This is a genomic window from Pararhodobacter sp., from assembly GCF_036802785.1.
Classification (GTDB): domain Bacteria; phylum Pseudomonadota; class Alphaproteobacteria; order Rhodobacterales; family Rhodobacteraceae; genus Pararhodobacter.
In genome coordinates this window covers 1-55,104 of the sequence record NZ_DAIRVN010000004.1, presented here as the reverse complement: position 1 = coordinate 55,104, position 55,104 = coordinate 1, and the positions used below count along the sequence as shown (strand labels likewise).

Sequence of the window (55,104 nt, the reverse complement as noted above, 5' to 3'; positions counted from 1 at the left end):
GCGAGGCGCAGAACACCCGGTGGCGCTCTCCCGCCAGCGCAGCCGCCCGATCCCATGCCAGCGGCTTGCGCCAGTTGGCAACGCTTGTACGGCGCCGGGGCGCGCCCGGCCCCCAATGCGTGCCGCCGGTGAAGCGGATATCCCGCGCCTCGGCATAGCAGTTGTCGCAGCCCGGGCCGACCTTCTGGCAACCTTCCCATGGGTTGAAGGTGTGGTGGGTCCATTCGATTGTGCTGTTCTCAGCCACGGGCTTTCTCCATCTGGTCGATGTTCTGGCGGTGAACGGTGAAGGTCAGCGCCACCACCCAAGGGTTCGCGTCCCATGCGTCGGGGCCGTGCAGGCTGTTCCAGAGCGAGCGGTATCCGTCCTTGGCGATGCCTTGCGCCATCATCGCCAGCGTTCCACCCTGCACCCAAGGAAGGCTCACGCCCTCAGCGATCACGTCATCGGTGCTGATCTCCTGCAACCGCTGCACCCGCACGTCCGTGACGATCAGCGTCAGGCGGCTGGCCCAGCGGGGCATGAAGCGGGCATGGCGGTAGCGGCCATTCATGCCTAGTTCGTCGCGGGGGTCTGGCTTCCCGTCAGCCTCGTAGTGGACGGGCCACGGGGAAATCTCGCGTGGCGGATAGGCGTCGTAATCCTTGCTGGCGCGCCAAGCCTCCCGCACCCACAGCCGGTCGCCGGGGGCGTAGGGCAGGCGCTGCGTGTGCATTGTTGTCTCGCCCTGAAATCGGCACTGGAATGCGCCCGACAGCGGGACAGAATAGAACCCGGCAAACGTGCACGGCTCCGGTGGTTGCACAGTTAAGGCCCGCCGCGTCTGCGTCTTCCGCCCGTCCCACAACGCCCGCACCATCGGCGCGCTGAATAAGATGCCCTTGTCAGCCATTGTTCACCTCCAGTGAAACCGCGACGATCTTGATGTCGGGGCGCATCTGGGCCAGCAGCCTGACGATGCAATCGCACTCGGGGTCTTGGCATGTCGGGATGATGCGAGTGCCGGTGATGAACAGCGCGTTGAGCGCCGCCGCGTTGCGGGTATCGGTCACGGTGCGGATGTTCAGGATACCGTCGATCACTGCGGCGTGGCCGTGCGCGGTTCGCGCCATGCGATCGGCCAGCGCGGCAGGCATTGAAGTGTCAGACATGCTTCTCTCCCTCCCCTTTTGATCTGGCGGCGATGAAAGCGTCTGCGTATTGGAACGCCTCATCCACGATCATCTGAGGGGATTGACCGCTCATGTCAGGATTGCTCATATACCCCGCTACAATCCCCTTGAGCGCAGCAAGCGCCGCTGCATCGCGCAGGCTCATGCCCTGATGATGCACCGGGTAGAAGATGCCCTTCGCGTCGGGCTGGCTGGTGGTGCTGGGGAAGGCGGGGCCGCCGTCGTGTTGAGCGGCCATCAGGAAGCCTCCGGAGAGGGAACGAGATAACCAACCGCCTCCAAGCTATGAACCGGCGCTTCGGCGGCGAGAACATCGCCAACCCACACGCAGACGCGGCGCATATTGCAGTGCAGACCGGGCAAATCTTCCTGCACGGTTATCCGGGTAATCACCGCCCCGGGCGCGCCATCCTGCCAGATTGTCTTACCAACGTGCCAGTGGGATTGCTGGCCTTCACAGTCCGGTGGTGAAGTCGCCCAAAGGGCCTCTTTCGCTTCCATATTCTCTCTCCATCTCTGCCCTTCCGACCACGCTTGGCCGCGTGGTTGTGCGGGTTCAGGCGGTCAGCTTGGAAATCGCATCACGGATGCGGGCTTTTTCCTGCTCAAGAACGGCCTCATGAGCCTTGCGCACATCATCCCGCATCTGGTTGATCGCGGCAGTGGTCGCCTTCTCGATCTCGTTCTTGAACCGCCGGTCCATCAACTTCATCACCGACAACTCGGCGCGCGTGTATGTGTGTTCTCTACCCCAGCCGCCCTTCGACGGCTTGCCTTCCCGGTCCACACGCTCTGTCAGATACTCCTTGGCGTATAGGCCGATGAACTCACGCATAGTGACGGGCTCTTTTTCGCCAAACTGCGGCGTCAGCGGCTGGTCGATGATCTCAGCGGTGACAGTCGCAATTTTCTCGTCAGCCTTCGCGGTGATGGCCGTGATTGCACGTTCTTCGATCAGCTTCGAAAACTGCTTGTCGCCAAAGCTGCGGATCATCTGAGCGGCGGCGGCCTGCACGATCAGGTCTTCCATGTCGCGCAGGGTCCAGCTTCTCATCTGGACGTGGAATTCGATCTTGGCGCCCGGGTCGCTCTGTTCCGTTGCGGCCATATCCTCGACCGGCGATGCGTCCTCATCGAATCCCGCGTCTTCTGCCAGGTCCTGCGTTTCGATAATCGGGTTGGTCACTGTGTTTCCCTCCATGGGAGTTGGTTAAGGCCTGATATCGCCAGACACTGCGTCAAACGCGGCGCGCGCGATGCCCTCGGATGCGTGGTGGCCCGCGAACAGGCCGATTGCGGCTGAGAGAAGGACAACGCGGATCACGGCCCGCCCTCCCGCGCCCGGTGAACAACATCACCGGCGGCGCTCAGTGCGGCACGCTCGATCGCGCGCAGGTACTTGACGATGGCGCCGGGGCAGTGGCCCAGCTGCGCCGCGATGCGAAGGCCGTCAGCAACGGGATCAGCCGGATCTGCGCGCGAAAGGCGGCGCGCCTGGGCCGCCGCAACTGCCGCAGCCTTCTCACCGAAGCTCATCGAGGTGCCGAACATGGCGTCAGCGCCCATTCCGGTGAAATCGGTCTCTCTGCCGAGGTGGGCCATGATCAGCCCTCCAATGTCGCGCCGGCGGCACGGATAAGGGCAACCCAATCCCGGAAGGTCTGGGCGTTCTCCAGCGCCTCGTCGCTGATCTCGATGCCGAACCGCTCTTCGAACGCCATACAAAGCTCAACCGTGTCGAGGCTGTCGGCATTGAGGTCGTTGATGATGTGGGTATCAGCGGTCACATCACCGGGGTCCGATCCAAGGCAGTCGCAGATGATCTGGCGGATAGCCGCCTCTATATCGTCCATAAAAATCTCCTTTGCTGGGTGGCGGCGTTCAGGTAGGGGCGTTGTCGCCCCTGCCCGTCTCGCTATGGGTTCAGAGCTTTGACGAGAGGTCCGGGGCGTAGGAAACAACCTCGGCCTTCAGGTTCATGTAGATTCCCGGCGCATCCCGCTTCATCGCCGCGATCTCGACTTTGAAGAGGTCCAGAACATCTTCCGGCGGCGCCCCATCGAGCAGCTCACCGGCGACGCGATCGACAATCGCCTGATACTGCGCGGCGTCGTTGGCCCCATCGAGCAAGTCTTTGGTGCCTTCAACGCGGCTGCCCTGTTCGTCTGCCGCCGCATCGGTGTTCCGGGTGGCGCGCTGATCCTTGGGCTTGTCAGCAGCCTTTGCCCCCTCGCCCCGATCTGTTGAGGCGTTGCGGGTGCGGGATTGATCCTGCTTCGGCTCCGCCCCTTCCCTCTCGGTGGTTTCATCCTCATCTTCGGAGGCTTCGCCTTCAATGGCGTCGCTCTGATCCTCGATCTGGACGCCCGCAGTAGGGTCCATGGCGAAGGCACGATAGTCGCCGCGCGCTTCGTCAATCTGCACCGCATCCATGAATTCGACGGACAGAGGCAGGTATTTTGCGAGGGCGCGAACAGCCGTTTTCTTGGCCATTTCATCCTCATACTTGCCCCATGGGGTATCAGCGGTCTTTCCGATGCGCTTCGCTGTCATCCACCCCTGCGACTCGTCGCGGATCTTCATCACCTTCGACCAAGGCAACACGACATAGGCATGCCCGCCGTCCTTGAATTTGGCGATGGCATAGGCATGGAGTTTATCGCCAGCCATCATGCCAGGGCGGTGCCGGAGACGCGCCTCCGTCCCTTCCTCGTATTCCCAGAGTTCATCATCCGAGTAGTGAATATTGGCCGACAAGCTGGTGATGTGGCCGGAGCGGCGGGCAAGGTCGATCAGGCCCTTGTAGCCAATGACCACCTGAACCTCTGGGATTTTCACCCACTCATCGACCCCTTTTGCGTTCTTGATCTTCTTGCTGCGCTCAAACGGGATCATGTAGGCGTGGCCCAGCACCGTGTTCGGCTCAAGCCCCAGCGCGGCGCACTGCATCAGCGCGCCCAGAAAGCTCATCGGTTCGCACTGCTGGAGCTTCGGTGTGGTGCGGATCGCATTGGCGACGACGCGCATCATGCGCTCAGGGCTCATGTGCTTGGCGGCGACCATGGCAAGTTGGGTCCGCGCGTTCTCGTTCATCAACAGGTGACGCACATCAGGTACTTGGCGCAGCGGGGTTTTGACGAGGGCGGTGCTCATGCGGCTTTCTCTTCTTTGATCAGGCGGAAGCCCGGGGGTGCGGATTTCGCGTCCTTCGGCTGAGCGCGCACCTCGGCATTTGCGAGACGCTCGATCAATTCGAGGACTTCGGGATGGTCGCGGTAATGCGACAGGGCGGGGCCGCGCTTGTCGACAACGCAGCTATAATAGGTGCGCAGCGAGACGGTGCGGCCAGCACCCGTGGATGAACCGCTTTGCGCCTTGACCGGCGCGGCGGCGGCTTTAACCTCTTTGGCAGCGGCCTTCGCCTGACCTTGAGCGTCGATCATGCCAGAGATGTCGTTGCGGGCCTCGGCCTCTTGAGCGCGCTTCTCCGCCTCATCAGCCACCCGTTTTGCTTCGGCCTCACGCTCTTTGCGCAGCGCTTCTTCGCGGTCGCGTTCCGCCTGCATCCATTTGGATTGCAGGTCCAGAACCTTGTCAGTAGCAGCCTTCACCTTTGCGAGCAGCGGCGTGAACAGATCCTGCACAGCCTTGCCCGCATCGTCGTGCGGCTTCTTCTGCGCTTTGCGCTCAGCTTCAAGATCGGCCCAGACCTTGCGGGCGCCGGTGACAAAATCGGTGGCCTTCTCGGCCTGATCCTTGTCGGTGATTGCCTTCAGGTCCAGCCATGCGCCGGCAGCATCGGTGTGATCCTGCACCTTGGCGATAAGGGTTTCAGGAACAACGGGCCCGGGCGGGTTGTTGTGGTCGCGCGGTGGCAGGTCAAAACCCGCCTGTTCAGTTGTGGTCATGGTCTCATCGCCCTTTCGGTTAAATCGAGCCGCGCCATCGTCGCGGCCATTGCGGGGATCGCCTCGCGGCGATCGGAAAGCTGTTCGAAGTCAGCGCGGGAAATCGGCTCCAGATAGGTCCAGATTTTTGCGGGATCGCGGCGCATGCCGTCGGCTTCACAGCACAGGCGTTCATCGGTCAGCAGTTCGCCGGTTTCCGGGTCAATCTCCTGTTCGCACCAGATCCGCACCGGCACCCAAGGCCCGCCAGTGACAAACCGCGTCCTGAACCAGCCGCATTCGGGCAGCCCGTCATGCTGAGGCGGATTGCTGCCTGACAGTGCCGCGCGGTGCCAGGCGTACTGCTGGGCTTTGGTAGATGGACGCCGGATCATCAGTCGGGCCGCCCGGCCAGCGGTTCCGCGAGCGTCGCGGCGATGCTGGGCGCGAAGATGGTGAACACCACGGCGGCAATCAGCAGAAGCCATGCGGCGTAAATTGCGAGGCGGTTGCGGGCGGCGCGGGTCTCGGTGACGTGTCGTGCCGGGCAATCGCGGCCTTGGCGGCAGGCATGGTTGCAGAAATCATCCATCCACCCGCCCCCGCAGAAATTCCCGCGCCGCCAGTTGGTCGGCTTGGCCGCCGTAGGCGGCAAGCCATGTCGCGGCTTCATGGCGGGCTGCGTCTGTGGCGTCAGGCTTGCGGAAGGTGCGGCGGTTGATGATCAACTCGTGGGCGCCAAGCAAGGCAGCGGCTCCGTGACCGAGGGGCTCGCTCATGACGCCACCCCAAACACCAGAACACCCTTGCGTCCGGTCCCGCTGCACAACCCGCAAGGGGTGATTGTCACATGCCCTGCGCGCGGGCTCTCGGTGAAATCACCCCTACCCCTGCAATCACGGCACGGCTCCGAACCATCCCACCCCGGATTGAGCGCTTGCTCCGTGAGGCGCAGCGCAGAGTCCATTTCCTCTTCCAGTATCCCGCGAAGGCGGGCGTCGGCGGTGGCGGGAATATCCCGCAGCGCGCGCGCGGCTCCGATAAGCCGGTATGCGGCGGTTTTCAGGTCGGGCATTTCACTGGCTCCATGTTGGCGTCGAGAATTTCATCCGTGCGCCACGCGAGGCGGAGCAAATCGGCGGCGGCGGGGTGCTTCGCCTTGCGCGCGGCCTTTTCGGCGGCGTAGGCGGCGTCATTCAGAGCGCGGAGGGCGGCGTTCATGGCGGTCAGCCGTCGGTGTTCTGATTGATGAACATCTCATTCGTGCTGCCCTGAAAGTCGATGTCGGGAATGAGGGCTTGCGGGCGAAAGACGATCCGGTAATGAAACTCGGACGCATTCACGTCTTCCAGTTGCTCCGACACGAAGAACACGTTGTCCGACAGCCCAAGAAAGTTCCGGATGTAGCGGTTCGGCCCCGTCTTGCATGTGACGGACATGCGGCGGTCAGTGTCCCGGTTTCCAAGGGAGCAGAAACCCTCGGTCACAAGCACAACGTTGTCGGTGATGCCATTGTAGAAAGTGATCCGACGCGGTACCTCGAAATTGTCAGCCGCTGCCGAAATGTTGCGCGCAGCAACGTCCGCAGCCGGGTCGCAAGACGACGCTGCGAGGGCCATGCTCAGTGCCGTGAAAAGTGCAATTCTCTTGATCATTCATCTCTCTCCTGTGCAGCCAGCTTCACGCCTGACGTGATCGCCTGGCCTCTGAAATCATCCGGGCCTTTGAAATCATCCGGGCCTGAATGACCGGATCGGTGGACTCGGCGGCTTCGGCCTCCATCAGCTCGGACTCCATGCGCTCGAAAATCGGCATGAAAGCCGCATCGACGGCAACAAGGCGCGCGATATGCCGGTGTATCGCCCTGACACGGGAGACGGAGCTAATTTGCATGGCCTGCGCCTCTCATTTTGCTGCACATCAGGATTGATCATCCTGAACGGCTGACCGCTGCATCCGCTCAAAATCCATGAAGAGCAGCTTGTTGCCGTAGACCGGCTTCATCTCAACGACCGCCCAGCGGACAGCGCCCTCGAACAGCGCGCCGCGGGAAACTGCGGCATCATAGCTCGACGCCTCGCCCGAAGTTTCCAGAAGGACGGGCCCTTGATCGGCAGTTTCAACGAGCAGGGCATACGATCCTTGCTCGACTCTTTCGTGCTCCGGATTAGCATGGCCCTTATGTCGGGCGCTCTGAGTTTCGTGTGACTGCATGGCAACTCCTCTCCCGGCAAGTGTCGGACATTCCGACATGACTTGTCAAGCGATATGTCGACTATACCGACAATTTAATAGGGAGGTGCTGGGGTGAACAGTCAATACCGGAAAATCAATGGCGATATGTCGGGTGGCGAGGATGCGTTAGCTACGACTGATCAGATACTTGCCTTGTTCAGGTCACTTTCCAACGAGGGGAAAGATAGCGTCCTGAAGGCCGCGCGAGCCATTGTTGGTGCAGAAGCATGAAAAAGGCCGCCCTAGAGGGCGGCCGCTCATTGCATCGTGGTGATCTGCTATGTCAGGCGAAGAATCCCGCGATCAGGATCAGCAAAACACAAACCCCCATCCAGGCAAAAACCCACCAACCTCTGTTTTCATCACGTTTCACGATCACCCCCCAATGATCTCGCCAAGGATAGGACGATATCCTTATCCCGGTCGCTCATTTTCTCCAGTAATGAGGCCAACTCCGCCTCGATCCCGTTGGCTTGCGCGCCCTGATAGAGAAGGTCCGAAACCGCCACGCCAAGCGCGCGCGCTATCTTCTCCATTCGATAGGTGTTCACCGGGCTTGCGCCTGTCTCTATCCCGGCAAGATGCGAGCGTGACAGGCCAGCTATTTCAGCCAGCTGGACCTGCGTGAGGCCCTTCTGCTTCCTGAGTTCAGCAATGCGTGGCGGCTTCATCATTCAATCTATATATCCCTGTCGAGGCATCGCAGCCCGTCGATTATAGCGACATTGCTATTGACAACTGGTGTCGTTATGTTCGACATTCAAGGCATGAGAACGCTCCCCGAATATTGTGCCTCCGCTGCGCCGACCAGAACCCACGCTGAGTGGGCAGAGCTTTTTGGCATATCGCGCAGCTACTTCACCGATATCATCAATGGCAAGTCCCTGCCGGGGCGAGACCTGATTGCGGAAATCAACAAGCAGACAAACGGGGCAGTGCCGCCCGGCGTCTGGTTCGTTGACACGCCATGACCGCGCACAGTTATCAACGGGTCGATAGCTCAGTGGTAGAGCCCTCCGCTCATAACGGAACCGTCGCAGGTTCAAATCCTGCTCGACCCACCAATCCGTTGCGCGCCGGTGTCTGCGCGCAGACCATCCCTGCTCGGGATTTGCCTCAACTGCCCCCGGCTTCGGCTGGGGGCGCATTTCTGCGCTTCGGACCGGTGCTGGCGGCTGGGACCGTCTCATGCGTGCGTGAGCGTATGCTACCCGAAAGGATGCATAGGCTGGCACCGGCCCCGAGCGCGGATCGCAGAGCAATGTCGGCAATCGGCCCGAGTGATCATAGGGCACTGCGGCGTCCCCTAGCCCATACGATATGCGCAAGTCCGACGACGCCCGCGCTCGACATATCCCAAGCGAAAGAACCAGTCGCGATCCAGCCGGGAGAGCATCACCCATTCCCGCGCCCGGCTGGCGGTTCGAGTAGGCCTCCTGCGTGGCGGTTCGCAGGCCGTAGCTGTTCGGCGGTAACGGCAGAAGAGGCGATGAGCCGCAGCGGGTGGAAGCCCCGCACCTCACCGCATTTCGCAGATGCAGCGCACCGGGTTCCGGTTAAAGCGGCCTTTGGGCGTCGCCGCAAGTTGCTGCATCTGCCGAGCGCGGCGGATTGCAAACATCACATCATTCCCCTGATGGGACGCAGCAAGACAAGGGCCGCCGTGTTCGACCCTTTGAAACAGAAAGGAACGACATGAGCCGGACCCCGGAAATTAACGGGCTGGAGCAACTGATCTCTCTGGCCGATGGGGGCGAATACCTGCCCCTCTTGCAATCGGAATTGGCGACGCTGATCGCCGATCTGCATTCCCACGCCACGATCTACAACAAGTCGGCGGGCAAGCTGAACCTCTCGATCGGCCTGGCCTTTGACCGCAAGGGCCAGGTCGATCTGGTGATCGAACACAAGATCACCGCGCCGAAGATGCCCAAGGCCAAAGGCTCCGCATGGTCCATTCCCGGCGGCAAGCTGACCGTGGAGAACCCGGCGCAACGGCGCATGGAAATCCGCGAGGTCGAAGGCGGGAAGCGCGAACTGCGCAGCCCGGGCGCCTGACCTCACTCCGAAAACTTGAAAACTGAAAGGAACCACAGTGTTCAACCTTAAAGACACACTCGCGGCAATCCAGAACGCCATTGGAAAGCCCGCCAACATCATTGGCGACGCGGATAACGTGATGGATTCTGTCACGCAGCATCCGCAAATGCTGCAGGTCGCCATCCCTGACGGCATGACGCGTGCGGACCTGACTGCTGATCTGGACAAGCTGGCCACAAAGCTCCAGCCGTGGCGCCGTACCGGCACAGCGCGCATGTCTGATCTGGACAGCCTCATTGCTTGGGCCAACCGCAACAAGGGTGAAACATCCGCCCTGTTCGCAACCACCGGCGACAGCCCGGCCCTGACATGCATCGCGGATTACTTCGGCCAAGGCGCGCCTGTCATCGACGCGATCGGCCGCGACCCCATGGCCAGCCACATGCTGCACCGCGCCACCTATGCCTTCCCGCTCTCGCAGGAGTGGAAAATCTGGAAGGCAATCAGCGGCAAAGCGATGAACAAGGCCGAGTTCGGGGAATTCATCGAAGCGAACGCCAAGGATCTGCTGGAGCCGACGCCGGCGCTCCTGGGGGATTATCTCGGAGACAGGGTGCTTGAGCCGTGGGAAGAGCGCATGATCACCGTTGCGCAGCAGCTGGGCGGGCGGTTCGGCCAGTATCAGCAGCTGATCGGCATGGCGCGGGAGTTCACCGTCAACGAGGTGTCCAACCTGACGACAACGCTCAACCGCGACACGGGTGAATCCTCAATCCAGTTCCTCGATGAACACCAGCAGGCCGATGGCCAGCCTATCCGGGTGCCGAACCTCCTGATGATCGCCATCCCCGTGTTTGACAATGGCGCGGCCTACCGTATCGCGGTCCGGTTCCGCTATCGCAAGGCCGGTCAGAACGTCAACTTCTACCTTTCGCTGCACAATCCCGATGTGTGCATGCGCGACGCGGTGGATGAGGGGTTTGAGAAGGCCGTCGAAGAAACCGGCCTGCCGCTCTTCCGTGGCGCGCCTGAAAAGACCTGACATAGCGGCCCCGGTCCAGCGCCGGGGCCATTTGTGTGCAGCAAAATGAGCATCAAGGCCGCCATCACCCTCCCCGCCCCGATCAGCACGAACAACTTGTTCAGCAACGCCCCGGGGCGCGGGAGGGTGGTGACGAAGGAATATGCGGCCTGGCGCAAGCAGGCCGCCCAGATGATTGCCGCGCATGCGCCTGTGCCGCGCTTCACCGCGCCGGTGCTGATCGCCCTGTTCGTCGGCGAGAAGGGCGTGGGCAACATGGACTCTGACAACACCGCCAAGGCCTACCTCGACGCCCTCAAGAAGGCGGGCGTGATCCATGACGACAGCCGGAAGTGGGTGCGCGGATCTTCGGTCGCGTGGGTGCCAGGCATGGCCGGGTGCGTCGCGCACATCGAGGAAGCAGGAGCGCCGCCGAGCGCCAACGAAATCATCGCCACCGCGAGTAAGGGATTGAGGGATTTTCTCAGATGACACGCCGCCAAATCAACCAAGATGCCTTCGCCGCGCTCTGGAACAACCACGCCATTCCGACGCGGCGGATAGCTGATGCCTTGGGCGTGACGCCCTCTGCCGTAAGCAAGCGCGCCCAATCCATGGGCCTGCCGAAGCGCGGGAAGGTGCGCAACAGGAAGGTTGATCCGGAACTCCTGCGTGAGATGTGGCTAGCCGGGGTCAGCGCCAAGGAAATCGCCGCGCACTTCGGCGTGTCGCACCTCTCATGCGCATCGTGGCCATCGCAACAGGCGGGGCTGCCAAAGCGGAAACGCGGCCCCTCCGGGGGCATGAACGGAGGGTGGCAAGCCAACCTGCCGATCGCCGTGTTCTGGGAGCAGCGCGCCGCCACAGCCATGGCAGCTGATGCCGCCCGAATCCGCCACGCCATGGCCCGGCGCAACATGGTCGATCACCAGCCGAGCAGCAGGAGGGCGGATTGCCATGCGTGAATACGCGAAAATCTCGTGCTCATTGTGGAACAGCCGGAAGTTCACCGGGCTGCCGAACGACGACGCGAGATACCTCTACTTCTACCTCCACACATGCCCGCATGTGAACATGGTCGGATGCTTCGTCCTACCGGAGGGCTACGCCTGCACCGATCTGGGTTGGGTATCGGAACGGTATCGAGAGGGTATCGAAACCCTATCGAAAGCCGGTCTGATCAGTTTCGATAAAGAGGAAAGCGTCGTCAGGATCGTGGATTTCCTCAAATACGACCCTTTTTGCAACCCGAAGCACGCCATGGGCGCGATCAAGGTGGCGGAAAAGCTGCCGAAATGCCCGCAACGCACTGAAACCCTTATGGAAATCTCCCGCCTGAAGTGCGTGAAAGAGAGCATGTTTTCATACCCTCTCGATACCCTATCGAAAGGGTATCGATTCCCAGAACCTGAACCTGAGCCAGAACCTGAACCAGAACCTATAAAAGAGGCTGCTGCTGCTAGGGCCGAAATCCTGACCGAAAATCTCCCGACATTCAGGGAGAGGCTGCTCATAGCGATGCATGTCGATCCGTGCGGATTGACCGGAAACGGCGGCCAACTTCTCGGGTCAACAGCAGACATGGCCCACGCTAGGCGATGGCTCGAACTCCCAGGCATCACCGAAGACCTCGCCGTGGCCGAGGTGCAGCGCATCATGCTCAAGCCCCGCGACAGGCCGCCGGCAAGCTTCCGATATTTCAACAGCGCCATGGCTGACCTCTCCGGCGCGATTGCCGCCCCCCCATTGGAACCAAACGCCCCCACCAAAACCGGAGGATCACAGAATGACCGCGCCCGCTTTGATACCGCCCACCGCGAATACGTCCGTCGCCTCGCTGCGGGCGAGATCGAGCGCGGACCTGATCCAAGCGATCCATTCCCCAGGTGACGAGGCCTATGTGCTCGAAAGGGCGCGGGTCTGCCTCAAGGCTTTTTTTGACCCCGGTATGGATGATCGGGACCGGGCCGCGCTGCTGGATGAATTTGCCCGTGCCCTGCGGAATGTTCCCCGGTGGGCCGTCGCAAGGGGCTTTGACACATGGATGCGATGCCGCACCCGGCGCCCTGCGCCCGCTGAAATCAACATCGAGGCGCAGAAGGCCATCCGTGAACTGACCGATGAGCTGGCCTATCGCAAGCGCATGGAGCCGCCGGAGGAACCGCAACGCGCGACCGTCGATCAGGAGGAAGCCGAACGGATTTTGATGAGGTCGGGATACACCCCCAAAAAGCTGGATGCGGTCAGGAAGGCACCTATGGCCCGAACCATGGATGAAGCGCTGTCCCGCGCCGATGCCCCGCCCCGCCCACACTGGACCGAAACAGCGGACCCTGACGGCCCCCAGATGCGGGCACTGCGCGCCGCACGCGACGCCAACCCGATCGTGCAGGAGGCCCGAGCCCAGCAGCGGGTGGCCGCGAAATCAGCGAAAGGCGGTGAAGCGTGAGCGATATTCTGGATGGGGCGCGCTACTCGGTAGGCTTGGATGTGGAACCGAAAGAAGCCATAGACAGCGACGCGCTCGTTGACCGCATCGAAGCACTGGAGGCAGACAACGCCCGCATGAAAGCGGCGCTAGAGATCATCAGGCAATGGGGCACCGACACGCTGTCAGGACCAGCAGGCAACCTTCCTGCCGATGCGTCTTGGTACCGGGATGGCGTGCGCGAAATGGCCCGCCTAGCAGCCTTCGGCCTGAAGGGCGGTGGTGGATGATCGCCACCATCGCGCCCGACCAGCAGACCATCACCCTGACCGGTCAATACTGGTGCGAGACGTTCCCGGTGGATGCCCTGCCCGGCAAGATCCAGTTCTATGAGGCGCTGGCCGCGCGCAAGCATCCGCGTTTCGGTCACGCGGCCGCATATGCCGATTGCTACCAGCCCACCATCGAATCGCTCAAGGAAGCACGGAAAGCCTTGGGGATGCGACCATGAGCAGGCAACGCATCGGCGCCAAGGTGCGCACCAACGCAGATTTTCAGGCCATCACCCGGTTCATGGATGGTGAGGGCATCGCTTACGAGCTGCGCGCGCCTGAAGGCAAGGGCCACCCGATATTGATCATCACCAGCGCTGATGGCCAGAAGCTCCGCTACCCCATCGCCTGCACCCCACGGGGCCGGTGCAACACCCCCGCCCGCGTCGCCAGCCTCAAGCGCTTCCTGCGCCAGCACGGCATCATCACCTGACCAGCCAAGGAGAGAACCAATATGACCATCGAAGTGAACGGAAATGAAATCTGGGTGCGATGCGGCAGCGGTGACGATCAGACCATCTGCATCGACTTCAGAAAGGATGGCGTGAGGATCAACGCACACCCAGAACCCGGAAGTGAAATCGAGACAGCCGCAGCTGAGCTTTTCGAGTGGGATGATGATCCGATCGCGGTTGCCCAGGTGGTCATAGACCCCATTGAGGCCGTCGCGCTCGCCCATGCTATCCTGGAGCAGGTCAGGCGGATGGGGCAGAAAAAAACCTTCGTGTATGACCAGGCTGACTGATCTCAGGGGCGCTACATGCGCCCCAATCACATGCGCCAATCTCTACATCTTGTGCAAATCCCCACTTTGCTGCACAATCCGCGCCACATCTTGCGCAGGATACGCAGACAATGGCCGGGCCCCTCAAAAATCCACGACATGAAGCGTTCGCCCATGGTCTCGTAAAGGGCATGACTGCCGATGCGGCCTATGCCAAGGCCGGATACAAGCCCAACCGCCACAATGCCGCCCGCCTGACCACAAATGAACACGTCAAGGCTCGCGTCGCCGAATTGCTCAGTAAGGCCGAAGCCCGCACAGGCGTGACCCTCGATCGTGTCCTGCGCGAATACGAGCGCATCGCCTTCTCCGGCATGTCGAAGTTCCTGCGCGTCAACAAAGATGGCGACCCCATCATCGACCTGTCTGCCTGCACCCCCGAAGACCTCGACCTGCTGGCCGAAACCACGCTGGAAGATTTCACCGAGGGCCGTGGCAAAGACGCCCGCGATGTGCGCCGCATCAAGATCAAGACGCTGGACCGGATGCGCGCCCTCGAAGCCTTGGGCAAGCATCTGGGCATGGGCGACAAGGCCAAGAACGAAACCACAGACCGTCTCACCGAAGCACTCATGCAGATCAACGCCCGAGGATCTGCCGCGCCTATCGCCACAGCCGCAAGGCTGGCCGCAGCACAACAGAACGAGGAATAGACAATGGACGTGAAGCTCACGCTCGCATGGAAACCCGTGGCCGAGGGTGAAGGCCCCGCGACATTCGAGGCCCTCAACCCCAATGTCCGCTGGTGGGTTGCCAGTGAAGCCCCGACCACCACCGGGCTGACAGCCGAGCCGGGAAAGCCGATATCAGTCGCCCTCGACACTGACGAAATACTCTACCTGTCAGGCGCCGGCACCGCCGTTGTGCTGGCCGAAAACCCGATCGTCTAGCGAGTAATCCAGATGTTCCCGACGCCAGGTCACAACGTCCGCAGCCTATCCGGTATCATCGTTCTCGGGTATGGCTTGGGCCGTCTCAGCTCCAGCACCTCCCCCCTGGCACTCTTCGCCAACGGCGAGATGGGCGTATGGTTCGCGCCGTCTTCTGAGACGTGCTTTGCTGACCTTGAAGGCACCACTCCCGCGAGCGCAGGACAGGCCGTGGCGTTGCTGTTAGATAAGAGCCGAGGTTTGGTGCTTGGACCGGAACTATATCCTACGGGCACGGCGGCGCAGAACACTCCCAGTTTCTGGTCGTCCAATGTTAATGCAGCCGTCGTCGGAAATACGGTTTCTCTGTCAGGATCAGGGGCGTTTGGCCTGCGAGTGGGGAATATCCCAGAAAACTGCGTGGTTTTAATTCGAGTGTCCACGCAGAACGCTACCGTCTCGGTGCGCACGGGCGGAGGCGCAGGAGTCGATATCTCAGGAAACCTCTCCTCCGGTCAGGTTTTCAAGTATATCAGATCGGTGGGCGTAGCCAATACGCTGTATATTCGTGCCGTAGAGACCGCCTCTGGCGGCAGTTATACTCTCGAAGAATTTTCTATCCGAAATCTTTCGGGTTACCACACCACACAGCCGACCGCTGCCGCACGGCCTATTCTTGGCCGGGAGCCGAAGTCCGGGCGTCGGAACATTCTTACGCTGACGGAGAGCATGGACCAGTGGAACGGCCTTTCGGGGGAAGTAATTGTAGCGCCTTCGCTAGAGACATCCCCCGAAGGGAAAGCATTTCTTGTTACAGGAACAAGCGGTGGATCGTCGGGTCTTGGGCGGCTAATTGATGTATTTGGAGTCGCGGCAAGAAATCTGTCTGAGCCGGGTGTTGTGAAGTTTTGGGCCAAACGCGTATCCGGAGCGAGGCAGCCTGAATACTTGTCCGGTGGTAACCGAACCAGCTACCCTGAACTTCCTGATGACGGGCAGTGGCACTATATTTCCGCTCCGGTTGCTTCTGGCCAATTCCAGTTTCTTACCCGATGGACCAACAGTGAAATTCTTGTTGCAGCGCCTCAGCTTGAGTTTGGTTCCGTCGCCACCCCTTACCAGCGTGTCGGCTCCATTTATGACGTGACCGAAGCGGGTCAGCCTGATTGCTGGTATCTGTGGTTCGACGGCATCGACGATCATATGCTGATGCCGGTTGCGTTTAATCCGGCTGTTGGTTCGCCGTGGAATATCTTCGCGGTCATAAACAAAGGACCGGGCGCAACCGGGAACGCACGCTTTATCATGTCTGGTAGTGGTGCCAGCGACAACCGAGGCGTCCGTGTGTCGATGGAGGATTTTTCAACCATCGCACCAAGGTGGTATACCCCCGGCACTTTCATCAAAGCGCGTATCAACGGCCTGCCCGTTGCAAACAGCGAACCGTATAATGAGAGCAGAACCAACGTCTTCTACATGCAGCACTCTTTCCCGCAGACTGCGGCGTTTAGCTATGTGTTGATGGGTTCGCGTGTTGCAAACGGAGGTGCCGTCACCGGAGTTGGTATCGGGAGACTGTATAGCATGGTGATTGCACCCGGTGATATCACCACGAAGCTGATATCCGATATCGAGAAGTCTCTCGCAAGCACAGCAGGAGTGATCCAATGAGACTGACCGTCGCATGCCCTGATGCTCTGCGCGACGACGCCAATCACCTTGCCATGGTGCTCGCGTTCAGCGCTGCCGACGCGCTCACCTACGGCGCACTGAACTGGCAAGACGCAGACGGCAATCTCTACGCCGCAGCGTCTTTCGTCGCGCTGCCAGAGTGGATAGAGGGGGCTACGCAGCCCCTTCAACGCCCGAAATGGGACAGTGAGGAAATCATCGACATGGAAGCCGCAGGGCGTGCACAGGTCGCTCTGGTGGTCTGGCTGGGTGGTGAGGAACCTGTTCCTGCGGCTGTCCCGGACAAGCTGACCGTTGTTGCCGGTGATGATGGACTGGCGGCGCTGGGGATGATGGGGATGACGCCCGTGCCGGATGTTAAGAACTGACATGTGCGCCCTTGCAGCCATCCCCAGGGCAATCACGCCCGACTTTGAGCCCAGCACAGCCGAAGAGCTGCTGGAGGCCCTTGGCTCATGGGAATGGCGCATGTTCAGCGGCAAGCTCTACAAGATCATGGTCAAGGGCGATGACGATACCGAGGGCACGGTCCTACCCTTCCTGCCAAACGCCAACCAGCGAAACTTTCTGGAAAACCTGCACTATCGCAATGTGATCCTGAAGGCGCGCCAGCTTGGCTTCACCACCCTGATCGCCGTCCTATGGTTCGACCACGCCGCCTTCAACGCAGACCAGCGCTGCGGCATCATCGCCCATTCTCTCGATGATGCTGAGAGCATCTTCCGCGACAAGGTGAAATTCGCCTATTACAACCTGCCCCCAGCCGTGCGCGAAATCCTGCCGCTGGCCCGGGAGAGCGCCAAGGAGCTGCTGTTCGCCCACAACAACAGCGCAATCCGCGTCGCCACCTCCATGCGATCAGGCACCATTCACCGCCTGCACATCTCGGAAATGGGCAAGATCGCCGCGAAATTCCCCGAGAAGGCCGTGGAGATCGTCACAGGCTCACTGCCCGCCGTACCAAAGACCGGAATCGCAATCATCGAAAGCACTGCCGAGGGGCAAGAGGGCGAGTTTTATGAGATCGCCACCCGCGCCGAGAAACTGGTGCAGTCCGGTCGCAAACCGAACATGAGCGAGTGGGCGTTCCATTTCTACCCGTGGTGGCGCGAGCCGGGCTATGTCATGGACCCGGCCACGGTGCGCATGACGCCCGAGGATCACCAGTATTTCGATGAGGTTGAGGCCGAGACAGGCGCAAAGCTGCGCCCGGATCAGCGCGCGTGGTATGTGGCCAAGCGCGACAACGAGTTTTCCGGCGACCCCGAAAAGATGTGGCGCGAGATGCCATCGACGCCGCAAGAGTGCTGGCGCAGATCGACCGAAGGCAAATTCTACACCATCCAGCTTGCCCGGGCCCGCATGGAAGGCCGGATAACCAAGGTTCCGCACGTCTCCAATGTGCTGGTCAACACCTTCTGGGATATCGGCGCGGGCGACGGCACCGGCGTCTGGCTGCATCAGGATATTGCCGCCCAGCATCGCTTCCTGCGCTATTTCGAGGGCTGGGGCGAAGGCTATGCGCACTACATCCGCATCCTGCGCGAAACCGGCTGGCTCTTCGGCGTGCATTACCTACCTCACGACGCCGACCACCAGCGCCAGCTGCAGGACCGGGTTGGATCGCCTGTTGATGCCCTGCGCGAGCTGGCGCCTGACTGGACTTTTCACATCGTGCCCCGCGTTGAGACCATCCAGCACGGCATCCAGATGACCCGCGAGAAGTTTTCGCAGGCGTGGTTCGATGAGGAAGGCTGCAAGAGCGGCCTCGAACACCTCGACCTCTACGGCAAGAAATGGAACGCCCGGCTTGGCGTCTGGTCCCATGAGCCCGAAAAACTGGCTGGCCACAGCGAGGCCGCCGATTCATTCCGTCAATGGGCGCAGGGCTATGACCCGCGCCTGCTTCGCCCACAGACCCGGCCACGCCGCCGGGCTTCAGGAGGTATGGTTGCGTGAGCAATGAGCAGCAAAAAGAGATGCAGGTCGATAACTCGGTGGATAGCGACGGCACCGAGCATTACCGGCCCGCGCTGGACCTGACCCAGTGCCACAGGACATTCACCCGCGGTGACGTGACCGTCTGGCTCACATGGCTGCGTCGTGGTGGCCAGTGGGAAGCCTGCATGGTGCTGACCCCCAAGCGCCTCATGGCCATCAGCCACGAGCGCGTCACGCCCTGCGTCATTCCCATGTCGCGGGCGTGGGTTTGGGCCGAGGAAACCGGCGATTTTGGCGACTGCCTGATCAACGCCGGCGTCTTCTGCGCGAACCTGGGCTTCAACCCCTTCAACCCAAAAAACCCGCTCAAGGTGATCGGCATCGTCCGTGACCACCTTGGCGATCTGCTGACCATCCCGCCACGGCCCGCTGATCACCGCCTCAGCGTCACCGCAGAGATGATCGTCACCGACAATGCCACGGGCAAGGTCAAGGAAATGGAAGTGTCCGATGAGCCGACCTGACGAAGAAGGGCCGCACACCAGCCGCCGATACCAGACCCGGGTGGACCCCAAGCAGCGGCCGGAAGATCGCGTCGATGCGCACAATGACCTCCTCTTCGGTGATGTGAGGACCGCAGAGCGATCCAAGCTGGATTCGGAGCCGGTCATGGTACTGCATGACAAGATGATCAGCCACTATCTGCGTGAGCTTGACCGCCAGAGCGAGTGGCGGCGGCGCATGGAGTTGGATGAAGATTTCTACGACTCGGACCAATGGGACGCAGAGAGCAAGCTGATACTGGCCGAGCGCGGGCAGGAGGCGCTGGTCCTCAACGTCATCGCGCAATCCATCAACTGGATCATCGGATCACAGCGCAGCGCGCGCACAGATTACAAGATCCTGCCCCGGCGCAAGGATGCCTCGAAGGCCGCCGAGCGCAAAGGTCAGTTGCTCAAATATCTGGCCGATGTGAACAAATCGCAGTTCGCGTTCTCGGACGCGTTCGAGGAACAGATCAAGGCGGGACTGTCATGGCTGGAATGCGGCGTCCAGGACGATGCTGATGGTGAGCCGATCTATGAGCGCTACGAATCGTGGCGCAATATCGTCTGGGACAGCAGCGCCAGCGAGCGCGACCTGTCCGATGGCCGCTACCTGTTCCGCACCAAATGGGTGGACATGGACACAGCCATCGCCCTGTTCCCCAACCGCAAAGACGCCATCCAACATAGCGCCAGCACCGTGCATGAGTTCGGCGCCAGCCTTGACCGCTTCGGCGATGAAGCGATGGACTCGATGGAAACCGACTCGGTACGCGAGGCCTACAGCTCGATCGAGCATCCCGCCTATTCCCGCGACCGGGTGCGCCTGATCGAGGCGTGGTTCAAGATACCCGAGCAGGAAGAGGTGATGGCAGGTGGCGACTTCGCGGGCGAGATGTTCGACCCCAACAGCCCGGGACATGCCGAACAGATCGAAACCGGAATGGCCGAGGTGCGTAAGCGCCTGACATACCGGACCTATGTGATGGTGATGACCAACAGCCGCGTCTTGTGGTTCTCGAAATCGCCCTACCGCCACAACCGCTATCCGCTCACCCCGCTCTGGTGCTACCGCAAGAAGAAGACCGGCGAGCCCTATGGCATCGTGCGCAACATGGTCGATGCCCAGAAGGATATCAACAAGCGCTTCTCGAAGGCGCTGGCCATCCTCTCATCCAACAAGACCATCATGGATGAAGGCGCGGTAGCCGATCTTGATGAGTTCGAGGAGGAAGTTTCCCGCCCGAACGCCATCATCGTGAAGAAGAAGGGCTTCCAGCTCGATATCGCTGCCGACCGCGAGCTTGCTCCCGCGCACCTTCAGGTCATGCAGATGAGCATGCAGATGATCCAGACGCTATCCGGCGTCACGGATGAAGCCATGGGGCGCACCACCAACGCCGTCTCAGGCCGGGCCATCACCGCCCGGCAGGAGCAGGGCGCGGTATCAACCTCAACCGCCTTCGACCATCTCAGGGCTGCGCGCCAGTATCATGGCGAAAAGATGCTGTCTCTGGTCGAGCAGTTCATGGATGAGCGCAAGCAGTTCCGCATCACCAACAGCCGGGGCCAGCCTGATTACGTCGAAATCAACGATGGCATGCCGGACAACGATATCATCCGCACCAAGGCCGATTTTGTCATCTCAGAAGACGACTGGAACGCCTCGATCCGCCGCGCCCAGGTCACGGAACTCATGGAGATGATGACGCAGCTGGCGCCGGTGGCCCCGCAGATCGTGATGGTGTTGCTCGATCTGGTGGTAGAGACGATGGATATCCCGAGCCGCGAAGAGATCGTGAAGCGGATCAGGGGCCTCACCGGCATGGAAGACCCTGACGCAGACCCGAACAGCCCCGACCCGGAGCGCGAAGCGCGTGAGAAGCAAAAAGCGCAGCAAGCGGCGATGGAGGCGCGCGCAGCCGAGGCCCAGATCGCCAAGCTGGAAGGCGAAGCCGCGAAGACGCAGGCCGTGGCCGAGAAGGAGGCCGCCAACGCCGCCAAAATCCTCATGTCCATGCCCGGCGAGACCATCGAGCAGAAGCGCAAGGCGCTGGAGGTGGCAATCATGCTCCTGGGCGGGCCGCCGGGTGCCGCCGACACCGCCGATGCGCTGCTGGATGACGCAGGGCTTGGCGATCAGCCTCCCGGGCCACCACCGGGGCAGGAAATGGGCGTGGAGCAGCCCATGCCTGAACCGGCAATGGATGGAGGTATGATGTGATTGGCCTGACCGATTTCATGGGGCTTCACGCCCTGCGTCAGGCAGTGGCCCGCGCGCAAATGCCCACCATTCGCGTTTGGTATGAGGATGATATCGAACGCAATATGGGGCGCTTTCGGCTTCTGCCCGATCTGCGCGCGCCCCTCTCACCCCGATACTGCCCCGAGTCGAACGCAATCCGGCAGCGTGACCTCCGCCGTGCAGCGCGCCGCCTCGATGCTGTCGAACACCGATCAACCCTCAGCACCAACCAAGGAGTGTAAAGCGATGGCCTATTCAATTTCCAAAACCCAAGACCCAACCCCTGACATGATCAAAGCAAAGCAGGGCGTGAATGGTGGGTGGGCGCTCATCGCGGTGGATCGCGGCGCAGATCGGATGGGCGCTGTCGAGCCGGAAGCGTATTTCTCAGACGCCAACGCGGCAGTCATCGGCTTCGCCAAGCTCATCGGTGCGCCGATCTATGACGCCATCGGACCCAACGCAGCCATCCCGGTGAGCAAGTAACACCCCCATCCACGCTTGAGACGAACAGGAGAACCTTCCAATGGTTAAGAAACTTGACGCCGACGAGATGAGCGACCGCGACGACGATCTGCCCGTGCTGGCAGACGACGACACCCCTGACGACGCCCCTGTTGCCACCAAGGCCTCCGTCCTCGATGACATGGAAGACCACGAGGAACACCTCAAGGGTCTGCTGTCTGACGAGGAACTGGCCGCTCTGGAAGATGATGGGGATGACGATGGCGACGAAGGCGAAGGCGACCCGGAAGAAGGCGACGATGATGGTGCAGAACCTCAAGGCGCTGCGCCCGAAGCCGATGAACCGGCGCGACCCGAAGCTCAAGCCGCACCACCTCCCGCCGCAATCGAACTGACCCCCGAGCAGATCGCGGAAATCGAGACGGCGCATGAAGCGGCGGAAGCCAAAGCGCTCGAAGACTGGCGGGACGGCGAGCTGACCGATGCCGAGCTGCAAGCGCAACTGAAGGCTATTCGCGCCGAGACGGCCCAGAAGCACCGCGACGCCATGGATGCCATCGCGGAAGAACGTGAAGCGACCGAATGGCAGAAGGTTGTCGATACCTTCCATGCCGATGCCCGGGCCTATATCGCCGATCATCCCGGCCTGGAGAAGCCGGAAGCTCTTGCCGATTTCGACCGGCATGTGCGCCTCGTGACCGGCAATGCCCGCTTTGAAGGCCGCAGCAATGTCGAGAAGCTGGCCGCCGCTCACCGCCTCTACATCGCCGAGGCGAAGGAGTTGGGCCTGAAGGCGCCGCCCATGAAGGCGGCCAAGAAGCCTGCTGAGGCCGAGCCTGAGCCGGAAGCGGCCAAGCCAGCCGCCCGCAAGCCGAAACCCGAGGTTGTGCCGACGCTGGGCCGTGTGCCTGCCGCCGCCACCAACTCCGCATCGGACGGCAAGTGGGGCCAGCTGCAAACCATCATGGATCGCGGCACCCCCGAGGAAGTCGAGCGCGCTATGGCGGGCCTGTCGGATGAAGAACGCGAGGCCTTCGCCTCAGCGGACGTTTGAGCAAAAGGGGGCGTCAGGTGCTTGCAGTCAGCGTGAAAGAAGGCGGTCGGATTGCCATCGGTGATGATGTGATTGTCACCGTCAGGCGCCGTGGCGGCCGCGTCTGCCTGTGCATCGACGCCCCCGAGACCGTCAGGATACGAAATCTGGACAGCGAAAGGCCAAAATTGGCCGCGGATACCATATCTAGCGGTTAGTATTTGCATCAAACGCAATATGTGGTATTTATATGCCAAATGCTGGCCGCAGGATGCGCCCCTCACTCAGTCAGGAGCGCCGAAATGGCCCAGACGATTATCCCCTGGGGCGACCCCAAGGCACAGAAAAAGTGGTCTGCTACCCTCGCCGTTGACACCGCCCGCCAGTCCTACTGGTCGCGGAAGTTCATGGGCAAAGGCCAAAACAACATCATCGAAGAAAAGCTGGAAATCGCCTCGGATGCAGGCGATCGCGTTTCGTTCGATCTGTCCGTGAAGCTGCGCCAGCGCCCAACCCCCGGTGATGCCCGCGTCAAAGGCAAGGAAGAGCAGCTGCGCTTCTACACCGATGAGGTGATCATCGACCAGCTGCGCCACCCGGTTTCCGCCGGTGGCCGCATGAGCCGCAAGCGCACCATCCACGACATGCGCAAGATCGCCAAGGACCGGCTGGCCGAATACTGGCGCACCTATCTGGATGAAATCAAATTCATCTACCTGAGCGGTGCGCGCGGCATGAACGAAGAGTTCATTGAGCCGGAGGACTATGCCGGGCACGCGGGAAACCCCCTGCGCACCCCCGACTCATCGCACCTCCTGTTCGCAGGCGCAGGCACGGCCAAGGCCAACATCACTTCCGCGATGAAGATGAACCGCGATCTGATCGAGCGCGCCGAAACGCACGCCCGCATGATCCGGTCCTTCGACACCGAGGCCGCCGACATGGTGCCGGTCAGCATCGACGGCGAGGATCGCTTTGCCACAGTCATGTCGCCCTATCAGGAGCATGACCTGCGCGTGAACGACACGCTGGGCTGGGTGAAGATTCAGGCCGATGCGTCGAAGGCAGAGGGCCGCAACAACCCCATCTTCAAGGGCGCGTTGGGCATGATCAAGAACGTGGTTCTCCACAGCCATGAGAACGTGATCCGCTTCAATGACTACGGCGTCGGTGTGAACCTTCCTGCGGCCCGGGCTCTGTTCCTCGCCCGCCAGGCAGGCGTCATCGCCTACGGCACCCCGGGCGGCATGCGGTACATGTGGAAAGAGGAGATGGAGGATTACGACAACGAGCCCACCGTGGTGGCTGGCGTGATCTTCGGCTTCTCGAAAACCCGCTTCAACAACCGCGACTTCGGCGCCATCGCGCTCGATACCTACGCGGCCAAACCCACCGGCGCCTGAGCCGCATGAGGGGGCGCTCACGCGCCCCTTTCGTGTCCCATTCAAGCCAAGAGGATCACAACCATGGCTCTGTTCCAATCTTCGATGGCCAAGCGCCGCGAAACCCCGCCGACCGCTTATGTCCACGGGGCGCGCATGGTTTCGATCTCCAAATTCACCTTTACTGCCGCCTTCGCCTTCGCCACCGACAAGATCGAAATGGGCCTGCTTCCCGCAGGGGCCCGCGTTGTCGGCGCGCGCCTGATCGGTCGCAACCTGGGTGGCGCGAACAACGCCAGCCTTGGCCTCATGAGCGGCGAAGCCGGTGAGCCCGACAACGCCCGCACGGTCGGCACTCAGCTGTTTTCGGCACAGGCTGCGCAGAACGCTGAACCGACCGCCACCACGCTGGCCTGCCTCAGCATCGCACCGTCTGACGGGCATCGCGGTATCGGCGTCACGCTGTCCGCTGATGTGGCCGCCGGCGACCGCGATCTGACGCTGGTCCTCGAATACATCTTCTGACAGCCCGACACCCAGTCAGGGACAGTGTGAGAGGGGCGGCGGAACACCCGCCGCCCTTTTTTGAAACAGGAGGCATAAGACGTGCAGATCGAATTTACGCTGAAAATGCAAGGTGGGAGCGAGGTCAAGATGGCCGATGGCACCATCTACACCTTCATCCCCAATGCCAATGACGAGCATGTAGCCGAGGTGAAGAACGCCGCTCACATCGAGCGGTTTCTTGCTGTTCCGGGCTACCGGATCGCGCGCGATGAAAAGGCCAGTGTGAAAGCCGACGCTTCAGCAAAGGCTCAGAAGGCCGAAGCTGACCGCCTCGCCGCAGAGGCTGCCGCCGAGGCCGAGGCCAAACGCATCGCCGACGAAAAGGCCGCTCAAGAAGAAGCTGACCGCCTCGCCGCCGAACAAGGTCAGGGCGAAGGCAACGGCGAACCGGCAGGCGACGACGCTGACACGGACGCTGACAATGCGGCTGACGAAGCGATCGAAGCAACTCAGCTGGCAGCCATGACCCCCGACGCTCTGGCAGCGCTCTATGAGACCGAGATGGGCCGCAAGCCGCATCACCGCGCCGGTCCCGAAACGCTGATCAACCAGATCATCGAGAACCGCAAAGCCAAAGGCGACAACGCCCCGGCCGACACCGAGGATTGATCCATGGCTTTCACCGCCGCCGATGTGATGCGCAAGGCATCGACCATCCTGCAGGATGCGGGGTCAGTACGCTGGCCCCTGCCCGAGCTGCTGGGATGGCTCAATGACGGCATGCGCGAAATCGCCATCCTCAAGCCCACCGCGACAGCGGCAACGGCGACCATGGACCTGGCATCAGGCACCAAGCAGGCGCTGCCCGACACCTACCACCAACTGCTTACAGTGGTGCGCAACGTCCCGGGGCGGGTCATCACCCCCATCGTGCGCGAAGTGCTGGATACCCAGTTCCCGGGCTGGCACGACTCTGACGTGATGCCGTTCAACGCCTCTGTCGTGCATGTCGTCAATGACACCTTCGACCCGCGCGTGTTCTATGTCGTGCCCGGAAATACCGGCACAGGCGTGATCGAGATCATTGCATCCGTCCTGCCCGCCCCCATCGCCACCCCTGTAAACCCGCTGGTGATCGAGAGCTATTCCGGTGCAGTGCCCATCGGCGATGTGTATCAGGGCGCGCTCACCGACTTCATCCTCTATCGCGCCTTCTCGAAGGACATGAACCTGCCGAACGCAGGGCAGCGGGCGCAGACCCACTATCAGCAGTTCGGCAACGCCCTTGGCGTGAAGATGCAGAACGAAATGACCATGAACGTGGACACACAGAAGAGCCGCTTCAGCCAGTGATAGGGGGCCTCTGTGCCAACCACCGCCGTCCACCTGTCCAAATTCCTGCCCTACACCGCCCTGCATGCGCCGGGCGCGCCGATTCCGACAATCGAAAGCTACCTGCGCCTCGCCGCCATCGAGTTCTGCGAGCGCACCCGGTGCTGGCGCCACATGGTCAATGTCGAGCTTACCGACGAAAACCATGTGGCGGTTGTCGCGCCGCCCTATGCCGCGATCCACGCCTTTGAATATGCGGCCTTCATCGCAGACAACGGCCCGCGCCGCCCGTTGCTGCCCACGCAGTATTCAGACCTTGCCCCCGAAGGCTTCCCTGAAAACGCAGGGGCCCTGCCAAACCACATCACCCAGGCGACACCCAACAGCATCACGATCTTCCCCTTCGCCGCTGGCGAGGTCGAGCTGTCCGTGTTCCTCAAGCCCCGCTTCGGGCAGGACTTCAACGGGCCAGATCGGGAATCGCCCATCGAAGACGCCTATGACAAGGTTCCTGAGTTCCTGCTCACGCAATGGGGCGAGGCTATCGCCGTGGGCGCGCTGTCAAAGCTCCTGATTGTGCCCCAGCAACGCTGGACCGACCAGAAAACCGCCATGACGTTTCTCGCCCGGTTCGAGCGGTATTGCGACCAGCACTTTTCCAGCAACGTGATCGGCCAGCAACGCGCGCCCCGCCGGTCACGTTTCTCATACCTGTGAGGCATATGGCGTGCCCGTAATCCGCATCAACGACTTCAAAGGCACCCTGCCCCGCAGGAACAAGCGCCTGCTGCCCGATGGGTATGCTCAGGTATCCATGAACGCCCGCCTAATTGATGGCGCTCTGGCGCCGTTCAGGGGCGCGCGGGTGGAGCATTCCTTCCCCGACCCGGTGCAGACGATCTACTACCACGGCACCAGCTGGCTTGGCTGGAATGCCGTAGTGAACGCGGTGCCCGGCCCTGTTGCGCAGGACAGGCTCTATTTCACCGGCGATGGCGCCCCGAAGATGCGTGTCGGAACCACCGTCTATCCGCTGGCCCTCCCCGCCCCCGATGGTCAGCCTGACGTGTCCATCATTGATGAGTTTGTGCCGCCCGCCCTCAATGATCCCGACGATGATATTGACGGGTGGCAAGACACCATCGCTCCGCCAAATCTGCCGACACCAGACCCCGACGCACCGACCACCGAAAGGGTCGGCTGGTGGAATGCCCAATGGGTGCTGAGCCCGGGCATTGACGGCCAGTATTCGCTTAATGTTACATGGCAGGCAGACACGGAAGCGACCGCGCCCATGACTACCCCGCCGGGCAGAGCGCCGGGCGTTGGCATGTGGGGGGGCGCTGAGGGCAGCTATTCCCCGCCTGCGCCGACCAATGCCGGAACATGGCAAAGGGTGGCCGTTGCCCCGCTTTTTTCGCGGTTTGAACTCATTTCCCCGATCGACCCTGCAAACCTGCCATGGCTTGATCCGGTCAGAACCCCTGGGGAGCCACACCGGCTTGCGATCATCCGCGAGCCCGTTGGTGGCCTGATCGCCGGGAATCTCGTCACAATGCCCGCGCTGGCAATCCTTGACGTGAACAACGACCTTATCCCCGACTCGGTTTCGGTCGAGGTCACTGTTCAGGTAGCTTCAGGTTCGGGCGGGACAATTCTGGGGCCAACCCGCGTCAATACGACAGGCGGGTTACTCCGGTTCCGCGACCTGAGACTGATGGGGCTGGAGGATGAACCCTACGTCCTGCGCTTTTCTGCGCCCGGGCTGGAGCCTGTCCTGTCAGGCGAGGTTCTCGTTGCGGAAGACCCACGGCTGTTGGGCCAGACCACAGTATTCGCCTACACGATGGTCACGGAATTTGGCGAGGAAAGCGCGCCATCGCCCCTGTCTGAAAGCGTCTTCGCCACTCCAAGCAACATTGTCAGGATCAGCGGCCTTGCCATCGCGCCGATTGTGAACGCTGCCGCGCGCGGCGTTACGCATTTCCGCATATACAGGTCAGTGACGGGCGCGTCAGGGGTGACGGATCTCTATTTCGTCGCGGAGGTGCCGGTTGCCAGCGCTTCCTTTGACCATGACATTGCCACGCCGCTGGGCGAGGTGCTGCCCTCTGCCGACTATGACACGCCCCCCGATACCATGCGCGGGCTCATATCCATGGCAAACGGCATGATGGCGGCGTTTGATGGCAAATCGGTGCGCTTCTGCGAGCCGTTCCGGCCGCACGCATGGCCCACCAAGTACGAGATGACGACAGACTACGATGTTGTCGGCCTCGCCTCCTTCGGAACGACACTGGCTATCATGACGAAGGGCACGCCATACGTCTCACAAGGATATTCGCCCAGCACCATGGCAATGGAGAAGATCGAGCAAAACCTTCCATGCGTGTCAGCCCGCAGCATTGTCGATCTTGGCTATTCCGCCGCCTTTGCCACACATGAAGGGCTTGTGGTGATCGGCCAGGGCGGCGCGAATGTTGTCACCAAAGAGATGTTTTCGCGCGATCAGTGGCACAACATGACGCCTTCCAGCATCATCGCCGAGCAGTACGGTGGCCGCTATGTGTTCTCCTATCAGGCCGCAGGCAACCCATCCCGGTCGATGGGTTTCATTGATCTGACCACCGGGCAACAGCCATTCTTCATGGAGGCAGACGCCGCCCCCAATGCATTCTTTCACCAGCTTGAAACCGGCGAACTCTTCTTTATCGAAGGGGCCGGGACGGTGAAGGAGTGGGATGCGCGCGCGTCGCTTCCGCTGATCTATACGTGGAAATCGAAGCTTTACAGCCAGCCGGCGCTTCAGAACTTCGGGGCCATCTACATCGAGAGCGACGAGCAGACGGCCACCGCGCATGGCGAGCCCCTGAGTGCGGGCGTGGTGTTCGCTGCCAGTATCTATGCTGACGGCAACCTGATCCATCAAACCAACGGCTTCGGTCTGCCCGCCCGCCTGCCCAGTGGGTTCCTCGCCACCGATTGGGAGGTGCGTGTCGAGGCTAATGTCTCGGTCACTTCGATCTGGCTTGCCGGTTCGATAGATGAGCTGTCGAGGCCTATGTGATGAGCCCTCACCGCAACCTTAGCCCGCAAGACGCCCGCAACCGCGAAGCCCTCGAAGTGCTGGCCGGGCTGAAGGGATCGCCGGATCAGCACGCCCTTCGGCGGGGCATGATCAAAGATATCGAGAAGACCGTAGCCGACCTTCGGGCGCAGACTGCCGCGCTGACGGCAATGATCGCCGCTGCTTCCAACGGCGCGGCACGCCAAGGAGGCATCGGATCGGGGCGCGATGAGCAGCTGGACGAAGATCTGCGACGGCTTAGGGAAAACGATCGCCGCTTACACCTCCGGGTGGATGAGAAAGTTCGTGAAAGCCTGATAACGGCGGGGGAAGCGGCCGATAAGATTGAGCAGGCCAGGCAAGAACTTGACGATATAAATTTCTACATTGACAGCATCGCGGACGATATCGAAAACGGCAGAGAAGTCGCCGCAACGCTATCCTCCATCCAGACAATAGTAACCGCTGAATATGGCTCGTGGGGCGCGTTTGTCAGCAACATCGCCACGGCAGTAGCGACCACCGATGTTATAGCCGCGCGTCAGTTCCTCGGCGTGACTGCGGGCGACAACACCGCATCGCTGGAACTGGTGGCTTATGATGGCGAGCAGGGTTCCGGCAGCGCCGTTCGCATTCACGGCGACAACACCATTGTTGAGGGCACGCTTTCGGCCAAATCGCTGGTCATTTCAGACGGCTCTGGCAACCTTGTTCCGAACGGCAGGTTTGCGTTCAACGATTTCCGAGGATGGCCAGCCGTTCCGAGTATGTGGAGCATCGCCGCTCAAACCCCCAGTGCGGGCGACAGCGCCGTCAGAAACGCGCCTACTCCCTTCGTCCTTCAGATGAACGCCCATACGAGTATCCAGACCATGAACACAGCCATGGTGCCTGCGCAAGAAGGTGACAGGTTCCATTTCAGCTTGTCGATAGCCGCAGGCGGACCTTCCCCCAACGTGGACATTCGCGTTCTGGCGAGGTGGTACAATGCAGAAGGGGCTTCGCTGGACGTGTGGCAGGGTACGCTCGTTCAGAACCTCGGCTCCACTAGCTGGAGCGAGTATACTACTCTTTCGGGTGCTGCCCCGTCGGGCACGGCGTATGTTCGGCTTGAAATCCGCCGCCAAGGCGGGGGGGCTGGTCGGGGCTATGTCACCAATATCGACGTTCGCAAGCCGCGCACGGGCTCGACCTTGATCCTCCCGGGTTCCGTCACGACAACTGAAATCAACGTGCAGGAATTGGCGGCGTCGTCGGCGTTCATTGACCAACTGAGCGCGCAAAACGCTTGGATCAGGGGTAACCTGATTGTGGATGGTGCCATCTCCCGGTCGGTGTTCTTGGAAGCCGTTGGTGGGCCAAACATCACGACCACTTCCTCGCCGGGTATTATCAGGGGTAGCGCGGTACCTTGCGAAGGTAGGTTCCTGCCGTTTGACTCCACGTTCATGCCCACCAACCCGATACGCATTGACCTGACAGTGTCGCTGCAGTCGGTTGCCGCGCCAGCCCGGCTGGTTCTGGTTCCGCAGGCACGCGAAGGAACCACTTGGAGGTCAATTCTTACGTTGATGCCTTTAGAGCACATAATACCCAATGCCGTCGGGTATCCCGGCCAGCGACACACAATCACTTTGACCGCATATGTCTACGCGTTTGAAACCCCCGAGAACTGGAACCAAATGCGTATCATGGCGCATGTCACGGGCGCCGCTCCTTTCGGGGGTAACGCTGTGGCGACTGACTACGTGATGATGAATGTGACGCAGTTCAACAGGTAGCGATCGAGGACATGCTTGCCGGGCTGCCTGTGATGAAATGCCGGGGACAAGATCCCGACCAGATACAGGCGCTGCGCGACCTCGCGGCGCTGATCGACAAGGCCGGAAGGCTGCAACACCCCGCCTGAGCGCGGGAATAAGAGTAGAAGGAGGGGCAGCAATGCCGGATACACCGCACGAGCTGTTTGCCCTCATTCAATCCGCGTGGGCACAGATATTCGCCGTGATTGCGCTCATTGTCTGGTTGATCAGAGGGGAAGCCACCACCAAAGCCAATGCTGCGGAGATCCGGCGTGTTTGGAGGCAAAGGGCTGAAGATATGGCCACACAAGAAAAGCGGCGGTCTGACGACCTTGAGGCAGCGAAAGAAGCCCGCGACACAACAAACGAGATGCTGAAAGAGGTCAGGAACGACATCAAGAAGCTTTTGAGCCGCAGGGATTGAGGTGAAGACGTGCGGAAGCTGACAGTCACGATGCAAAATCAAGAGAAGCTCATCCGATGGGCTGAGCCTCGTATGGGTGTCGAGCCCGGCCATATGCCTTCGGAAACCGTGGCTATGGGTGTTCTGGATGAAGCCGGTGAGATACAGGCAGTGATCTGCCTCAACGCCTTTTACGGCAACTGTGCCAGCCTTCATCTCGCCTCGAACGGAAACAAGCGATGGCTGTCACGCAAGGTTCTCAGGGTGGTTTTTGGTTATGCCTTCCACTTCCGAAAACTGCGTCGGCTGAATTTCGTGGTGTCGGTCTGGAATGTCCCCGTTCAGGTTCTTGCACTAAAGGTAGGGCTTCGAGTCGAGGGGTACACAAGATGTGGTGCAAATGACGGTTCCGATGGTATATTGTTTGGGATGCTGGCTGAGGAATGTCCTTGGCTCAGTGCCACCAGAGAGGTGATGCAAGATGGGCAAGTCAGCACCAAAGCCTGATGCACGGATCGGCGAGGCCGCGCTGCGTTCTGCGCAACTGGGCGAAGAGTACCTGGGTTGGATGCAAGGCCTTTCCGAGGTTACGACCGGCTGGGCAACTGAGGACCGAGAGCGGTATCAGCGCACGTTCCAGCCGCTCGAGGATAGGTATGTGGCAGAGGCCGCCGATTATGCATCGCCCGAGCGCAAGGCTCAGGCCGCGACCGAAGCTGTCGGCGATGTGCGCCAGCAGGCCGCCATGTCGCACCAGATGCGCGAGCGCAACCTTACCTCGATGGGCGTCAATCCGGCGTCGGGCCGCTTCGCCGGTGAAGACCGCCGGGCTGCCGCAGGCGAGACGCTGGCCGCCGCCGGTGCGGCCAACATGGCGCGCAGGCAGGTCGAGGCGATTGGCGACAGCAAAATGTCAAACGCGATCAACCTAGGCAAGGGGCTGGCCGTCAACCCGGCAACCTCCATGGGCATGACCGCGAGCATGGGCGGTTCCGGCTTTCAGGGGGCAATGCAGGGTCAGGGGCAAATGGGCAACCTTCTGAACACTCAATATCAGAACCAGTTGCAATATCACCAGATGCAGAACCAAGGCATGGCGGGCATCGGCGGCGCTATTGGCAGTATCGTGGGTGCCCTGCCTATGCTGTCCTCGAAGGAATACAAGAAGGACAAGCGCAAGGCGATGGGCGTCCTCGACGCCGTGAAGAGCATGCCGGTCGAGGAATGGGAATACAAGGAAGGCATCGCCGATGGCGGTAAAGCCCGCCATGTCGGACCCTACGCCGAGGATTTCCAGAAGGCGACCGGCCTTGGCAACGGCAAGGAAATCAGCGTGATCGACGCCGTTGGCGTGAACATGGGCGCCACGCAGGAGCTGGCCACGCAGGTTGAGCGGCTGGAGAAGAAAATCGACCAGATAGGGACGGGCCGCGGTAAAGCCTCCGGGCGCAGCGCAGACCGTGACAAGCCTGGGAATTCGGCACAGGCGCGCTGGAGCCGGGAAATCTCTGTGATGGAAGCCGCCTGACATGAGCTTTGCAGCCGGTCTCCTTCAGGGCGTCGCGGGAAGCATGACCTCCCGGGTCACGCGCATGCAGCGTGACCGCGAGCTTTCCGCGCTTGAGGCTCTGGGTGGCCAACCATCGGCGGCACAGGACACTCAGCGCCGCGCGATGGGCGTTATGGGGCCGCCAGCGGCCGCCACTCGTCCTTCGCGCGGCGCTGGGGGAGGTGCAAGTGTCGGCCGGGTTGATCCAGACATGGAATGGCGCGTCTGGAACGGGTTTGTGGAACGGGGCGTGCCTGAGCATGTCGCCGACGGCATAGTCGGAAACATGATCGGCGAAAGCAGGCTCAACCCCGGAATCAATGAAATCGCGCCACTTGTGGCCGGATCGCGCGGCGGTTTCGGCTTCAATCAGTGGACGGGCCCGCGCCGCCGCGCCCTTGAGGCGGAAGCGGCGCGGCGCGGCGTTTCGCTCGATGATGTTGATTTCCAGATCGACTATACCATGCATGAGTTGCAGGGAACGGAGCGGCGCGCCTACGATCGGCTTTTGGGGTCCACCAACTCTGAAGAGGCGGCGCGTGCCTACAGCGAGCATTTCCTGCGCCCCGGCATCCCGCATCTGGAAGGCCGTCTCGCGCATGCCCGGCGTATCGCAGGCGCGCGTGCAAGCGGATCGTTCGGACCGGCCCGGCAGGAACCGCCAAGCAGACCCGGACGCCGGGCACTGAGCGCCACCCCTGCGTCGCGCGAACGCACTGAAACCAGTGATCGTGGCGAAGAACATTCACCCCAGCAGCCATTCAGCTGGCTGCGCAACTACATGAGCAAGGGGAACACCTGATGGCTTTTTTCGCATCGTTCGTTCAGGGCGTCTTCCAGGGCATGGATTGGCGCGAAGGCCGCGATGACAGGACGCGGCGACGCGGCATTCAGGATGAACTCCTGGAGCGCGACCGCGAACGCTTCGGCTGGGAACGCGAGGACCGGACCCACACCCAAGGGGAGCGGGCTCATACCGCGTCCGAGCGCCGCCGCGCCATTCAGGAGCGTGAAGCGGACCTTGCTGCGTGGGGCGAAACCACCGACCAGATGATTGAGCGCGAGGAGCGGCGCGGGCGCGGATCGCGCGAAATCTCCATCCTGCCACCCGAGCCAAACCGCTCTGTGCCTGAGAACCGCGCCAACAGCCGCGATGCTGGATTGGTGAGTGCATCGCCCACGCCATCACAGATATCGGACCCCGCAACCGCGCAGCGCTCTCTGGGCGTGACCGGGGCCAGCACCGGCGAGGCCCAGCAACGCCCTGTCTCTGACCTCAGTAAGCGCGGTGGCGCGAACCCACGCCGTTCGCCGGTGCCGGAAGCACTGCTGAGCGATGGCACGTTCATGGGGTTTGCCAATAACGCCGGGGCGCGGCCAGACGAGTTTTGGAATAGCCTCGATGAAGGCCAGCGACAGCAGTTCGTGCAACGTGCATCGCAGCCCCAATCTGTGCGCGGCCCGCTGCACGGCGTCACGGACCCCGGCGCCGATCCGGCCACAGCCGCCAACCCCAGCTACCGCGAGCCCACCTCCGAGCGCCCGGAGCCGCCGCAGGCCGGTCCCCGCCCAGGGCGAACGATGGGTCTGCCGCTGGATGGCGTCGTATTGCCGCCGGAACAGCACTCTACGCCACAACAGGGTGGCCGGGTGCGCCATCAGCAACCCGTGCAGGCGCCAGCCCCACCGCAGCCAACTGACCCAGCCGCAGTAAGGGCAGGCACGCCTCCCGCGCAGCCGGGGCGGCCAGCCTATGCCGCAGCAGACTGGGAACCCACCCCCCTGTCATCGACCGGCACGCCGCTGGCCGAGGTGAGCCTGCCCGGCGATCAGCCCCCGCCGCCCGACGCCGCCAGACAGCGCGCTGACCAGCTGGCCGGGGCACTCCCAGCGGCAGGCAGGGGTATCATGGATGGCGTTCGCCGCGTCGGTGGCCGCATAGCCGATGATCTGGCCTATTCGCGTGATGTAGGTGGTGCGGTTGTCGAGCGGGGCCTTGGCACCGGGCTTTCCGTCATGGGTGCACCAGAGGCCGGGGCAGAAGCCTTCCGGCGTGGCGACGACGCCACGCAGCGTGTCCGTGACAACGAGGCGCGCGTTGCCGCATCGCGCAGTGTCGGCGTTCCGCCAGAGGGCGCCCCGCCGCCGCAGGCCGGTGCCAAGCCTGCGCAGGGCCAGCAACCGGCAGGGCAGCCGGGCAGGCAAGGCGTCCCCACAACCCCGCGAGGCACCCCTATCGCATCGCTCGAATCCGTGCAGCGATCCACGCCGCAGGCCCCCGCGACAACCTCACGCAGCGGCGCAACCCGCCAGCCCAGCGAAGCGCAGCGCGAGCAGGCAGCGGAGCGCGCGGTTCAGGATTACCGTTCGCGGCGTATGACGCCGATCGTCGAGCGCTACCTGCGAACCGGGCGCCCCGAACAGGCCCGGGCTTTCGAGGCATGGATGAATGAGCGCGGCGTTCAGGAGGGCATGCGCTCTTGGGCACGGGCGATCCATGCCTATGGCACCAACGATTTCGAGGGGCTTCTGGAAGGGCTTGTCGGAGCCTATGAGGCCAACGACTATTACGACGATGGCCTGTCGATTGATCGCAGTCAGACCGATGTGCAGCGGGACGAGCGGGGCAACATCACCGGCGCCACCATCGCTTTCCGCGACAACGCGACGGGGCGCACCTTTCAGCAGGAGATCAACGGCATCCGCGACATGGCCGCTGTTGCCATTGGCACGCTGTCACCCGAAGCGGTGTTTGAACGCATGTGGGAGCAGACATTCGGGCGTGACGCGGATCGAGACGAGCGCGCTGCTGCCCGGCAACGCGCCTACGGTCAGGCTTATGAGCGGCTTTCCCGTGCAGACCTGAACTGGGGGAGCCTGAGCCCGAGCGAACAGGATGCGCGCATTCAGGAACACTTGCAGCGCTCCACAGGCGCGAGCGGCATCGGAGCGGGGGCCGTGCCAGTCTATTCGGACTGAGGCCAAATATAGCCTTTGATGCGAGGCGAAACCCATATATTGTGGTGAGGGCGGCGCAAAGCCGCCCCTTCCTTATTTCGAGGCCAAGCTGTGAGCAACATCTTCGACCGCGATAGCGCAAGCAATCAGCAAAACCCCCGTCAACGCATCGAAGACATCGCGCGGCAAAGTCAGGTCCCGGTCAATGTCCTGATCGCGCTGGGGGAACAGGCCGGGGCTTCATCCCCAGATGATCTGATCACTATCGCTGATCGGGCTGCCCAAGAAATGGGACCGCGCATTCAGGCCGGTGAAAGCATCCGCGATTTGATCAGAGCTGCGGCCGGTGATGGCGCGGACGATTTCCTGCGGCGTGCGCGCGAGGTCGGTGACGAGCTATATCCCGATCAGATGCGTGCCGCTCGTGAGCAGCAAGAAGAGCAGCGCAGGGCCGCTGAGCCCGGTTTTGGCGGTGATCTGGCGCGCAGCTTCGGTGCGGGCATCAGCGAAGGCGTCGGTTCCGCCGTCGAAGGCGTCGGTGCGCTGGCAGATCAACCCTTCGCGCTGGCGCGTGGCGATGAAAACTACCAGCCCGGCCTACTGGCCCGCATGGGGCGCTCTGGCGGTGATTATCTGCGCGACCGGGCCAATGATCTGCGTGAAGGCATGTCTTCGGGCGCCCGCACCGCAATTGAACAGTCCACTCCCGGCGGCGACCTTACGAAGCCCTCGACATGGACGCTGGGCGAAGGGGCGTCAATCTATGGCTACTCCCTTCTGGCCGCCGATGTGCTGGGCTCATTCCTTCCTGTCGTCGCGGCCAGTGTCCTGACGCGCAGCCCCATCGCCGGGGTTGGAGTGGGCGCATCGCAAAGCGCCGGCGCGGGGGCCGGAGAAGCGCGCGGCATCATTGATGAAGCGTTCAATGAGCGCGATCCCGAAACCGGCGAGCGCCTGCTTGAGCGGGAATCGCCCTACTACCGCGAGCTGATCGCGGGCGGGATGGATGAAGACGAAGCGCTTGAGACGACGCAGAACGCCGCCGCGCGCATCGCTGCGCTTTTCAACGCTCCAGTTGGTGGCTTTGGTGGTGCCGCCACCGGAGCGATCATTCGCGGTGCCCTGCCCCGTGGCATAGGTGCAACCGGCGGCCCGATGCGCCGCGCGCTGACCCGTGGCGCGCTTTCGGCATCGGAGGAAGGTATTCAGGAGGCGCTTGAAGGCGTCGCAACCCGGTTCGGCGTTCAGACCGCAACCGGCATGGATATCGACCTTACCGAAGACACCTTCGGCGATTTCATCCTGGGCGCTTTGGGTGGTGGCGTTGTCGGTGGTGCTTCAGGTCTGGCCCCGCAGCGCGCGACCGAAGAACCCCCTGAAGCGGCCCCGGAAGGCGCACCCACCCCTCCGGTTGATCGCCAGCAACTGGCCCTACCCGCGCCCACCGATGGCGGCACGATCTTCCAGCAGGGCCCGGTGCGACCGCCCGAAGGCGGCGGCCCGCGCATGGTGCAGGTCCAGCTGGCAGGTGAAGGTCAGCCATGGGGCGCTGAAATCGTCGGCGGCACCACCAACACGGTTTCGCTTCGGGCGGAAGATGGCGCGCTCTTTGATATCCCGCGCTCTGATATCGAAAGCGGCGCGGTCCAGATCACGCCGGTAGGCGGCGAAACCGCAGCACCCCCCGCGCCCGAAGCCGGGCCCCAGGCAGCAACAACGCGCACCGAGGCCCCGGAAGCGATTGAGCCTGACCCGGCGCGGCCCCCCCGCGTTCCTGAAGCCGATCCAGCGCCGAGCATCGAAGTTGATCCGATCGAGGAAGCGCGCAAGCGGCTCACGATGGTCGAGGATCAGGCGCGCACGCGGGGTTGGGACCGGACCCTGCTCGAAATGCGCGACAACCTGCGCGGCATCCTCGCAGCAGCGGGGCGCGCCGAACAGGATGCGACCAATGAGGCCAGCAAGATCGTCACAAGGAAGGATGGAAGCCCCTTCAAGGATCAGGCTTCGGCCACGCGCGCCCTTGGGCGTCTTGGTTTCAGCATGGACACCCACGATATCGTTGCGCAGGACGGCGGTTTTGTTGCCACTCCGCGTGTTCAGGAGCAGGAGATTGGTGATGCTGGGCTATTGGATGACAGCCAAACAAGCGCTGAGAGCAATGGAGGTCGACGGGATAGTGACCCGCAAGCAGCGGAAGAAGGCCCTCAAACTGTTGCGGGAGCGGAAGGGGATGCCGATACCCTCCAATCACCCGATGGCGCCGGTCTTCCGGGATTTGTGGATGGTGCAGCTGAGGCCGTGGAACCTTCAGAAGCACTGACTGAACCTGCCCGAAATGAGCAGCAAATTGCGCAGCGACGGATGGCTGCGCCCATGGACGCAGAACGCGCCAAGACGCGCCGCCGCGATGCCAATGCCTTCCTCGATGCCGCTGAGGAAGGCGAACGCTCATGGAATGGCGAGGTTGATGGCCGGATGGTTCTGCTGCGCGGCGGTCGCGCCCGCGTAAGGGTGAACGATGATCGCGGGCAGGATATCATCACCGACACCGAGGGTATGAGCCGTGAGGATCTGGCTGCATGGCTGGACTATGCGACCGGGCAAGCGCAACGGGCTGCCCCCGGTGCCGCGCAGATCGACGAGGGGTCCGTAGGGCAGGCCGCTGACCCGCTTCTCTCCACCCTGCAAGGGTCTATGGCCCGGGCGCCGGAAACCCACGTCACCAAGAAGGGCAAGACGCTGGAGGGTTATGTCCTTCGCGCTGGCACCACCGAGGGACAGGCGAAGAAGATCGACCCCTACGCTTTCCCCAAGGCGGGGGGATGGTTTGTGCGCCGCAACCGGGCCGATGAGTTTACCGGACTGGATAATTCTCCCGTAATTGAGCAGCAAAATACGCAGCAAACCGCCCTTCAGGCGGATCGTGAGCGTGTCGCGCCCGATGGCGAGCCGTCGATAGCTTCAACGCCCGAGGGTGACGAAAACTTTGCAGCCAATCGCGCGGCTATGGGCAAGTTCAAGAAAGGCCAGCGCGTCCAGTGGGTGAATGACAACTTCAACCCGCCGCGCACCATCACCGGCACTATCGCCCGGATGGACCGTCGCAGCGGTCAAGGCGTGGTCGAGGTTCTCGTGGATGGCGGAATCGGCGGGAAGGGGTATGACGCGACGATTGGCGCGCGCCTTCTGTCCGTGGAGACGGAGCGCGCAGCACCGGCGACCGACGCCCCTGCCCCGGCCAGCGATGCGCCTTCGCGTGAAGCGTTCGAGGCTGCTGCGGCTGAAACCGCGCCCGACCCCACGCCCGCGCAAGCCGAGGCTGAAAACTACAAGACGGGCAAGATTGACTGGCGTGGCCTCACTCTTTCCATCGAGAACGCCAAAGGCAGTGTTCGCCGCAAGGTCGGCCCTGATGGCAAAACGGCATGGGAAGTCACCATGCCCGCTGATTATGGCCGCATCCTGCGCACCAAGGGCGCGGATGGTGATCATGTCGATTTCTACATGGGACCGGACCCGGCGGCTGACCGGGTGTTCGTGGTCGACCAGAAGAACGCCGAAACCGGGGCCTTCGATGAACACAAGGTCATGCTGGGCTTTGTGAACCAGCAACAGGCGCGAGATGCGTTCCTCAAGGCGTTCAGCGACGGCAAGGGCGCGGAGCGCTGGGGCGCGGTCACGCCTATGAGCGTGGCCGACCTGGGCGAGGCGCTGAAGGACGGTGCGCGCTGGACCAGGCCGATGAGGATGGATCAACCTGCTGAACCGGAAGTCAAAAAGGCCGATACGTCACCACCCCCGGCGCCACCCAAGCAAGAAGCGCCCAAACCCAAGAAGATGAAGGGGCTTTCCGATGCTGAGAACGCGGAACTGGCAGCGCTTGAGGCTGAGTTTGCCGCCAAGCTGAAGAGCCAACTGAACAGCGGGCTTGATCCTGAGATGGTCGGCATGGCCTTCAAAATCGGATCGCTCTATGTGCGCGCCGGTCGGCGCCGGTTTCGCCAGTTGATCGACGCGATGATGGAGCGCATGGGCCTGACGCTTGAGCAGGCGCAGCCCTATGCCCGCAACGCCTACAACCAGCTGCGCGACGACATGGACCTGCAGGGCGAGGACACCGCCGACATGGACACCTCGCAAGAGGTGATTGCTGAAGTGCGCAAAATGCGTGCGGAAGAGGTTAAAAAGCCCGAGGAAGACACCATATCTGAGGGGCCACAGCAGACGGAGGGGCAGAGCGATGCCGATCGACCTCGGACTGACAGCGATACGCGCGATGAAGGAAGCCAACCCCAAAGCGTTCATGGAGATGTGGGCCAAGGGTCAGGTGATGCCCGCAGCGAAGCAAATCTGCGATCAGGCGAGGGAGGATCACGGGCTGATCCCGGTCGAGATGACAGCGGACTGGAAGATGCGGGAGGAAATGGCGGCCGAGCAAGTGCGCGTGGCGGCGATGGAGCTCGTTTCGGAAGCCGACCCAGAAACTACCGGATTGCTCCAGGAGCGCTGAACGACACGCGCGGGGAAAAAACCCGGGCGAAGGACAGCATCGAGGCGATCCGGCTTCTCAAGCAAATTGAGAGCCAGAATCGGCGCGCGACACCCGAGGAACAGGCAAAGCTGGCGCTCTATGCCGGTGCCGGTTCGCTCAACCCCGCCGTGCCGAACAGCGACGGAAGCGTGCGCACTGGCTGGTCCGACCTGGCAACCGACCTGCGGGCGTTGGTTTCCGACGCCGAGATGCAGACCATCGCGCGCACCACGCAATATGCCTTCTACACCTCAGAAGAGGTTGTGCGCGGCATGTGGAGCGCAGCGCAGCGGCTTGGCTTCAAGGGCGGCACTGTCTTTGAGCCCGGCATGGGTATCGGGCACTTCCTTGGCATGGCCCCGGAAGGCATCGCCGACCGCATGACCTATCGCGGCGTCGAGCTGGACAGCATCACCGCCCGCATTGCGCGCCAGCTCTACCCCGAGGCGACTGTTCAAAATCAGGATTACACTGCGGCTGCCGTGCCGCAAGGCTTCTATGACATGGCAATCGGCAACCCGCCTTTTGCCAACATCGAAATCAAGTCAGACAAGAAATACCCGCAGAAGTTCCTCCTGCACGATTATTTCTTTGCCAAGACGCTTGATGCGGTGCGCCCCGGCGGCCTTCTCGCATTCGTCACGTCCGAAGGGACGATGAACAAGATGGACGATGGCGCGCGGCGCTATCTGGCCGAGCGTGCTGATCTTGTCGGCGCGATCCGCCTGCCGAATACCGCGTTCAAGGGCAGCGCCGGAACCGAGGTGACAACCGATGTGATCTTCCTGCGCAAGCGCATCGAGGGTGAGCCGGTTGGCGATCAGTCATGGCTGAATGTCGAGATGGTGCCCCTGCCCGGTCTTGAGGGCGGGCGCATGACCGAGTTCAAGGTCAACCGCTATTTCATCGACAACCCCGACATGATCCTTGGAAAGCAAGGCGGCTTCGGCACCCAGCGCTTCCGGGGCCAGTATGCCGTGTTGCCGAATGAGGGGGAGAATATCGGCGAGGCCTTCGCCGCCGCCATCAAGCGCCTGCCTGCCGATGTGATCACCGATCCGACCTATGATCCCACGCGCGCGCAGGAGGAAGTTGACCCTGATAGCGGCCAGACCAAGGCGGGCTCCTACTATGTCCGCGATGGCGCGCTCTGGCAGTATGATGGATCGGTCGGGCGCAAAATGAAGCGCCGGGGCGCCGAGGGCGGCAGCCTGACCGCCGATGACTACCGCAAGGCCATGCAGTTCGTCGGCATCAGGGACGCGCTGCGCAATGTCTATGCCGCAGACCTGAGCGACAATCAGGCCGATGCCAAGAAGCACCGCAAGGCGTTGAATGATGCCTATGACGCCTTCGTGGCTGAACACGGCCCCATAAACCGCTCCAAGGCGCAATACCGCCGCCCGAACGCCCCCGCGCTGGAGCGCGCCCGCGCCAACCAGCGCGAGGAAGCGCTTGAACAGGGCCGGGAATGGGATGAGGGCAGCTTTGACCCGACCCCCTATATCGACGCCACATTGCTGGACAGCCAAGCCGATGAGGGCGATGACCCTTCCGGCCCGGTCGCAGGCGCGGCACAGCAAAAGGCCAAGCGTTTCACCTGGACGCAAATTGCCAAGATGCGCAAGGAAACGCGCGCCCGGTTGGGTGAAGCCTATCGGGAAGGTTCATTTGACCCTGCTGCGGTCGAGGACACCGAAATCATCAAGCGCGTGAACCTGAACGCTCTGATGGATGATCCAGAGGTCTGGCGCATTGCTGCGCTTGAAAAATACGACACGGAAACCGACACCGCCGTCAAGGGCCCGGTGTTCACCACCTCCGTTGTCGCCCGGCAGACCGAACCCGAGATCCGCGACGCCAAGGATGCGCTGAACCACTCTATGGCGACGCGCGGCTTCCCTGATATCGCCATGATCGCCGAAAAGGCCGGTGTTACCGAGGCGACCGCGTTGCAGCAGCTGGACGGTCTGGTTTTCCGCGACCCTGAATCTGGCCGATACGAGAACCGCGACCTTTACCTTTCGGGGAACGTGCGCCGCAAGCTGGAGATCGCGCGCCAGATCGGTGGCCCGGAGATGGACGCCAATATCCGCGCGCTCGAAGAGGTAATGCCGCGCGATCTGACAGAATATGAGGTGACGGCAACCCCCGGCATGCCGTGGATACCGATCAACGTCATGCAGGACTTCGCCAAAACTCTGGGGATGCAGGTCAACGTGGACCGCGCCAGCGCGGGCGGCCGCTGGATTGTCGAAGGCGAGAAGCGCAGCACCGAGGCGACGGTCACATGGGGAACGGGGGATATGCCTTTCCCTGACCTTCTGGAGCGTGTGCTGAACCGCACGGTGATCAAGGTCACGCGGACCATCAAGAATGAGGATGGCAGCATTGTGTCCCGCCTCGATGAGGCGGCGACGCAGGCGGCGAACGATAAGGCTGACGCGATCCGCGAGCGGTTCACGGGCTGGGTCTGGCAGGATGGTGACCGCAAAGAAACCCTCCTGCGCCTCTACAACGACCGCTTCAACTCAAACGTGGCCCCGTCCTTCGATGGCTCCTACCTGACCACGCCAGGCATCGCCAAGGGTTGGCAGTGGCGCCCGCACCAGCTGCGCGCCATCGCGCGTATCCTGCAAAGCGGATCAACCTATCTCGCCCATGCTGTCGGGGCGGGAAAAACGTCAGAGATGATCGCCGCCGCCATGGAGGCGCGCCGACTGGGCATAGCGCGCAAGCCCATGTTCACGGTGCCGAACCACATGCTTGGCCAGTTTGCGGCAGAGTTCTATGAGCACTACCCGACCGCGAACCTCGTTGTGGCCGATGACCGTCGGTTCCATACTGATCGCCGCCGCCAGTTCATCGCCGACGCCGCGGCAAATGACTATGACGCGATCATCCTCACGCATTCGTCCTTCCAGAAAATCCCGGTATCGGACGCGCTCAACGATGAGTTTGTGCAGGCGGAAATCGAACGCTTTGACGAGGCGATCCGGTCAAGCAAGGCCGATGGAGACCGCATTTCTACCAAGGAGATGGAGCGGGCCAAGGAGAAGCTGGAGCAACGCCTGCGCGGCGCGCGCGATGCAAGCCGGGCCGACGCGCAACTGACGTTCGAGGAAATGGGCGTCGATATGATGTTTGTCGATGAGGCCCACCTGTTCCGCAAGCTGGACTTCGCCACGCAGTTGGGCGCGATCAAGGGCGTGACGCCTTCCGGCTCACAGATGGCTTGGGACTTGTTCCTGAAAACCCGCCACCTTGACCGGATCAACCCCGGGCGCGGCGTCGTTCTGGCGTCAGGGACGCCGATCACAAACACCATGGCTGAGGTCTATACGATCAGCCGGTATATCCAGCATGACACGCTGGAAGAGCATGGCATGCTGGACTTTGACAGCTGGGCACAAAGCTATGGCGAAACGGCCATAGATTATGAGCCCGACGCCGCCGGCAACTATAAGGCCGTGTCCCGCTTCTCGAAATTCGTCAACACCCGCGACCTGTCGCTGATGGTCCGCGCGCGCATGGATACCGTGATCCCCGAGGATCTTGAGAAATATGTGGTGCGCCCGAAACTGGCGGGTGGTGGCCGCAAGGCCATTGCCGTGCCGCGCAGCGCCGCTGTCGAAGCCTATCAGGGGCAGCTTGCCCAGCGGATGGCGTTGCTTGAAAACCGGAAGGGCCCACCCAAGAAGGGCGACGACAACCACCTGGTGGTGATCGGAGACGGCATTGCGTCAGCCACGGACATGCGCCTGATCGACCCAACCGCTTCGGGCCGGGACAGCAAACTCACGCGCCTTGCCGAAAACGTGCTGGAGACATGGAAAAGGACCGCCAACGCGCCCTTCCACAAGCCAGACGGTGCGACGCGCAGCTACAGCAAGGAGCCTGCGTTCCACGGCCCCGCCTCACAGATGGTGTTCGCTGATATCCAGCGCCGCCCCGGGAAATCGCCGTTCGACACCCATGAGTTCATCCGCGACTTTCTGATCCGCAATGGTGTGCCAGCGGAACAGATCGCCCTTTTCCGCGATTTCAAGAACACGGAGGCCAAGCGCCGCCTGTTCCGGCGCGTGAATGATGGCGAGGTGCGTGTTCTGATCGGATCGGCCCGGGCCATGGGCACCGGCGTGAACGCTCAAAAGCGCCTGAAGGCCATGCACAACCTCGATCCGCACTGGTTCCCTGCACTCGATGAGCAGCGCGTGGGGCGCATCCTGCGTCAAGGCAACTGGAACACGGAAATCGAGGTCAACGATTACGCCACGGAAGGGACATACGACTCCACGATGTGGCAAATGATGGGCCGCAAGGCGCGCACCATCGAGGATTTCCTGCGCGGTGATCCCAGCGTCAATGAGATGGAAGATGTGGGGCCTGCCTCTGTTTTCGAGCAGCTGGCCGGGATGACCACGCCAGACCCGCGCATCCTGCGCCTGAAGGAGCTGCAAGAGACGGTCAAAAAGCTGGGCCGCCGCCGGGCCAACACCGCCGCCGAAGAGCGCGCCCTCTCATCCGGCATCAAGAGCGCAGAACGCAGTGCCGGATACTATGCTCAGGAAGCGGCTGCGTGGGAGGCGGTTGCGGGCAAGCATATGGACCTGCGCGGCGACAACTTCCTTGTGACCGTCGACGGTCAGGAAATCACCGATCGCAAGGCCTTCGGTGAAGCCATGGAGGCCGCCGCCATCGCTTGGGCCGACGCTGGTATGGGCTGGCCGACAACCACGGTTGGTGAGGTCAATGGCGTGCCGATCCTCCTGGAGCAGGCCGATAGATCGTCGCGCTATTTTGACACCAGCTTTTTGCTTCCCGCCGCCGGAAAACCGGATGGCATGCTGGCCGCATTCAACCTGCGCTTCTCGAAGGACGCAGAGCGCCTGTTCCCGCTCTATGAAAACCCGGTTGACACGGCGAAGGCCATTACCCGTGCCATGAATGACGTGCCCGCCATGATCAAGCATTCCCGCAAAGGAGAGGCGGATCAGAAGGCGAAGGCGGTCAAGGATCGGAAAGCGCTTGAGCAATTCGAGGGCTTCAAGGATGAGGCCCTGCTTGCCGAAAGCGAGGCGGCGCTCAAGGATCTGACGGCAACGCTGGATGCTGAGGAAATGGCGCGGCGCGGGAAAAGCAAGGAGGCGAAGGATGCGCCTGCGGCGGCCCCTGCGGCGGCGCGCGAATCTCGCTTTATGGATGCGCCTATCCCTGCCGATGGCCTGCGCGATATGGCCGCCAGCCTCACCCGTGAGGTGAAGGCCAGCGGTCTTGCGGGCAAGGTGAGCGTGCGCCTTGTGCGCGGGCTGATGGACGTTGCCGGGGTGCCGATCCAAGGCCGCCAGCGCGGCGCATCAATCGAGCTGAACCCTGACAGCCGCGACGGAGCGCTTGGCACCCTGCGGCATGAGATTGTCCATGCCCTGCGCGATGAGAGCCTCTGGGGCACGCCCTATGGCCTGTTCACGCGCCCGGAATGGCAAGGCCTTGTGCGAGCCGCCCGCGCCGACACCGCGCTGTCCAAGAAGGTGGCGGATGCCTATCCTGATCTGGGCAGCCGCGCGCAGGTCGAGGAAGTGATTGCCGAGCAATATCGCCGCTGGGCACAGAACATGGACCAGCGCAGCGGCGTTGACCGGGCGTTCCGCAAGATCCGGGGCTTTGTCGGGGCAGTTGCAAACGCGCTGCGGGGCCAAGGCTTCCAGTCGGCGGCGCAGACCTTCGACAAGATTGCCACCGGCCAGATCGGCGAACGCGGGCCGGATGGACCGGGCGGGCAAGGCACTCGCATGGCTGAAAGCCGCGATCCGCGCGAATCGTTGCGGGAATGGCAGCGCAATGGCCGCAAGAACGCCGACATGTTCACAGACCTTTCAAGCAGGCCGGAGGGCAATGCTCTGTTCGCTGCCATCGAGAAGGCCAAAACCCCGCGCGCGGCTGAAATCGCAGCTGATCGCTGGGTGAAGGCCATGGGCCGCGACACGGGCGTGGAACACCTGGTGGCGTTTGACAGATGGGGTGGTCTGATTTCGGTCGGGCGTGGCGGTCAATACACGGTCGGCATGTCTGATCAGCTCCTTTCCGCAATGCGGGATGGGTCTGCGCGCTACGTCACGCACAATCATCCGAGAAACTCCGGCTTCAGCGCGGCTGATCTGGCAAATGTTGCGCTCTATGGCGTCGATGTATCGGCAGTCGGGCACCGCGATGCTGTTGCAAGCGCGCGGATCGGCCCCTCCCTTGTCGGAACCAAACTGAGCAGCACGCCAGCCAAGCTTGGCGCGTTTCTCGGTCTCATTGATGGAATCGTGGCGCATCCCATTCAGGAGATGCTGAACCGCGGTGAAATCACGATCGACACCGCCAACGCCATTCACTCCCATGTTTCTGATATGGTGAAGCACCGGCATGGCATTATTGATCTTCGCTCGAACGGCCACATCATTGTAGAACGTCACGGCGTTGATGCTGATGGGCTTCTGCAGGAAACCGACGAAAGGGTGCGCGATGTCCTACGGAGAAATCAACTTCACCTCGTCCCTATCCGAGATCAAGGCCGAGATCAGCCGCTTGGAGGGGCTTTCCCAGACGGACGAGGGCAGCAAGGCCCAGCTGGCCTACCTGAAGGAGGTCGAGAAGGGACGGAAGGGGCAGGAACAGGCCTTCCGAGCACCGCCCAAGAAGGGCTGAGCGAAAGCCAGCCGCGTTCGCCTGATGGCCGTTTTGCGTCGCATGCGGCGAAATACTCGCGCCAGATGCTGGAGGATGCAGGCCCGGTAACGGCCAGCAAGGAGCGCGGGATCATCGGGCAGATGCTGACCGATGCCATGGGAGGCAAGAGCAGCACATACAACATTCTCGCCTTGGTTCCGAGCGAGCCCCTGTTTCAGGAGCTTGGAAAGAACCTGATGGGCGCGCGGATATACCTGCGGCTCAAGCACGCTCTGGGCGCGATGCGCAATGAGCGGCAGGCCACAGCGGCAGCGCTGATGGATGACTGGCGCGGCTTCCTGACGCGCAACCGCAAATCGAACGACGAGCTGATGAACCTCATGCATGACGCAACCATCGCGGGGATTGACCCGGCGAGGGTGTTCAGCGTGCGGCCCCGCCACGCCTATGAGGCCGAGCCCAAATACAAGGCCTATGTTGACGCCAAGCGCGAGGCCTATGACGCGCTGCGCCCGCGCTGGGAAAAGCTGCCGAAGAAGGCGCAGGAAATCTACCAGAAGGTGCGTGACGCCTATCGTGAAGCCTCTGACGCCGAACGCCAGATCATTCTGGATAATGTGAAATCCTCGATGGAAATCAACCTGAAGCGCGCGCGTCTGCGCTATGAGGATGATCTTCGCAAGATCGAAGAGGACGGGCTTGAGGGCGAGGAGCGCGCGGCGGCCGAGGCTGAAGCATCCGAGCGGCTGGCCGCCATCACGAAGCGCGATGGCTATGGCCGCAATGCGCGCCTTGCCACCCTGCGGGCGATGTTCGAGCAAAACGAGGTGGATGCGCCCTATTTCCCGCTTCTGCGCCACGGCAGCTATTTCGTCACGCTCAAAGACCGCGACAACAAGGTCATCGCCTTCTCGAAATTCGAGAGCGAGCGCGCGCAAATGCAGGAGGCCGCCCGCCTGCGCCGCGCGCACCCGGATCACACTGTGAAAACCGGGCTTCTGGATTCGACCGGCGGTCGCGGCCCTGATGTTGACCCCAATTTCGTGGCCGATATCGAGGCGATGATTGGCAAGGCGGTGGCTGACCCTGCCCTGATGGATGCGATCTGGCAGCGATACCTGGAAACCCTGCCCGATTTCTCGATCAGGAAATCACGGCTGCACCGCCAGGGCACGCCCGGGTATTCCAAGGATGCCTTCCGGGGTTATGCCCGGCAGATGTTCCATTCAGCGCACCAGCTGGCGCGCCTGAAATATGGCATGCAGATGCAGCAGGCGCTCGATGACGCCAAGCGCGAGGCCGATGCTTCCGCCGATCCGAACCGGGCCATGGCCGTGATCAACGAGATGGAAAAGCGGCACGAATGGGTGATGAACCCCAAGGTTTCCTCTTGGTCCACATGGGCCACCAGCGCCGCATTCGTCTATTATCTCGGTGCAACCCCCGCCGCCGCGCTGGTCAATATCTCTCAGACGGTCGTGGTCGGCATTCCGGTGCTGGCCGCAGGTTTCGAGCGCAGCACCATCGGTTCGGCGGCACGCCACCTGAGCCGGGCGCTGCGAGAGTTCGGGCTTGGGAAAGGCTCCGTCTCGAACGCCAAGAGCCTCAAGCCGGATGAGAAAGCGGCGATGGAAGAAGCCTATCGGCGCGGCATCATCGACAAGAGCCAAGCGCATGATCTGGCGGGCGTGGCTGAAACCGGCGTCGAATACAGCGATATCCGCGCGCGCCTCATGCGGCCTATCGCCTTCTTGTTCCATCACGCCGAGCGGCTGAACCGAGAAATCACGTTCATGGCGGCCTATCGGATGGCGAAAGAGGCCGGGCTTGAGGGTGAGGCCGCCATTGAGAAGGCCGGAAACTTGGCTTGGAAGACGCATTTCAACTACGAATCGGACAGCCGCCCGAGGCTTCAGCACAACGATTTCGTGCGCGTTGCCACGGTCTTCAGAAACTATCAGCTGAACATGATCTATCGCCTGTTCCGAGACAGCCACCAATCCCTCAAGGGGGCGACGGAGGCCGACCGGAAGGAGGCGCGGGCTCAGCTGATCGGCATCACGGGCATGATGGCCATGATGGCCGGTGTAAGCGGGACATGGGGCTTTGCCCTGATCACCACGCTTGCGGGACTGTTCATGCCCGGCGGCGCCGACGATATCGAGCAAGAGGTGAAGGAGGCGTTGGTCAATACCCTTGGCCGCGACATGGCGGGCCTCATCCTGAACGGTGTCCCGGGCCATCTCTCCGGCATCAACCTGTCTCAGCGGATGGGCATGCCGGAATTGTGGTTCCGGCGCCCTGACCGGCAGCAGGAGGGCGATGACCTGTACCAGTATTGGGCTGAGCAGATGCTGGGCGCGGTGCCGGGCATGGCACAAAACGCCTTTCGGGGCGTCAACATGGCGCTTGAGGGGGAAGTCTGGCGCGGCGTCGAAACCGCATCGCCCAAATTCGTGCGCGACTGGATGCGCAGCGCCCGCTATGCGCAGGAGGGCGTGACCACCTATCGCGGCAACCCGATCATCGAGAGCGTGACGCCAGCCGAGGCGCTGACACAGGCCCTTGGCTTCACGCCTGCGCGCGTGTCTGAGCAATATCAGACCAACCGCTGGATGCAGAACACGCAGAGCCGCATCACCGATCAGCGCAGCACGATCCTGCGCCGCGCCGGAGACGATATCCGGGCTGGAAACCCGATCAGCGACCGGGCCGCGCAGGCGATCAGAGAGTTCAACAGCGAATACCCGCAATACGCGATCACCACGGACACGATCAGGCAGTCGGTCAGGGCGCGCGCCCGGGGCGAGCGTGAAACTGTCGGCGGTGTGCGCCTCAACCGCCGTCTTGACGGCACGATCCGGGGCGGCACCGCCCAAGGCATCTATTCGGAGTAGAGGGAACATTATGGGCTATCCATGGAAGGGGCGCGGGGCGCCTGGTGATCTGAGCGAGAGCGATTTCGCGCGTGCGGCTGAACGGCTGGGTTGCGAGGTGGCCGCAATCAAGGCTGTCTGGCAGGTTGAGGCATCGGGGCGACACTTCCTTGCGGATGGGTCCGTGGTGCGGCGCTTTGAGCCTCATCATTTCCCCATACAGCATTGGCGCGCGATTGGCTTCAGCGTGCGCGCCGGTGAAGAACCGTGGCGGGCATCGGTGCGTCTTTCCTGCGAGTCCATGTTCCTGCGCGCAGCGCGTATTGACCTGGGCGCCGCAATCGCCGCCTCCAGCTGGGGTGCGCCCCAGATCATGGCGGGGATGAACCATGTTGCGGCGGGCTTCGACAGCCCGGAAGCCATGGTTGAGCATATGGCGATCAGCGCGGCGCACCAGCTGGGCGCATTCGTGCAGTTGGTCGAGGCGTGGGGCATTGCTGGCGCCATCCGTGGCCACGACTGGCAAGCCTTCGCGCGGCGATACAATGGCAGCGGGCAGGTTGCCGAATATGCGCGCCGGATGGAAGCGGCATATCGTGAGCATTCCGGCGGCCAGCGTTCGCCGGTGGTGGTGCGCGTCGGTGATCGCGGCCCTGCGGTTCGTGAGCTGCAGCGCGCCCTTGGCATCAAGGTTGATGGCGCGTTCGGCCCCCAGACCCACGATGAGGTTCTGGCCTTCCAATCTCTCGCCGGTGTTCCGGTGGATGGCGTCGTCGGCGCGCGGACATGGGAAGCATTGCGAGCGCACGAGCCCGTCCACCCGCCCGCGCAAGAGACGCCGGCCGATGTTCGCGCGGATCTTACTGCGCAGATCGGCGGGGCAACAGCGGTCGTCTCTGGCGGCGCGGTTGCCATGGGGCAGGTTCGTGACGTTGTGCCGGATGACCTCTGGAATATGCTGGCCTATGCCGCAGTCGGCGCTCTGGTAATCTGGGGCGCATCCATGGCGTTCCGGCGCTGGCGGGTGCGGGTGTGAGCCCGGTATCGGCAGGCATAGCCGCGCTGGCGCTGGTAAGCGTGCTGGGCGGCATCTGGAGCCACGGGTGGCATACTGGCACCCAGGGCGAGCGCGCCACATGGCAGGAGCGCACCACCGCGCTTCGGCAGGAGCGCGCCATCCTTGCGGCGCGCGTCGAAGGGCTTGCCGCGACGCTGGCCCGCATATCTCAGGAGCGCGACGCGCTCGCCCAGCAACTGGAGGATGCCGCCCATGCGGACAATGATGCTTCTCGCCCTGCTTTTGGCCCTGCCAGCGTGTCTAGGCTCAACCGCCGCTGATATCGCGGCGGCGCCGCCCTCATTGATGGAGCCATGCGCGGAGCCGCAGACCTTGCCGGTGCGCGTGCTGCCGCAAAATGAGGCCGAAGTGTTCTGGGGGCGTGACCGGGGCGCGCTGCGCGATTGTGGCGATCGGCACGCCCTGCTGGTCGAGTGGGCACAGGGTCAGGTCGGGGCGCGCTGATCGCCATCGGTAGGCGGTGATCAGCGGCGATCCTTTCCTTTTTCAGTGCCCAATGGCACGCTCATCACGCTGTCTGGCCATTTCGAGCGAATATAGGCTCTTACCGCCTCCGCAGCTTCATCGAGGCTTTCCGCGCGCCCATGGGCCGCTGGATAGCTGAAAGCTGACCAGATGTATGACCGTGTTCCAGGGATGAAATGGGCTGGCAAAACTCGCCCGACAACCTGATCGCCACGCAGGATCAGGAAATCACCGTCAGCACCCGCCCCGCCCAATCCGGTAGGCTTGCGTTTCCACATGCCCGTCGCCGCGCAATCTAAATTTCTTCGATGCGTTCGATCACGGGCGGGCGTGGTAAGACAGGATCATCTTCGCGGCGGGTATGATAGCGGGCGCCCCGCCAGACGAACTCTGCGCAGCCTGCGAGGCGCGCGGCAGCAAAGGCGTCGCTGAATTCTGCGTCGGGCCGGGTGTGTGCGATACGCATTGAAAACCTATCCTTCCTTCCATGGCAAAATAGTGCATCGAGACCCTACTGGATAGGGTCTATGAAACCCGCCTCAATCGCCTTTCGAGACAGCAATCGCCATAGCCGGGCAAGGGCTTTGGGGTCTTTCCCTCGCCGCTTGGCCCTGGCGTAGATGCGCCGCTGGGCTTTTGGTAGCATCGACCAGTGCCTCTGGCATATCCATTCAGGGAATCGACCGCCGGGCGTGGTGCGGCGGCAGAACGGAATGAGGCAGTTGATGCGATCAGTCGTCATCGAAACTCCACCGAACCATCAATGCGCTTCTTCATCCGTGAGGCCTTTGACCCTGGAATGATCCGCTTTGGCCCAGCCAACCCCCAGCGTTTCTTGAACACCCGCGACGCCTTGGCTTTGGCGCGCAGGTCATGGGGGGTCTTCTGGGCGTGCCCTTCGCTCGTGACCGGCTGAAGGTTCGCTTCGGCATTCTGGCCGCCGATGGCCAGCGGGATGATGTGGTCAAATTCGATCACATCACCGGGCCGGAACTCGCGCCCTGTGATGGCGCACCGCCCGCCGAACGCGCGAAGGATGCGCTCCTTTACCCGTGGCGGCGGCGGAGTATCATCGGTCTTCCCGATCCACTGTTCTACGGCTCTGGGCATCACAACCATACCCGGGGAGCATGTCCCATTTTGCTGCACTCCTTGCTGCACAATTGCACCATGGAAGATAGCCTAAGCCGTTGAAAATACAAGCGGTAAGGGGTAGGTTGAGCGCACACCCCTTCCGCCAAATATATCTTTTAATCATTTCTTTTCAGTAGCTTGACAGCAATACGCCTTTTCATCCCACCATCCAGCTCTCCATCTTGTTTGCGCTTGAATGAGCGTAGCTGCATCTGGATGAGCGCCTGAACTCCCTTCGACAGAGCGTCGTCACGGCCGCCAGAGTAAGCGATTAGTGAGTTTTTCGGCGAGTGTTGCATCTTTGTCGAGCGATCTCGCTATAAGCAAGTCGCTCGGGTCAGCGCGTGACGATCCGGGCCCAACTGCATGCAGTGCCGCCCGAGCAGCGCGCGCACAACCAGAGGATAGAAAATGTTCGAAACGAAGATGAATAACACATACATGACGATCAACCAGGTGGCTGAGCACCTGTCCGTTTCGGTGGCCACGATCAACCGTTAGCGGCGCGATCGTGAGTTCCCGTCAGCCCGGCAGTTCAGCCCCGGCTGCGTGCGCTGGCGCCGCAGCGATATCCTGGAGTGGGAGGTGTCTCGCGCCACCTGCTTCGTTAGCGCCTTCGATACGTAGGATGATGTCGTCGTCTCGCACGGTTGAGCATCGCGATCTGACCCAGCGCCAAAGCGCTTGCCCAACATGACCGCCGTTGCGCCTGAAAGCGTAGCGGCGTTCTGCTCCGTCACTGTCGTTCATGTCTCGTCACTCATTGGGTGGCGAGCGCACATGGCTTGCCCCCCAGAACCCTCGCAGAACCGCGAAATCCACCGCTACAAGTAAGTCAGAACGTCACTCGACATACTGATGGAGCTTGTTAAAATGGCAATGAAACCGCACGCGGAAACCCGGCTCGCGAAATTCGTGGCGCAGCGTATCTCCGACCTTCAGGGACGCAAGAACCAGGTCGAGATCGCGGCAGAGGCCGGCTACGTGAACGCCAACAACCTGACGATGATCAAGGGCGGTGCCTCAAAACTGGCCCTCGACCGTGTTCCTGACCTCGCGCGTGCCCTCGAGTGCGGCCCGGCCTTCCTGCTGCGTCTGGCCATGGAACAGGCCCTCGGCGAAACGGCGGCGAAAGCGGTGGGCGAGATCTGGGGCACCCCACTCACGCGCAATGAGGTCGAATGGATCGCCGAGATCCGGGATGCCAGTGGCGACACCGACCCGCGCCTGACGACGCGCAGCCGGACCAAGCTGCGGGAGATCTTCGGGCGATGACCAGAACCATCATCATGACGGACACAGGTCCTATAGGTTTGGTTCGACGGAATCCCGAGAGAGCCGAAGTTACCGAGAACGAGTTGGCCTGGATCGGTTTCCTACGTGAGGTATCTGGTCAGTCCGATCCCGCACCCCGGCTCGCTCTCGTCCAGGCACTTCGGGGCATCCTTGGAACGCGTGGCAAACAGGGATGTCAAAAGACGAGGTCAGTTGCATTTTCAGGACGTAGATATCGACAGGCTGTCTGAATTGGCATATATTGCCAACCATCATCCAGGAGATACACATGGTCACGCGAAATGTCGTTCTCACCGATGCGCAGTCGGAACTGGTCGACCGGCTGGTCACCTCGGGTCGTTACCAGAATGCGTCAGAGGCGCTGCGCGCTGGATTGCGACTACTCGAACGAGAGGAGACCGAGTTGGGTGAACTGCGTGCCCGACTGGTGACCAGCCTCGAGGAAGCCCGCCGCGGTGACCTGGCCGAAGGTTCTGGTGAGGAATCTATCCGTCGCGCCTTCTCGGGTGCCCGGCAGCGCGCCTGATGACCAGGCCATGGCGGCTGACCCGCAGCGCAGAAACGTCATTGATCGAGATCGCTCGCTGGACGTTAGCGACCTTTGGTCCGCGACAGGCCGAGGCCTATGAGAATGATCTGATCGACGTCTGTAACAAGATCGCGGCAGGCACTGCCATCACCCGCGACTGCCGTCGCCTGATTGATCCGGACCTCGATGAAGACTTACGCTTCGCCCGATGCGGCCAGCACTTCATCGTGTTTGTCCAGAGCGCCACCCAGGGGATCGTCATCGACTTTCTGCATACCCGATCCGATCTGCCCGGACGGCTGGCGGCGCTGTCAGACGCGCGAACCGGAGGACCGAGCTAAGCCTGCAGAGCAATGCATCCGATAATTCGCTATGCGAAAAAGCAACATCTTTGCCAGGAAGAGTCGATCGGTTCAAACAATTCACGATTTTCCAGCGGGTTGCATGAGGTTGCGAATGACAACCTGGACGGTTGCATTTCGACTTCTTGGCAGAGGAATTTAGACGGAAAATGCGCACTGCCACCCCACAAAGGTTGACAACGGCATCGACGTGCTGCTGATTTTGAACGGTTTTTTCGGCTAGGTTGTCATTTGGTTGACAAATCGGAGGTGCTGGAGATTTTTCCGGCCTAGCTGGTGCTGCGCATCTATGAGAACGCTTCCGGAGTGCTCGAATTTAGCGCGCAGACGAGTGACCAGAATGATCCGGAGCATGGCGATGCCGCTGACCACACCCTGTCTGTCCGGCTCGGAAAACCGAGCCCTCCATATGACGTTGCCCCCTGCACCTGATCCAGTTTGAGATGGACTCTGGCCCAACCGAGA

General features: G+C 62.0%; 63 protein-coding genes and 1 tRNA gene (1 of these 64 only partly in view). 43 read left to right on the top strand and 21 right to left on the bottom strand.

Annotated elements, in window-relative coordinates:
* The 18 genes from V7Q53_RS03025 to V7Q53_RS02940 all read right to left on the bottom strand — a co-directional run.
* A protein-coding gene (locus V7Q53_RS03025; RefSeq protein ID WP_333826899.1) for a phage Gp37/Gp68 family protein crosses the window boundary here: on the bottom strand, positions 1 to 247 show its beginning. It extends 578 nt beyond the left edge of the window; the window shows 247 of its 825 coding nt (coding positions 1–247); the start codon lies at positions 245 to 247; its stop codon lies beyond the left edge, outside the window.
* Entirely contained in the window at positions 240 to 716 is a 477-nt protein-coding gene (locus tag V7Q53_RS03020) for a hypothetical protein (protein WP_333826898.1), read from the bottom strand. The genes V7Q53_RS03025 and V7Q53_RS03020 overlap by 8 nt, the downstream gene beginning before the upstream one ends.
* A 169-nt stretch (positions 717 to 885) precedes the next feature.
* Positions 886 to 1,152 carry a hypothetical protein gene (locus V7Q53_RS03015; RefSeq protein WP_333826897.1) on the bottom strand — a complete coding sequence of 89 codons (267 nt, stop codon included), beginning with the start codon at positions 1,150 to 1,152 and terminating at the stop codon, positions 886 to 888.
* On the bottom strand, positions 1,145 to 1,411 hold the full coding sequence (locus V7Q53_RS03010) for a hypothetical protein (RefSeq protein WP_333826896.1): 267 nt from the start codon (positions 1,409 to 1,411) through the stop codon (positions 1,145 to 1,147). The genes V7Q53_RS03015 and V7Q53_RS03010 overlap by 8 nt, the downstream gene beginning before the upstream one ends.
* On the bottom strand, positions 1,411 to 1,674 hold the full coding sequence (locus tag V7Q53_RS03005; RefSeq protein WP_333826895.1) for a hypothetical protein: 264 nt from the start codon (positions 1,672 to 1,674) through the stop codon (positions 1,411 to 1,413). Before V7Q53_RS03005 ends, V7Q53_RS03010 begins: the two co-directional genes overlap by 1 nt.
* A gap of 55 nt (positions 1,675 to 1,729) precedes the next feature.
* Positions 1,730 to 2,359, bottom strand: a complete 630-nt coding sequence (locus tag V7Q53_RS03000; RefSeq protein WP_333826894.1) for a hypothetical protein — start codon at positions 2,357 to 2,359, stop codon at positions 1,730 to 1,732.
* Positions 2,360 to 2,493: 134 nt separating this feature from the next.
* On the bottom strand, positions 2,494 to 2,775 hold the full coding sequence (locus tag V7Q53_RS02995) for a hypothetical protein (RefSeq protein WP_333826893.1): 282 nt from the start codon (positions 2,773 to 2,775) through the stop codon (positions 2,494 to 2,496).
* A 2-nt stretch (positions 2,776 to 2,777) separates the two neighbouring features.
* Complete coding sequence (gene acpP / locus V7Q53_RS02990; protein ID WP_333826892.1) at positions 2,778 to 3,026, bottom strand: acyl carrier protein; 249 nt, start codon at positions 3,024 to 3,026, stop codon at positions 2,778 to 2,780.
* Between the two features lie 70 nt (positions 3,027 to 3,096).
* Positions 3,097 to 4,326 carry a recombinase RecT gene (locus tag V7Q53_RS02985; RefSeq protein ID WP_333826891.1) on the bottom strand — a complete coding sequence of 410 codons (1,230 nt, stop codon included), beginning with the start codon at positions 4,324 to 4,326 and terminating at the stop codon, positions 3,097 to 3,099.
* Positions 4,323 to 5,081 (bottom strand): hypothetical protein, encoded by a 759-nt coding sequence (locus V7Q53_RS02980; protein ID WP_333826890.1) that lies wholly within the window; start codon positions 5,079 to 5,081, stop codon positions 4,323 to 4,325. The genes V7Q53_RS02985 and V7Q53_RS02980 overlap by 4 nt, the downstream gene beginning before the upstream one ends.
* On the bottom strand, positions 5,078 to 5,455 hold the full coding sequence (locus V7Q53_RS02975) for a hypothetical protein (RefSeq protein WP_333826889.1): 378 nt from the start codon (positions 5,453 to 5,455) through the stop codon (positions 5,078 to 5,080). Before V7Q53_RS02975 ends, V7Q53_RS02980 begins: the two co-directional genes overlap by 4 nt.
* Positions 5,455 to 5,652: a hypothetical protein gene (locus tag V7Q53_RS02970; RefSeq protein ID WP_333826888.1), complete on the bottom strand. Its 198-nt coding sequence runs from the start codon at positions 5,650 to 5,652 to the stop codon at positions 5,455 to 5,457. The genes V7Q53_RS02975 and V7Q53_RS02970 overlap by 1 nt, the downstream gene beginning before the upstream one ends.
* A complete protein-coding gene (locus tag V7Q53_RS02965) occupies positions 5,645 to 5,839 on the bottom strand; it encodes a hypothetical protein (protein ID WP_333826887.1) in 195 nt (64 codons plus the stop codon). Before V7Q53_RS02965 ends, V7Q53_RS02970 begins: the two co-directional genes overlap by 8 nt.
* Positions 5,840 to 6,122: 283 nt before the next feature.
* Positions 6,123 to 6,281: a hypothetical protein gene (locus V7Q53_RS02960; RefSeq protein ID WP_333826886.1), complete on the bottom strand. Its 159-nt coding sequence runs from the start codon at positions 6,279 to 6,281 to the stop codon at positions 6,123 to 6,125.
* 5 nt (positions 6,282 to 6,286) lie between these two features.
* On the bottom strand, positions 6,287 to 6,715 hold the full coding sequence (locus V7Q53_RS02955) for a beta-sandwich lipoprotein (protein WP_333826885.1): 429 nt from the start codon (positions 6,713 to 6,715) through the stop codon (positions 6,287 to 6,289).
* Between the two features lie 25 nt (positions 6,716 to 6,740).
* Positions 6,741 to 6,953, bottom strand: coding sequence for a hypothetical protein (locus tag V7Q53_RS02950; RefSeq protein WP_333826884.1), 213 nt, complete (start codon positions 6,951 to 6,953; stop codon positions 6,741 to 6,743).
* A 27-nt stretch (positions 6,954 to 6,980) separates the two neighbouring features.
* Positions 6,981 to 7,274 carry a hypothetical protein gene (locus V7Q53_RS02945; protein WP_333826883.1) on the bottom strand — a complete coding sequence of 98 codons (294 nt, stop codon included), beginning with the start codon at positions 7,272 to 7,274 and terminating at the stop codon, positions 6,981 to 6,983.
* A 383-nt stretch (positions 7,275 to 7,657) separates the two neighbouring features.
* A complete protein-coding gene (locus V7Q53_RS02940; RefSeq protein WP_333826882.1) occupies positions 7,658 to 7,969 on the bottom strand; it encodes a helix-turn-helix domain-containing protein in 312 nt (103 codons plus the stop codon).
* A 75-nt stretch (positions 7,970 to 8,044) separates the two neighbouring features.
* Between V7Q53_RS02940 and V7Q53_RS02935 the strand changes: the two genes are divergently transcribed.
* From V7Q53_RS02935 to V7Q53_RS02750, 39 genes are all read left to right on the top strand, one after another.
* Positions 8,045 to 8,266: a helix-turn-helix domain-containing protein gene (locus tag V7Q53_RS02935; RefSeq protein ID WP_333826881.1), complete on the top strand. Its 222-nt coding sequence runs from the start codon at positions 8,045 to 8,047 to the stop codon at positions 8,264 to 8,266.
* An 18-nt stretch (positions 8,267 to 8,284) separates the two neighbouring features.
* Positions 8,285 to 8,359, top strand: a tRNA-Ile gene (locus tag V7Q53_RS02930).
* 631 nt (positions 8,360 to 8,990) lie between these two features.
* Positions 8,991 to 9,353 (top strand): hypothetical protein, encoded by a 363-nt coding sequence (locus V7Q53_RS02925; protein ID WP_333826880.1) that lies wholly within the window; start codon positions 8,991 to 8,993, stop codon positions 9,351 to 9,353.
* Between the two features lie 37 nt (positions 9,354 to 9,390).
* Positions 9,391 to 10,377, top strand: a complete 987-nt coding sequence (locus V7Q53_RS02920) for a DUF2303 family protein (RefSeq protein ID WP_333826879.1) — start codon at positions 9,391 to 9,393, stop codon at positions 10,375 to 10,377.
* Positions 10,378 to 10,422: 45 nt separating this feature from the next.
* On the top strand, positions 10,423 to 10,848 hold the full coding sequence (locus tag V7Q53_RS02915) for a RusA family crossover junction endodeoxyribonuclease (protein ID WP_333826878.1): 426 nt from the start codon (positions 10,423 to 10,425) through the stop codon (positions 10,846 to 10,848).
* Positions 10,845 to 11,321: a hypothetical protein gene (locus tag V7Q53_RS02910; RefSeq protein ID WP_333826877.1), complete on the top strand. Its 477-nt coding sequence runs from the start codon at positions 10,845 to 10,847 to the stop codon at positions 11,319 to 11,321. The genes V7Q53_RS02915 and V7Q53_RS02910 overlap by 4 nt, the downstream gene beginning before the upstream one ends.
* Positions 11,314 to 12,246 carry a hypothetical protein gene (locus V7Q53_RS02905; RefSeq protein WP_333826876.1) on the top strand — a complete coding sequence of 311 codons (933 nt, stop codon included), beginning with the start codon at positions 11,314 to 11,316 and terminating at the stop codon, positions 12,244 to 12,246. The genes V7Q53_RS02910 and V7Q53_RS02905 overlap by 8 nt, the downstream gene beginning before the upstream one ends.
* Positions 12,143 to 12,805: a hypothetical protein gene (locus V7Q53_RS02900; protein ID WP_333826875.1), complete on the top strand. Its 663-nt coding sequence runs from the start codon at positions 12,143 to 12,145 to the stop codon at positions 12,803 to 12,805. Before V7Q53_RS02905 ends, V7Q53_RS02900 begins: the two co-directional genes overlap by 104 nt.
* Positions 12,802 to 13,074 carry a hypothetical protein gene (locus V7Q53_RS02895; protein ID WP_333826874.1) on the top strand — a complete coding sequence of 91 codons (273 nt, stop codon included), beginning with the start codon at positions 12,802 to 12,804 and terminating at the stop codon, positions 13,072 to 13,074. Before V7Q53_RS02900 ends, V7Q53_RS02895 begins: the two co-directional genes overlap by 4 nt.
* On the top strand, positions 13,071 to 13,295 hold the full coding sequence (locus V7Q53_RS02890) for a hypothetical protein (RefSeq protein WP_333826873.1): 225 nt from the start codon (positions 13,071 to 13,073) through the stop codon (positions 13,293 to 13,295). The genes V7Q53_RS02895 and V7Q53_RS02890 overlap by 4 nt, the downstream gene beginning before the upstream one ends.
* Positions 13,292 to 13,549 (top strand): hypothetical protein, encoded by a 258-nt coding sequence (locus tag V7Q53_RS02885; protein WP_333826872.1) that lies wholly within the window; start codon positions 13,292 to 13,294, stop codon positions 13,547 to 13,549. The genes V7Q53_RS02890 and V7Q53_RS02885 overlap by 4 nt, the downstream gene beginning before the upstream one ends.
* A 21-nt stretch (positions 13,550 to 13,570) precedes the next feature.
* A complete protein-coding gene (locus V7Q53_RS02880; protein WP_333826871.1) occupies positions 13,571 to 13,861 on the top strand; it encodes a hypothetical protein in 291 nt (96 codons plus the stop codon).
* Between the two features lie 110 nt (positions 13,862 to 13,971).
* Entirely contained in the window at positions 13,972 to 14,553 is a 582-nt protein-coding gene (locus tag V7Q53_RS02875; RefSeq protein ID WP_333826870.1) for a terminase small subunit, read from the top strand.
* A 3-nt stretch (positions 14,554 to 14,556) separates the two neighbouring features.
* A complete protein-coding gene (locus V7Q53_RS02870) occupies positions 14,557 to 14,790 on the top strand; it encodes a hypothetical protein (protein ID WP_333826869.1) in 234 nt (77 codons plus the stop codon).
* A gap of 75 nt (positions 14,791 to 14,865) precedes the next feature.
* Positions 14,866 to 16,440, top strand: a complete 1,575-nt coding sequence (locus V7Q53_RS02865; protein ID WP_333826868.1) for a hypothetical protein — start codon at positions 14,866 to 14,868, stop codon at positions 16,438 to 16,440.
* Complete coding sequence (locus tag V7Q53_RS02860) at positions 16,437 to 16,829, top strand: hypothetical protein (RefSeq protein ID WP_333826867.1); 393 nt, start codon at positions 16,437 to 16,439, stop codon at positions 16,827 to 16,829. The genes V7Q53_RS02865 and V7Q53_RS02860 overlap by 4 nt, the downstream gene beginning before the upstream one ends.
* Before the next feature lies 1 nt (position 16,830).
* Positions 16,831 to 18,420: a hypothetical protein gene (locus V7Q53_RS02855; RefSeq protein WP_333826866.1), complete on the top strand. Its 1,590-nt coding sequence runs from the start codon at positions 16,831 to 16,833 to the stop codon at positions 18,418 to 18,420.
* The gene (locus V7Q53_RS02850) at positions 18,417 to 18,926 is read left to right on the top strand and encodes a hypothetical protein (protein ID WP_333826865.1); all 510 of its coding nucleotides are present in this window, start codon (positions 18,417 to 18,419) and stop codon (positions 18,924 to 18,926) included. Before V7Q53_RS02855 ends, V7Q53_RS02850 begins: the two co-directional genes overlap by 4 nt.
* Entirely contained in the window at positions 18,913 to 21,171 is a 2,259-nt protein-coding gene (locus V7Q53_RS02845; RefSeq protein ID WP_333826864.1) for a portal protein, read from the top strand. Before V7Q53_RS02850 ends, V7Q53_RS02845 begins: the two co-directional genes overlap by 14 nt.
* Positions 21,168 to 21,434, top strand: coding sequence for a hypothetical protein (locus V7Q53_RS02840; protein WP_333826863.1), 267 nt, complete (start codon positions 21,168 to 21,170; stop codon positions 21,432 to 21,434). The genes V7Q53_RS02845 and V7Q53_RS02840 overlap by 4 nt, the downstream gene beginning before the upstream one ends.
* Positions 21,435 to 21,438: 4 nt before the next feature.
* Positions 21,439 to 21,678 carry a hypothetical protein gene (locus V7Q53_RS02835; protein ID WP_333826862.1) on the top strand — a complete coding sequence of 80 codons (240 nt, stop codon included), beginning with the start codon at positions 21,439 to 21,441 and terminating at the stop codon, positions 21,676 to 21,678.
* Between the two features lie 40 nt (positions 21,679 to 21,718).
* A complete protein-coding gene (locus V7Q53_RS02830; RefSeq protein ID WP_333826861.1) occupies positions 21,719 to 22,711 on the top strand; it encodes a hypothetical protein in 993 nt (330 codons plus the stop codon).
* A gap of 17 nt (positions 22,712 to 22,728) precedes the next feature.
* A complete protein-coding gene (locus tag V7Q53_RS23385; RefSeq protein ID WP_442954407.1) occupies positions 22,729 to 22,908 on the top strand; it encodes a carbon storage regulator in 180 nt (59 codons plus the stop codon).
* A gap of 39 nt (positions 22,909 to 22,947) precedes the next feature.
* Entirely contained in the window at positions 22,948 to 24,093 is a 1,146-nt protein-coding gene (locus tag V7Q53_RS02825; RefSeq protein ID WP_333826860.1) for a N4-gp56 family major capsid protein, read from the top strand.
* Positions 24,094 to 24,156: 63 nt separating this feature from the next.
* Positions 24,157 to 24,597: a hypothetical protein gene (locus V7Q53_RS02820; protein WP_333826859.1), complete on the top strand. Its 441-nt coding sequence runs from the start codon at positions 24,157 to 24,159 to the stop codon at positions 24,595 to 24,597.
* A gap of 81 nt (positions 24,598 to 24,678) precedes the next feature.
* Positions 24,679 to 25,248 carry a hypothetical protein gene (locus V7Q53_RS02815; RefSeq protein WP_333826858.1) on the top strand — a complete coding sequence of 190 codons (570 nt, stop codon included), beginning with the start codon at positions 24,679 to 24,681 and terminating at the stop codon, positions 25,246 to 25,248.
* A gap of 3 nt (positions 25,249 to 25,251) precedes the next feature.
* Positions 25,252 to 25,932, top strand: a complete 681-nt coding sequence (locus V7Q53_RS02810; RefSeq protein WP_333826857.1) for a phage adaptor protein — start codon at positions 25,252 to 25,254, stop codon at positions 25,930 to 25,932.
* Positions 25,933 to 25,944: 12 nt separating this feature from the next.
* Entirely contained in the window at positions 25,945 to 26,628 is a 684-nt protein-coding gene (locus tag V7Q53_RS02805) for a hypothetical protein (RefSeq protein ID WP_333826856.1), read from the top strand.
* 97 nt (positions 26,629 to 26,725) lie between these two features.
* The gene (locus V7Q53_RS02800; protein WP_333826855.1) at positions 26,726 to 28,978 is read left to right on the top strand and encodes a hypothetical protein; all 2,253 of its coding nucleotides are present in this window, start codon (positions 26,726 to 26,728) and stop codon (positions 28,976 to 28,978) included.
* Positions 28,978 to 30,759, top strand: a complete 1,782-nt coding sequence (locus tag V7Q53_RS02795; RefSeq protein ID WP_333826854.1) for a hypothetical protein — start codon at positions 28,978 to 28,980, stop codon at positions 30,757 to 30,759. The genes V7Q53_RS02800 and V7Q53_RS02795 overlap by 1 nt, the downstream gene beginning before the upstream one ends.
* Positions 30,760 to 30,919: 160 nt before the next feature.
* Positions 30,920 to 31,204, top strand: coding sequence for a hypothetical protein (locus V7Q53_RS02790; protein WP_333826853.1), 285 nt, complete (start codon positions 30,920 to 30,922; stop codon positions 31,202 to 31,204).
* Between the two features lie 9 nt (positions 31,205 to 31,213).
* Complete coding sequence (locus V7Q53_RS02785) at positions 31,214 to 31,690, top strand: GNAT family N-acetyltransferase (RefSeq protein ID WP_333826852.1); 477 nt, start codon at positions 31,214 to 31,216, stop codon at positions 31,688 to 31,690.
* Positions 31,665 to 32,711 carry a tail fiber domain-containing protein gene (locus V7Q53_RS02780; protein ID WP_333826851.1) on the top strand — a complete coding sequence of 349 codons (1,047 nt, stop codon included), beginning with the start codon at positions 31,665 to 31,667 and terminating at the stop codon, positions 32,709 to 32,711. Before V7Q53_RS02785 ends, V7Q53_RS02780 begins: the two co-directional genes overlap by 26 nt.
* Before the next feature lies 1 nt (position 32,712).
* Positions 32,713 to 33,534: a phage tail tip lysozyme gene (locus V7Q53_RS02775; RefSeq protein WP_333826850.1), complete on the top strand. Its 822-nt coding sequence runs from the start codon at positions 32,713 to 32,715 to the stop codon at positions 33,532 to 33,534.
* Positions 33,534 to 35,711, top strand: coding sequence for a hypothetical protein (locus tag V7Q53_RS02770; protein WP_333826849.1), 2,178 nt, complete (start codon positions 33,534 to 33,536; stop codon positions 35,709 to 35,711). The genes V7Q53_RS02775 and V7Q53_RS02770 overlap by 1 nt, the downstream gene beginning before the upstream one ends.
* 306 nt (positions 35,712 to 36,017) lie before the next feature.
* Entirely contained in the window at positions 36,018 to 49,796 is a 13,779-nt protein-coding gene (locus V7Q53_RS02765) for a PLxRFG domain-containing protein (RefSeq protein WP_333826848.1), read from the top strand.
* Between the two features lie 10 nt (positions 49,797 to 49,806).
* The gene (locus V7Q53_RS02760) at positions 49,807 to 50,811 is read left to right on the top strand and encodes an N-acetylmuramidase domain-containing protein (RefSeq protein WP_333826847.1); all 1,005 of its coding nucleotides are present in this window, start codon (positions 49,807 to 49,809) and stop codon (positions 50,809 to 50,811) included.
* Positions 50,808 to 51,113, top strand: a complete 306-nt coding sequence (locus V7Q53_RS02755; protein WP_333826846.1) for a hypothetical protein — start codon at positions 50,808 to 50,810, stop codon at positions 51,111 to 51,113. Before V7Q53_RS02760 ends, V7Q53_RS02755 begins: the two co-directional genes overlap by 4 nt.
* A gap of 52 nt (positions 51,114 to 51,165) precedes the next feature.
* Positions 51,166 to 51,297 carry a hypothetical protein gene (locus V7Q53_RS02750; RefSeq protein ID WP_333826845.1) on the top strand — a complete coding sequence of 44 codons (132 nt, stop codon included), beginning with the start codon at positions 51,166 to 51,168 and terminating at the stop codon, positions 51,295 to 51,297.
* A gap of 20 nt (positions 51,298 to 51,317) precedes the next feature.
* Here V7Q53_RS02750 and V7Q53_RS02745 read toward each other — a convergent pair whose 3' ends face one another.
* The 3 genes from V7Q53_RS02745 to V7Q53_RS02735 all read right to left on the bottom strand — a co-directional run bounded on the left by V7Q53_RS02745 (position 51,318) and on the right by V7Q53_RS02735 (position 52,437).
* The gene (locus V7Q53_RS02745; protein WP_333826844.1) at positions 51,318 to 51,596 is read right to left on the bottom strand and encodes a hypothetical protein; all 279 of its coding nucleotides are present in this window, start codon (positions 51,594 to 51,596) and stop codon (positions 51,318 to 51,320) included.
* Between the two features lie 17 nt (positions 51,597 to 51,613).
* A complete protein-coding gene (locus tag V7Q53_RS02740) occupies positions 51,614 to 51,784 on the bottom strand; it encodes a hypothetical protein (RefSeq protein ID WP_333826843.1) in 171 nt (56 codons plus the stop codon).
* 272 nt (positions 51,785 to 52,056) lie between these two features.
* Positions 52,057 to 52,437 (bottom strand): HNH endonuclease, encoded by a 381-nt coding sequence (locus V7Q53_RS02735; protein WP_333826842.1) that lies wholly within the window; start codon positions 52,435 to 52,437, stop codon positions 52,057 to 52,059.
* A 426-nt stretch (positions 52,438 to 52,863) separates the two neighbouring features.
* Between V7Q53_RS02735 and V7Q53_RS23380 the strand changes: the two genes are divergently transcribed.
* From V7Q53_RS23380 to V7Q53_RS02720, 4 genes are all read left to right on the top strand, one after another.
* On the top strand, positions 52,864 to 52,953 hold the full coding sequence (locus V7Q53_RS23380; RefSeq protein WP_442954406.1) for a hypothetical protein: 90 nt from the start codon (positions 52,864 to 52,866) through the stop codon (positions 52,951 to 52,953).
* 372 nt (positions 52,954 to 53,325) lie between these two features.
* A complete protein-coding gene (locus V7Q53_RS02730; RefSeq protein WP_333826841.1) occupies positions 53,326 to 53,727 on the top strand; it encodes an XRE family transcriptional regulator in 402 nt (133 codons plus the stop codon).
* A 289-nt stretch (positions 53,728 to 54,016) separates the two neighbouring features.
* Complete coding sequence (locus V7Q53_RS02725; protein WP_333826840.1) at positions 54,017 to 54,274, top strand: type II toxin-antitoxin system ParD family antitoxin; 258 nt, start codon at positions 54,017 to 54,019, stop codon at positions 54,272 to 54,274.
* Entirely contained in the window at positions 54,274 to 54,618 is a 345-nt protein-coding gene (locus tag V7Q53_RS02720; RefSeq protein WP_333826839.1) for a type II toxin-antitoxin system RelE/ParE family toxin, read from the top strand. The genes V7Q53_RS02725 and V7Q53_RS02720 overlap by 1 nt, the downstream gene beginning before the upstream one ends.
* Positions 54,619 to 55,104 lie beyond the last annotated feature (486 nt).

Coding starts and splice junctions, on each gene's coding strand:
- V7Q53_RS03020 (WP_333826898.1), bottom strand. CDS start 716: ATGCACACGCAGCGCCTGCCCTACGCCCCCGGCGACCGGCTGTGGGTG.
- V7Q53_RS03015 (WP_333826897.1), bottom strand. CDS start 1,152: ATGTCTGACACTTCAATGCCTGCCGCGCTGGCCGATCGCATGGCGCGA.
- V7Q53_RS03010 (WP_333826896.1), bottom strand. CDS start 1,411: ATGGCCGCTCAACACGACGGCGGCCCCGCCTTCCCCAGCACCACCAGC.
- V7Q53_RS03005 (WP_333826895.1), bottom strand. CDS start 1,674: ATGGAAGCGAAAGAGGCCCTTTGGGCGACTTCACCACCGGACTGTGAA.
- V7Q53_RS02995 (WP_333826893.1), bottom strand. CDS start 2,775: ATGGCCCACCTCGGCAGAGAGACCGATTTCACCGGAATGGGCGCTGAC.
- acpP (WP_333826892.1), bottom strand. CDS start 3,026: ATGGACGATATAGAGGCGGCTATCCGCCAGATCATCTGCGACTGCCTT.
- V7Q53_RS02985 (WP_333826891.1), bottom strand. CDS start 4,326: ATGAGCACCGCCCTCGTCAAAACCCCGCTGCGCCAAGTACCTGATGTG.
- V7Q53_RS02980 (WP_333826890.1), bottom strand. CDS start 5,081: ATGACCACAACTGAACAGGCGGGTTTTGACCTGCCACCGCGCGACCAC.
- V7Q53_RS02975 (WP_333826889.1), bottom strand. CDS start 5,455: ATGATCCGGCGTCCATCTACCAAAGCCCAGCAGTACGCCTGGCACCGC.
- V7Q53_RS02970 (WP_333826888.1), bottom strand. CDS start 5,652: ATGGATGATTTCTGCAACCATGCCTGCCGCCAAGGCCGCGATTGCCCG.
- V7Q53_RS02965 (WP_333826887.1), bottom strand. CDS start 5,839: ATGAGCGAGCCCCTCGGTCACGGAGCCGCTGCCTTGCTTGGCGCCCAC.
- V7Q53_RS02960 (WP_333826886.1), bottom strand. CDS start 6,281: ATGAACGCCGCCCTCCGCGCTCTGAATGACGCCGCCTACGCCGCCGAA.
- V7Q53_RS02955 (WP_333826885.1), bottom strand. CDS start 6,715: ATGATCAAGAGAATTGCACTTTTCACGGCACTGAGCATGGCCCTCGCA.
- V7Q53_RS02950 (WP_333826884.1), bottom strand. CDS start 6,953: ATGCAAATTAGCTCCGTCTCCCGTGTCAGGGCGATACACCGGCATATC.
- V7Q53_RS02945 (WP_333826883.1), bottom strand. CDS start 7,274: ATGCAGTCACACGAAACTCAGAGCGCCCGACATAAGGGCCATGCTAAT.
- V7Q53_RS02940 (WP_333826882.1), bottom strand. CDS start 7,969: ATGATGAAGCCGCCACGCATTGCTGAACTCAGGAAGCAGAAGGGCCTC.
- V7Q53_RS02935 (WP_333826881.1), top strand. CDS start 8,045: ATGTTCGACATTCAAGGCATGAGAACGCTCCCCGAATATTGTGCCTCC.
- V7Q53_RS02925 (WP_333826880.1), top strand. CDS start 8,991: ATGAGCCGGACCCCGGAAATTAACGGGCTGGAGCAACTGATCTCTCTG.
- V7Q53_RS02915 (WP_333826878.1), top strand. CDS start 10,423: ATGAGCATCAAGGCCGCCATCACCCTCCCCGCCCCGATCAGCACGAAC.
- V7Q53_RS02910 (WP_333826877.1), top strand. CDS start 10,845: ATGACACGCCGCCAAATCAACCAAGATGCCTTCGCCGCGCTCTGGAAC.
- V7Q53_RS02905 (WP_333826876.1), top strand. CDS start 11,314: ATGCGTGAATACGCGAAAATCTCGTGCTCATTGTGGAACAGCCGGAAG.
- V7Q53_RS02900 (WP_333826875.1), top strand. CDS start 12,143: ATGACCGCGCCCGCTTTGATACCGCCCACCGCGAATACGTCCGTCGCC.
- V7Q53_RS02890 (WP_333826873.1), top strand. CDS start 13,071: ATGATCGCCACCATCGCGCCCGACCAGCAGACCATCACCCTGACCGGT.
- V7Q53_RS02885 (WP_333826872.1), top strand. CDS start 13,292: ATGAGCAGGCAACGCATCGGCGCCAAGGTGCGCACCAACGCAGATTTT.
- V7Q53_RS02880 (WP_333826871.1), top strand. CDS start 13,571: ATGACCATCGAAGTGAACGGAAATGAAATCTGGGTGCGATGCGGCAGC.
- V7Q53_RS02875 (WP_333826870.1), top strand. CDS start 13,972: ATGGCCGGGCCCCTCAAAAATCCACGACATGAAGCGTTCGCCCATGGT.
- V7Q53_RS02870 (WP_333826869.1), top strand. CDS start 14,557: ATGGACGTGAAGCTCACGCTCGCATGGAAACCCGTGGCCGAGGGTGAA.
- V7Q53_RS02860 (WP_333826867.1), top strand. CDS start 16,437: ATGAGACTGACCGTCGCATGCCCTGATGCTCTGCGCGACGACGCCAAT.
- V7Q53_RS02855 (WP_333826866.1), top strand. CDS start 16,831: ATGTGCGCCCTTGCAGCCATCCCCAGGGCAATCACGCCCGACTTTGAG.
- V7Q53_RS02845 (WP_333826864.1), top strand. CDS start 18,913: ATGAGCCGACCTGACGAAGAAGGGCCGCACACCAGCCGCCGATACCAG.
- V7Q53_RS02835 (WP_333826862.1), top strand. CDS start 21,439: ATGGCCTATTCAATTTCCAAAACCCAAGACCCAACCCCTGACATGATC.
- V7Q53_RS02830 (WP_333826861.1), top strand. CDS start 21,719: ATGGTTAAGAAACTTGACGCCGACGAGATGAGCGACCGCGACGACGAT.
- V7Q53_RS02825 (WP_333826860.1), top strand. CDS start 22,948: ATGCTGGCCGCAGGATGCGCCCCTCACTCAGTCAGGAGCGCCGAAATG.
- V7Q53_RS02820 (WP_333826859.1), top strand. CDS start 24,157: ATGGCTCTGTTCCAATCTTCGATGGCCAAGCGCCGCGAAACCCCGCCG.
- V7Q53_RS02810 (WP_333826857.1), top strand. CDS start 25,252: ATGGCTTTCACCGCCGCCGATGTGATGCGCAAGGCATCGACCATCCTG.
- V7Q53_RS02800 (WP_333826855.1), top strand. CDS start 26,726: ATGAACGCCCGCCTAATTGATGGCGCTCTGGCGCCGTTCAGGGGCGCG.
- V7Q53_RS02795 (WP_333826854.1), top strand. CDS start 28,978: ATGAGCCCTCACCGCAACCTTAGCCCGCAAGACGCCCGCAACCGCGAA.
- V7Q53_RS02790 (WP_333826853.1), top strand. CDS start 30,920: ATGCCGGATACACCGCACGAGCTGTTTGCCCTCATTCAATCCGCGTGG.
- V7Q53_RS02780 (WP_333826851.1), top strand. CDS start 31,665: ATGGGCAAGTCAGCACCAAAGCCTGATGCACGGATCGGCGAGGCCGCG.
- V7Q53_RS02775 (WP_333826850.1), top strand. CDS start 32,713: ATGAGCTTTGCAGCCGGTCTCCTTCAGGGCGTCGCGGGAAGCATGACC.
- V7Q53_RS02770 (WP_333826849.1), top strand. CDS start 33,534: ATGGCTTTTTTCGCATCGTTCGTTCAGGGCGTCTTCCAGGGCATGGAT.
- V7Q53_RS02760 (WP_333826847.1), top strand. CDS start 49,807: ATGGGCTATCCATGGAAGGGGCGCGGGGCGCCTGGTGATCTGAGCGAG.
- V7Q53_RS02745 (WP_333826844.1), bottom strand. CDS start 51,596: ATGTGGAAACGCAAGCCTACCGGATTGGGCGGGGCGGGTGCTGACGGT.
- V7Q53_RS02740 (WP_333826843.1), bottom strand. CDS start 51,784: ATGCGTATCGCACACACCCGGCCCGACGCAGAATTCAGCGACGCCTTT.
- V7Q53_RS02735 (WP_333826842.1), bottom strand. CDS start 52,437: ATGGTTGTGATGCCCAGAGCCGTAGAACAGTGGATCGGGAAGACCGAT.
- V7Q53_RS23380 (WP_442954406.1), top strand. CDS start 52,864: ATGTTCGAAACGAAGATGAATAACACATACATGACGATCAACCAGGTG.
- V7Q53_RS02730 (WP_333826841.1), top strand. CDS start 53,326: ATGGCAATGAAACCGCACGCGGAAACCCGGCTCGCGAAATTCGTGGCG.
- V7Q53_RS02725 (WP_333826840.1), top strand. CDS start 54,017: ATGGTCACGCGAAATGTCGTTCTCACCGATGCGCAGTCGGAACTGGTC.
- V7Q53_RS02720 (WP_333826839.1), top strand. CDS start 54,274: ATGACCAGGCCATGGCGGCTGACCCGCAGCGCAGAAACGTCATTGATC.